General features: G+C 66.1%; 50 protein-coding genes (1 of these 50 running past the window's edge). 23 read left to right on the top strand and 27 right to left on the bottom strand.

The window, feature by feature from the left end:
- Window positions 1-311, top strand: the 3' portion of a protein-coding gene (locus ACSHZY_RS09615; RefSeq protein WP_435168535.1) for a glycosyltransferase family 2 protein. Its footprint begins 1,657 nt before the window's first position; only the last 311 of its 1,968 coding nucleotides appear in the window; its start codon lies beyond the left edge, outside the window; its stop codon occupies window positions 309-311.
- Here the strand turns inward: ACSHZY_RS09615 and hflX are convergent.
- The 9 genes from hflX to dusB form a co-directional block, all read right to left on the bottom strand.
- On the bottom strand, window positions 308-1,597 hold the full coding sequence (gene hflX / locus ACSHZY_RS09610) for a GTPase HflX (RefSeq protein ID WP_435168788.1): 1,290 nt from the start codon (window positions 1,595-1,597) through the stop codon (window positions 308-310). The genes ACSHZY_RS09615 and hflX overlap by 4 nt on opposite strands.
- Window positions 1,594-1,827 (bottom strand): RNA chaperone Hfq, encoded by a 234-nt coding sequence (gene hfq / locus ACSHZY_RS09605; RefSeq protein ID WP_054303569.1) that lies wholly within the window; start codon window positions 1,825-1,827, stop codon window positions 1,594-1,596. The genes hflX and hfq overlap by 4 nt, the downstream gene beginning before the upstream one ends.
- Window positions 1,828-1,936: 109 nt before the next feature.
- Window positions 1,937-3,442 carry a potassium transporter TrkG gene (locus ACSHZY_RS09600; RefSeq protein ID WP_435168533.1) on the bottom strand — a complete coding sequence of 502 codons (1,506 nt, stop codon included), beginning with the start codon at window positions 3,440-3,442 and terminating at the stop codon, window positions 1,937-1,939.
- On the bottom strand, window positions 3,442-4,818 hold the full coding sequence (trkA, locus tag ACSHZY_RS09595; RefSeq protein ID WP_435168531.1) for a Trk system potassium transporter TrkA: 1,377 nt from the start codon (window positions 4,816-4,818) through the stop codon (window positions 3,442-3,444). The genes ACSHZY_RS09600 and trkA overlap by 1 nt, the downstream gene beginning before the upstream one ends.
- Window positions 4,815-6,197, bottom strand: coding sequence for a sigma-54-dependent transcriptional regulator (locus ACSHZY_RS09590; RefSeq protein WP_435168529.1), 1,383 nt, complete (start codon window positions 6,195-6,197; stop codon window positions 4,815-4,817). Before ACSHZY_RS09590 ends, trkA begins: the two co-directional genes overlap by 4 nt.
- Window positions 6,194-8,416: an ATP-binding protein gene (locus tag ACSHZY_RS09585; protein ID WP_435168526.1), complete on the bottom strand. Its 2,223-nt coding sequence runs from the start codon at window positions 8,414-8,416 to the stop codon at window positions 6,194-6,196. The genes ACSHZY_RS09590 and ACSHZY_RS09585 overlap by 4 nt, the downstream gene beginning before the upstream one ends.
- Before the next feature lie 40 nt (window positions 8,417-8,456).
- A complete protein-coding gene (locus tag ACSHZY_RS09580; RefSeq protein ID WP_435168524.1) occupies window positions 8,457-9,821 on the bottom strand; it encodes a response regulator in 1,365 nt (454 codons plus the stop codon).
- Window positions 9,822-9,824: 3 nt separating this feature from the next.
- Window positions 9,825-10,934 (bottom strand): two-component system sensor histidine kinase NtrB, encoded by a 1,110-nt coding sequence (locus ACSHZY_RS09575; RefSeq protein ID WP_435168522.1) that lies wholly within the window; start codon window positions 10,932-10,934, stop codon window positions 9,825-9,827.
- Window positions 10,931-11,917, bottom strand: coding sequence for a tRNA dihydrouridine synthase DusB (dusB, locus tag ACSHZY_RS09570; protein ID WP_435168520.1), 987 nt, complete (start codon window positions 11,915-11,917; stop codon window positions 10,931-10,933). Before dusB ends, ACSHZY_RS09575 begins: the two co-directional genes overlap by 4 nt.
- A gap of 174 nt (window positions 11,918-12,091) precedes the next feature.
- On the opposite strand from dusB, the gene ACSHZY_RS09565 reads away from it, so the two are divergent.
- From ACSHZY_RS09565 to ACSHZY_RS09555, 3 genes are read left to right on the top strand one after another with little or no spacing between them, the layout of a single operon-like run.
- Window positions 12,092-13,207 carry a bifunctional 2-C-methyl-D-erythritol 4-phosphate cytidylyltransferase/2-C-methyl-D-erythritol 2,4-cyclodiphosphate synthase gene (locus ACSHZY_RS09565; protein ID WP_435168519.1) on the top strand — a complete coding sequence of 372 codons (1,116 nt, stop codon included), beginning with the start codon at window positions 12,092-12,094 and terminating at the stop codon, window positions 13,205-13,207.
- Window positions 13,204-13,683 (top strand): phosphatidylglycerophosphatase A family protein, encoded by a 480-nt coding sequence (locus tag ACSHZY_RS09560; RefSeq protein ID WP_435168517.1) that lies wholly within the window; start codon window positions 13,204-13,206, stop codon window positions 13,681-13,683. Before ACSHZY_RS09565 ends, ACSHZY_RS09560 begins: the two co-directional genes overlap by 4 nt.
- The gene (locus tag ACSHZY_RS09555; RefSeq protein ID WP_435168515.1) at window positions 13,680-14,147 is read left to right on the top strand and encodes a CinA family protein; all 468 of its coding nucleotides are present in this window, start codon (window positions 13,680-13,682) and stop codon (window positions 14,145-14,147) included. The genes ACSHZY_RS09560 and ACSHZY_RS09555 overlap by 4 nt, the downstream gene beginning before the upstream one ends.
- Here the strand turns inward: ACSHZY_RS09555 and ACSHZY_RS09550 are convergent.
- On the bottom strand, window positions 14,126-14,587 hold the full coding sequence (locus ACSHZY_RS09550; protein ID WP_435168513.1) for a type II toxin-antitoxin system RatA family toxin: 462 nt from the start codon (window positions 14,585-14,587) through the stop codon (window positions 14,126-14,128). The two genes, ACSHZY_RS09555 and ACSHZY_RS09550, sit on opposite strands and share 22 nt — an antisense overlap.
- A 63-nt stretch (window positions 14,588-14,650) precedes the next feature.
- On the opposite strand from ACSHZY_RS09550, the gene hpt reads away from it, so the two are divergent.
- Both hpt and ACSHZY_RS09540 read left to right on the top strand, forming a co-directional pair.
- Window positions 14,651-15,196: a hypoxanthine phosphoribosyltransferase gene (gene hpt, locus ACSHZY_RS09545; protein ID WP_435168511.1), complete on the top strand. Its 546-nt coding sequence runs from the start codon at window positions 14,651-14,653 to the stop codon at window positions 15,194-15,196.
- On the top strand, window positions 15,193-15,375 hold the full coding sequence (locus ACSHZY_RS09540; RefSeq protein ID WP_435168509.1) for a hypothetical protein: 183 nt from the start codon (window positions 15,193-15,195) through the stop codon (window positions 15,373-15,375). The genes hpt and ACSHZY_RS09540 overlap by 4 nt, the downstream gene beginning before the upstream one ends.
- On the opposite strand, the gene ACSHZY_RS09535 is transcribed toward ACSHZY_RS09540, so the two are convergent.
- Entirely contained in the window at window positions 15,372-17,003 is a 1,632-nt protein-coding gene (locus ACSHZY_RS09535) for an alpha-amylase family glycosyl hydrolase (protein WP_435168507.1), read from the bottom strand. The two genes, ACSHZY_RS09540 and ACSHZY_RS09535, sit on opposite strands and share 4 nt — an antisense overlap.
- Before the next feature lie 96 nt (window positions 17,004-17,099).
- Between ACSHZY_RS09535 and ACSHZY_RS09530 the strand changes: the two genes are divergently transcribed.
- On the top strand, window positions 17,100-18,017 hold the full coding sequence (locus ACSHZY_RS09530) for a glucokinase (RefSeq protein ID WP_435168505.1): 918 nt from the start codon (window positions 17,100-17,102) through the stop codon (window positions 18,015-18,017).
- Here ACSHZY_RS09530 and ACSHZY_RS09525 read toward each other — a convergent pair.
- The 6 genes from ACSHZY_RS09525 to ACSHZY_RS09500 all read right to left on the bottom strand — a co-directional run bounded on the left by ACSHZY_RS09525 (window position 18,010) and on the right by ACSHZY_RS09500 (window position 28,637).
- On the bottom strand, window positions 18,010-19,629 hold the full coding sequence (locus tag ACSHZY_RS09525; protein WP_435168503.1) for an alpha-D-glucose phosphate-specific phosphoglucomutase: 1,620 nt from the start codon (window positions 19,627-19,629) through the stop codon (window positions 18,010-18,012). The genes ACSHZY_RS09530 and ACSHZY_RS09525 overlap by 8 nt on opposite strands.
- A gap of 9 nt (window positions 19,630-19,638) precedes the next feature.
- Window positions 19,639-21,519, bottom strand: a complete 1,881-nt coding sequence (glgX, locus tag ACSHZY_RS09520; RefSeq protein ID WP_435168500.1) for a glycogen debranching protein GlgX — start codon at window positions 21,517-21,519, stop codon at window positions 19,639-19,641.
- Window positions 21,516-22,949 carry a glycogen synthase GlgA gene (gene glgA, locus ACSHZY_RS09515; RefSeq protein WP_435168498.1) on the bottom strand — a complete coding sequence of 478 codons (1,434 nt, stop codon included), beginning with the start codon at window positions 22,947-22,949 and terminating at the stop codon, window positions 21,516-21,518. Before glgA ends, glgX begins: the two co-directional genes overlap by 4 nt.
- Before the next feature lie 26 nt (window positions 22,950-22,975).
- Complete coding sequence (glgB, locus tag ACSHZY_RS09510; RefSeq protein WP_435168496.1) at window positions 22,976-25,132, bottom strand: 1,4-alpha-glucan branching protein GlgB; 2,157 nt, start codon at window positions 25,130-25,132, stop codon at window positions 22,976-22,978.
- A gap of 10 nt (window positions 25,133-25,142) precedes the next feature.
- A complete protein-coding gene (locus tag ACSHZY_RS09505; RefSeq protein ID WP_435168493.1) occupies window positions 25,143-27,518 on the bottom strand; it encodes a glycogen/starch/alpha-glucan phosphorylase in 2,376 nt (791 codons plus the stop codon).
- Between the two features lie 69 nt (window positions 27,519-27,587).
- A complete protein-coding gene (locus ACSHZY_RS09500; RefSeq protein WP_435168491.1) occupies window positions 27,588-28,637 on the bottom strand; it encodes a dipeptidase in 1,050 nt (349 codons plus the stop codon).
- A gap of 167 nt (window positions 28,638-28,804) precedes the next feature.
- Between ACSHZY_RS09500 and ACSHZY_RS09495 the strand changes: the two genes are divergently transcribed.
- The 6 genes from ACSHZY_RS09495 to ACSHZY_RS09470 all read left to right on the top strand — a co-directional run bounded on the left by ACSHZY_RS09495 (window position 28,805) and on the right by ACSHZY_RS09470 (window position 35,538).
- The gene (locus ACSHZY_RS09495) at window positions 28,805-29,734 is read left to right on the top strand and encodes a sugar-binding transcriptional regulator (RefSeq protein ID WP_435168489.1); all 930 of its coding nucleotides are present in this window, start codon (window positions 28,805-28,807) and stop codon (window positions 29,732-29,734) included.
- A 150-nt stretch (window positions 29,735-29,884) separates the two neighbouring features.
- Complete coding sequence (locus ACSHZY_RS09490) at window positions 29,885-31,198, top strand: ABC transporter substrate-binding protein (RefSeq protein WP_435168487.1); 1,314 nt, start codon at window positions 29,885-29,887, stop codon at window positions 31,196-31,198.
- Window positions 31,199-31,273: 75 nt separating this feature from the next.
- Window positions 31,274-32,146, top strand: a complete 873-nt coding sequence (locus tag ACSHZY_RS09485) for a carbohydrate ABC transporter permease (RefSeq protein ID WP_435168485.1) — start codon at window positions 31,274-31,276, stop codon at window positions 32,144-32,146.
- A gap of 1 nt (window position 32,147) precedes the next feature.
- Complete coding sequence (locus ACSHZY_RS09480) at window positions 32,148-32,978, top strand: carbohydrate ABC transporter permease (protein WP_435168483.1); 831 nt, start codon at window positions 32,148-32,150, stop codon at window positions 32,976-32,978.
- A 10-nt stretch (window positions 32,979-32,988) separates the two neighbouring features.
- Window positions 32,989-33,981, top strand: a complete 993-nt coding sequence (locus ACSHZY_RS09475; RefSeq protein WP_435168480.1) for an ABC transporter ATP-binding protein — start codon at window positions 32,989-32,991, stop codon at window positions 33,979-33,981.
- Between the two features lie 84 nt (window positions 33,982-34,065).
- Window positions 34,066-35,538, top strand: a complete 1,473-nt coding sequence (locus ACSHZY_RS09470) for a mannitol dehydrogenase family protein (RefSeq protein ID WP_435168478.1) — start codon at window positions 34,066-34,068, stop codon at window positions 35,536-35,538.
- On the opposite strand, the gene ACSHZY_RS09465 is transcribed toward ACSHZY_RS09470, so the two are convergent.
- The 4 genes from ACSHZY_RS09465 to ACSHZY_RS09450 form a co-directional block, all read right to left on the bottom strand.
- On the bottom strand, window positions 35,517-36,305 hold the full coding sequence (locus tag ACSHZY_RS09465; protein WP_435168476.1) for an NAD-dependent epimerase/dehydratase family protein: 789 nt from the start codon (window positions 36,303-36,305) through the stop codon (window positions 35,517-35,519). The genes ACSHZY_RS09470 and ACSHZY_RS09465 overlap by 22 nt on opposite strands.
- A complete protein-coding gene (locus ACSHZY_RS09460; protein WP_435168474.1) occupies window positions 36,302-37,108 on the bottom strand; it encodes a glycosyltransferase in 807 nt (268 codons plus the stop codon). The genes ACSHZY_RS09465 and ACSHZY_RS09460 overlap by 4 nt, the downstream gene beginning before the upstream one ends.
- The gene (locus ACSHZY_RS09455; RefSeq protein ID WP_435168472.1) at window positions 37,109-38,326 is read right to left on the bottom strand and encodes an NAD-dependent epimerase/dehydratase family protein; all 1,218 of its coding nucleotides are present in this window, start codon (window positions 38,324-38,326) and stop codon (window positions 37,109-37,111) included. It abuts the gene before it with no gap.
- An 81-nt stretch (window positions 38,327-38,407) separates the two neighbouring features.
- Entirely contained in the window at window positions 38,408-39,574 is a 1,167-nt protein-coding gene (locus tag ACSHZY_RS09450; RefSeq protein ID WP_435168470.1) for a M20 aminoacylase family protein, read from the bottom strand.
- A 61-nt stretch (window positions 39,575-39,635) separates the two neighbouring features.
- Between ACSHZY_RS09450 and mazG the strand changes: the two genes are divergently transcribed.
- Both mazG and ACSHZY_RS09440 read left to right on the top strand, forming a co-directional pair.
- Entirely contained in the window at window positions 39,636-40,448 is an 813-nt protein-coding gene (gene mazG / locus ACSHZY_RS09445; RefSeq protein WP_435168468.1) for a nucleoside triphosphate pyrophosphohydrolase, read from the top strand.
- 74 nt (window positions 40,449-40,522) lie between these two features.
- Entirely contained in the window at window positions 40,523-41,464 is a 942-nt protein-coding gene (locus tag ACSHZY_RS09440) for a nucleoside hydrolase (RefSeq protein ID WP_435168466.1), read from the top strand.
- Here ACSHZY_RS09440 and ACSHZY_RS09435 read toward each other — a convergent pair.
- Entirely contained in the window at window positions 41,461-42,510 is a 1,050-nt protein-coding gene (locus ACSHZY_RS09435) for an ATP-binding protein (protein ID WP_435168464.1), read from the bottom strand. The genes ACSHZY_RS09440 and ACSHZY_RS09435 overlap by 4 nt on opposite strands.
- A gap of 223 nt (window positions 42,511-42,733) precedes the next feature.
- Here ACSHZY_RS09435 and ACSHZY_RS09430 point away from each other — a divergent pair, with 223 nt between their 5' ends.
- Window positions 42,734-43,093, top strand: coding sequence for a hypothetical protein (locus tag ACSHZY_RS09430; protein WP_435168461.1), 360 nt, complete (start codon window positions 42,734-42,736; stop codon window positions 43,091-43,093).
- Here the strand turns inward: ACSHZY_RS09430 and ACSHZY_RS09425 are convergent.
- Both ACSHZY_RS09425 and gmk read right to left on the bottom strand, forming a co-directional pair.
- A complete protein-coding gene (locus ACSHZY_RS09425) occupies window positions 43,090-43,614 on the bottom strand; it encodes a gamma carbonic anhydrase family protein (protein WP_435168459.1) in 525 nt (174 codons plus the stop codon). The genes ACSHZY_RS09430 and ACSHZY_RS09425 overlap by 4 nt on opposite strands.
- Window positions 43,611-44,255, bottom strand: coding sequence for a guanylate kinase (gmk, locus tag ACSHZY_RS09420; RefSeq protein WP_435168457.1), 645 nt, complete (start codon window positions 44,253-44,255; stop codon window positions 43,611-43,613). Before gmk ends, ACSHZY_RS09425 begins: the two co-directional genes overlap by 4 nt.
- Window positions 44,256-44,468: 213 nt before the next feature.
- Here gmk and ACSHZY_RS09415 point away from each other — a divergent pair, with 213 nt between their 5' ends.
- The 3 genes from ACSHZY_RS09415 (at window position 44,469) to ilvN (ending at window position 47,588) form a co-directional block, all read left to right on the top strand.
- Window positions 44,469-45,077, top strand: coding sequence for a PAS domain-containing protein (locus ACSHZY_RS09415; protein WP_435168455.1), 609 nt, complete (start codon window positions 44,469-44,471; stop codon window positions 45,075-45,077).
- 218 nt (window positions 45,078-45,295) lie between these two features.
- On the top strand, window positions 45,296-47,047 hold the full coding sequence (locus ACSHZY_RS09410; protein WP_435168452.1) for an acetolactate synthase 3 large subunit: 1,752 nt from the start codon (window positions 45,296-45,298) through the stop codon (window positions 47,045-47,047).
- Between the two features lie 4 nt (window positions 47,048-47,051).
- On the top strand, window positions 47,052-47,588 hold the full coding sequence (ilvN, locus tag ACSHZY_RS09405; RefSeq protein WP_435168449.1) for an acetolactate synthase small subunit: 537 nt from the start codon (window positions 47,052-47,054) through the stop codon (window positions 47,586-47,588).
- On the opposite strand, the gene ACSHZY_RS09400 is transcribed toward ilvN, so the two are convergent.
- A complete protein-coding gene (locus ACSHZY_RS09400; RefSeq protein ID WP_435168446.1) occupies window positions 47,585-48,025 on the bottom strand; it encodes a cytochrome c-type biogenesis protein in 441 nt (146 codons plus the stop codon). The two genes, ilvN and ACSHZY_RS09400, sit on opposite strands and share 4 nt — an antisense overlap.
- Window positions 48,022-49,995 (bottom strand): heme lyase CcmF/NrfE family subunit, encoded by a 1,974-nt coding sequence (locus ACSHZY_RS09395; protein ID WP_435168443.1) that lies wholly within the window; start codon window positions 49,993-49,995, stop codon window positions 48,022-48,024. The genes ACSHZY_RS09400 and ACSHZY_RS09395 overlap by 4 nt, the downstream gene beginning before the upstream one ends.
- 106 nt (window positions 49,996-50,101) lie before the next feature.
- On the opposite strand from ACSHZY_RS09395, the gene rocF reads away from it, so the two are divergent.
- Window positions 50,102-51,028 (top strand): arginase, encoded by a 927-nt coding sequence (gene rocF, locus ACSHZY_RS09390; RefSeq protein ID WP_435168440.1) that lies wholly within the window; start codon window positions 50,102-50,104, stop codon window positions 51,026-51,028.
- Between the two features lie 93 nt (window positions 51,029-51,121).
- Window positions 51,122-53,824, top strand: coding sequence for a DNA gyrase subunit A (gyrA, locus tag ACSHZY_RS09385; protein ID WP_435168786.1), 2,703 nt, complete (start codon window positions 51,122-51,124; stop codon window positions 53,822-53,824).
- On the opposite strand, the gene ACSHZY_RS09380 is transcribed toward gyrA, so the two are convergent.
- A complete protein-coding gene (locus ACSHZY_RS09380; protein ID WP_435168437.1) occupies window positions 53,794-54,810 on the bottom strand; it encodes an AI-2E family transporter in 1,017 nt (338 codons plus the stop codon). The genes gyrA and ACSHZY_RS09380 overlap by 31 nt on opposite strands.
- Window positions 54,811-54,902: 92 nt before the next feature.
- Here ACSHZY_RS09380 and trmFO point away from each other — a divergent pair, with 92 nt between their 5' ends.
- Window positions 54,903-56,237 carry a methylenetetrahydrofolate--tRNA-(uracil(54)-C(5))-methyltransferase (FADH(2)-oxidizing) TrmFO gene (gene trmFO, locus ACSHZY_RS09375; RefSeq protein ID WP_435168435.1) on the top strand — a complete coding sequence of 445 codons (1,335 nt, stop codon included), beginning with the start codon at window positions 54,903-54,905 and terminating at the stop codon, window positions 56,235-56,237.
- A complete protein-coding gene (gene gluQRS, locus ACSHZY_RS09370) occupies window positions 56,222-57,043 on the top strand; it encodes a tRNA glutamyl-Q(34) synthetase GluQRS (RefSeq protein WP_435168433.1) in 822 nt (273 codons plus the stop codon). The genes trmFO and gluQRS overlap by 16 nt, the downstream gene beginning before the upstream one ends.
- Window positions 57,044-57,233 lie beyond the last annotated feature (190 nt).

Below are 57,233 nucleotides of genomic sequence, written 5' to 3'. Positions count from 1 at the left end.
AAACGCATGAGGAATACCTGATGCGCCGCCTGCGGGGCGACGTTCTGAACAATCACGACAAGTACAACATCGACTATTTCCGCCGCTTCGACCGGAACGAGGTCGAAGACAAGAGCGCCACGCGCCATGCGGATCGTCTGGCTACCCTGATGGCAACGCTGCGGCAGGACCCGGCCGTGGCCGCGGCCGAGGCCATGATCCGCGAGCGGTACGCCGCGAAGCTGGAACGGTTGCGCACATCCGAGGGGTATGAGGAGCAGATGCGGGAATTGGCGATCCCCTCATCCATCGTCACGATCGAGGAAGTCTAGAGCTCCGAGAAACGGGCCCGTTGGCGCGCCGACCAGCGCAGCGTCAGACGGTGCCCGTCCTCGGTGGCGGTATCCTCCTCCACCACGCCCTGTTCGTGCAGCCAGGCCCGCTTGCGCCCTTCGGCAAAGGACAGCAGCACCGTTTCCACGTGGCGTTCGTCGTCCAGCGCCGTCGTCATCGCCTCGATCAGCGCTGGCAACCCTTCCCCCGTCAGGGCAGAGATCGGGAAGACCCGATCCGACCGGCCACGGTCCAGAATGGCCGCACGCGCGGTGTCATCGACAAGGTCCAGCTTGTTCCACACCTCGTACATCGGAACGGCCGGGTTGACACCCAAACTGTCCAGGATGTCACCCACATCGGCCGCCTGTTCGGCGCTTTCGGGATGCGCGATGTCCCGGACATGCAGGATCAGGTCGGCCTCCAGCACCTCCTCCAGCGTGGCGCGGAAGGCGGCCACCAACTGCGTCGGCAAGTCCGAGATGAAGCCCACCGTGTCCGACAGGATGATGTTGAACCCGGTCGGAAGCTCCACCGCACGCATGGTCGGGTCCAGCGTGGCGAACAGCATGTCCTTGGCCAGAACCTCCGCCCCTGTCATGCGGTTGAACAGGCTGGACTTGCCGGCGTTGGTATAGCCCACCAGCGCCACGATCGGGAACGGCACCTTGCGCCGCGCCGCGCGATGCAGCTCGCGCGTCCGCACCACCTTGTCCAGCTGCCGCCGCAAGCGGATCATCTGGTCGTCGATGGCGCGTCGGTCGGCCTCGATCTGCGTCTCGCCAGGGCCGCCGACAAAGCCGAATCCGCCGCGCTGGCGTTCAAGGTGGGTCCAGGCGCGCACCAGCCGCGTCCGCTGATAGGACAGCGCCGCCAGTTCCACCTGCAGCACGCCTTCATTGGTGCGCGCGCGGTCGGCGAAGATTTCCAGGATCAGGCCGGTCCGGTCCAGAAGCTTGACCCCCCATTCCTTTTCCAGATTGCGCTGCTGCACCGGTGTCACGGGGCCGTCCACCAGCACCAGATCCACCTCTTCGGCCTTCAGCCGCTGGGCCAGTTCCTCGACCTTGCCGGACCCGAACAGGGTGGCCGGCGTCGCCTTGGACACCCGCACCACATCGGCCCCCACGACGTCCAATCCCGGCAAGGCGGCGGCCAGCGCCACCGCCTCGGCCAGCCCATGTTCCGGAAGACGCCGCGTGCGCTGCGCCTTCATGTCGGGGTGAAGGACATAGGCGCGCGTCGGCGCCGCCTCGGTGGTGTGGAGATCTTGTTCCGAAATCAGTCTTCACCTTCATAAAGGTTGATGGGCGCGCCCGGCATGATCGTCGAAATCGCGTGCTTGTAGACAAGCTGCGATTGTCCATCCCGACGCAGGAGAACGCAGAAATTGTCGAACCAGGTGATGACGCCCTGCAACTTGACCCCGTTGATCAGGAAGATCGTGACAGGAACCTTGGCTTTGCGGACGTGGTTCAGGAAGGCATCCTGGAGGTTCTGCTTATCAGCGGCCATTCGTGCTTTGCCTTATCATTATTGTTTTTGCCCTCTTCCCTCCGGCCCTGGTCCGGAAGCAACTCATAATATGATGCGGAACCTGATGATATTCCAGACCCAAAAAAGGTTAACGCCGCCAGGTGGCGGGGGTGAGCAAGGCCAGCACGGCAAGGGTTTCAACACGCCCCAGGATCATCGCCACCCCAAGGATGATCTTGGCGGCGCTGCCCTGCGCGGCCCAGGAAATCGGCACCTCCCCCGCGACGGAAGCGAGCGGCCCCGTCGTGCTCAGCGCCGACATGGACAGGATCAGCGCGGGTTCGAACGCCATTCCGGTCAAGGCCAGCGCCAGCATGGCCACGGCCGCCGTCAGGCCAAACAGCATGATGAAGATCCACGCCACATAGGCCCCATCATTGCGGATGCGCCGGGCCACCGCCCCGCCCCCGCCGATGGAGGACGGATGCACGATCCGCTGCATTTCCCGCTGCGCATGGCGGTACAGGGCATAAACGCGCAGCAGGGTCACGCCCCCCGCCGCAGTGCCCACGCCGCCCCCCACGGTCGCCAGCCCCAGCAGGATCAACCCTGAACTGTCCAGCCCCGACCAGCCGCGCGTCACGTCCCACCCGCCGGACACGTACCCCGTCGTCGTCATGAAGCTGAGCGTGGTGAAAAGGCTGCCCCACAAGGCCTGCGCGAAATCCACCAGCCCACCCGTGTAATCCACATTGCCCAGCCAGTGGCGCAGGATCAGCGCCGTCGGCGCCGTCAGCATCAGAAGCGCCGCGAACTGGATCTCGGGATTGTCCCGCAGGCGATAGGACCGGTCCATCAGCGCCATCCCCGGCACGAAGCGCCGGCTGATCGCCACGGCGAAGAACACGAACACGAACAGCTCGCCCAGATGCAGGTTGGGCTGATGCGCGAATCCCGGTCCGGGCGCGATGCCCGAGGTGGACAGTGTCCCCATCGCATAGGACAAGGCATAGATCCCCGGCTCCCCCGACACCAGAAGAAGAACCCACAGGACCAGGGTCAGTCCGGCATAGACGGGAAAGATAGTTTGGGCGTGATGGACGATGCGTTCATCCGCATCCGCCACTTCGATCCACGCGCCGAGGTTCGGGCGGCCGGGCGGACGGCCCGAAATCACCTCGGTCCCGCCCAGGTTCATCGGCCCCATGATCGCCACGGCCGTCAGCAGCACGAAGAACCCGCCCAGCCAGCCCACGATCGCCCGCCACAGGTGCAGGGTCTCGGACAGGCGACCGGGCATCTCGTACAGCGTCGCCCCCGTTGTCGTGAACGAGGACAGCATCTCGAACCAGGCGTTCAGGAAGCTGGTGTCCGGCACCGACCAGCGGAAGGGCACCGCGAACATCACCGGCATGACCAGATAGGCGGTGACGATGGCCGCCAGATGCGCCCGCGCCACGTCGTTCGGCCGCCGCTGCGCGGTCGCGATGGCCAGCATGGCCAGAACCACCAGAAACAGCGTGCCGGCATAAAAGAATGCGCGCGAGATCGGCATCTCCCCCCGCACCAGCGCATGGGCGGCGGGCACATACATGGCCAGCGCGCCGATCGCACCCATCCAGATCAGAAGGGGAAGGCTGCGCAGGCGGGGCATCAGAAGAAGTCGATCGACACTTGCAGCAACCGCTCGACCTCCGGCACGTCGGCGGTCGTCGCGAAGATGGCGATGATGTCGCCCTCCTCCACCCGCAGGTCGGGCACGGGCTTCATCATCCGGTCACCCTTGAGGACGCCGCCGACCAGCACGTTGCGCGGAAACTCGATGTCGCGGATCAGGCGCCCCGAAAGCGAAGAGGTGGACAGCACCTGCGCCTCGATCATCTCCGCCTCGGAATCGCCGATGGCATAGATCTGCCGCACGCGCCCGTGCCGGATATAGCGCAGGATCGACGACACGGTGGTGGCGCGCGGGTTGATATGCGCGTCGATCCCCAGGGGCCCCATCAGCGCCACCAGCGACGCGTCGTTCACCAGCGCGATGGACAGGGGGCACCCCGCCTCCTTCGCGCGGACGGCGGCCAGAAGGTTCGTCTTGTCGTCATCCGTCAACGCGAGGACCGCGTCCGCGTTGCGGATGTCGGCCTCCTCCAGCAGGGCACCGTCCATCCCATCACCGTTCAGCACGATCGTCCGGTCCAGCGCGTCGGCCGCGGCCTCGGCCCGGCCGCGGTCACGCTCGATCAGCTTGGCGCGGATGCGGCCGGTCTGCCGCTCCAACGCCTTCGCGACCGTCAGGCCCACGGCCCCGCCGCCGATGATGACGACCCGTTCCTGCGCGTGGCGGGCCTTGCCGAAAATCTCCATCATGCGGGACACGTCGTCGGAATGGGTGAACAGATAAACGGAATCGTCCAGCAGCAATTGCGCGTCGGCGTCCGGCACGAACAGCTTGCCGTCGCGGCGCACGCCCACCACCGTCGCCCGCAGGGTGGAGAACAGCTCGCTCAACTGCCGCAGGGGGGTGTTCAGCACCGGGCAGTTTTCGTCCAGCGCCAGCCCCAGAAGCTGCGCCCGCCCGTCCATGAAACTTTCGGTGTCAAAGGCGTGGGGCGCGGCCAGACGTTGCAGCGCCGCCTCCGCCACCTCCTTTTCGGGGGAGATGACGACGTCGATGGGCATGTGGCCGGTCCGGTACAGATCGGCATAGATCGCGTCGAGATAGCTTTGCGCCCGCAATCGCGCCACCTTGCGCGGCACCTCGAAGATCGAATGGGCCACCTGGCAGATGACCATGTTCACCTCGTCCGAGCGGGTGGCGGCCACGATCATGTCCGCGTCCTTGGCCCCCGCCCGTTCCAGCACGTCGGGGTAGCTGGCAAAACCGATCACGCCCTGCACATCCAGCGTTTCCGTCGCCCGCCGCACAAGGTCGGCCGTCATGTCCACGACCGTCACGTCGTTGCGTTCGCCCGACAACTGCCGCGCGATCTGCCAGCCGACCTGCCCGATGCCGCAGATGATGATCTTCATGCGTCATCCTCGTGGGTGCCGCCATTGGCCTTGACCACGCCCAGCGACTTCAGCTTGCGGTGCAGCGCCGAGCGCTCCATCCCGACAAAGCTGGCGGTGCGGCTGATGTTGCCGCCGAAACGGTTGATCTGGGCCAGCAGGTATTCCCGCTCGAACAGCTCACGCGCCTCGCGCAGGGCCATGGTGGCCACGAGGCCGCCGATGGTCAACCCCTCGCTGGCCGCGGGCGCGCCGTCGCGGCCCGGAAGCTCCGCAGGCTCGATCGGGCCGGGGCTTTCGCCCAGGATCAGCACGCGTTCGATCACGTTGCGCAACTGCCGCACGTTTCCGGGCCAGGGCATCGTCTGCAATGTCGCCTCGGCGTCGGGCGACAGGCGGCGCAAGGGCAGGCCCTGCGCCCGGTGCAGCAGGTCGATGAAATGCCGCGCCAGATCGGGGATGTCATCCCGGCGTTCGGACAGCGGCGGCACATGGATTGGCACCACGTTCAGCCGATCGTACAACTCCTGCCGAAACCGGCCCGCCGCAATCTCGGCCCGCAGATCGCGCGAGGTGGAGGAGATCACCCGCAGATCCACTCTCACCTTTTCCACGCCACCTACGCGGGTGAACTGCTGTTCCACCAGCACACGCAGCAGCTTCGACTGGGTGCCCAGCGGCATGTCCGCCACTTCGTCCAGATAAACGATGCCGCCATGCGCCTGTTCCAGAAGGCCCTTTTCCAGCCCACGCTCCGTTTCGCGACCGAACAGCACCTCCTCCATCCGCTCCGGCTCGATCCCGGCCGAGGATACGGTGACAAAGGCTGCCTCGGCCCGGGCGGAGTTGGAGTGGATATACCGCGCCGCCATCTCCTTGCCCGAACCCGCCGGACCGGCCAGCATCACGCGGGCGTTGGACTTCGTCACCTTGTCCAGGTTCTGGCGCAACGTGCGGAAGGCCGTCGAATTGCCCAGCATCTCGGACGAGGTGACGTCCTTGCGGCGCAACTCGCTGTTTTCGCGCCGCAGCCGCGAGGTTTCCATCGCCCGGGTCACCACCACCATCAGCTGGTCGATGTTGAACGGCTTTTCGATGAAGTCGTAGGCGCCCTGCTTGATCGCCGCGACCGCGATCTCGATGTTGCCATGCCCCGATATGATGACGACCGGCACGTCCGGATTGTTGCGCTTCACCGTCTTCAGGATGTCGATTCCGTCCATCCGGCTGTCCTTCAGCCAGATGTCCAGGATCATCAGCGACGGCGGCTCGGCGTTGATCTCGGCCATGCAGTCATCGGAATTCCCGGCCAGCCGCACCGCGAAGCCTTCGTCCCGCAGGATGTCGCCGATCAGTTCGCGGATGTCGCGTTCATCGTCCACGATCAGGATGCTGCTCATTTACCCTCTCCGTTCTTGCGGCGGCGCAGGTTGCGCGGCAGTCGTATTTCGGCCAGCGCACCCGCACGCGTCTGTCCCTCGAACACGGGCGCGTCGGTCAAGGACAGCGTTCCCCCATGTTCTTCCACGATTTTCTTGACGATCGCCAATCCCAGCCCCGTGCCCTTCTCTCTGGTCGTGACATAGGGCTCGAACAGGCGGGATCGATCCGGTGGAAGGCCGCAGCCGTTGTCGGCGATGCGGATCACCGCCGCTTCGGCCTCCGCCCGCAGGGACAGCTTCACTATCCCGTCCAGAACTCCTGCTTCTTCAATGGCTTCCCCGGCGTTCTTCAACAGGTTCGTCAACACCTGAGAGATCATGGTTTCATCGACATCCACCACCATCGGCTCCTCCGGCAGGTCCGCCTGCACATGAAGCCCCGCCTGCAACACCGTCGCGTCCCTTACGATCTTCACAAGGTCGCGTTCGCGGCGGTCCGGTTCCGGCATCCGCGCGAAACGCGAGAATTCGTCGATGATACGCCGCAGGTCGTTCGTCTGGCGCACGATCACGTCGGTATACTGCTCCAGATCGCCGGCCATGTCGCCGACCAGCGGGCGGAACTTGCGCTTGATCCGTTCGGCCGACAGCTGGATGGGCGTCAGGGGGTTCTTGATCTCATGCGCGATGCGGCGGGCCACGTCGCCCCAGGCCGCCAGCCGCTGCGCGCTGACAAGGTCGGTCACGTCGTCGAAGGCCACAACATAGCCTTCCAGTCCTTCGGGCGTTTCCCGAACCGACATCCGCACCAGCAGGCTTTCCAGCTTGCCCTTGCGGTTCAGGCGGATCTCCTCCTGCACCGTGCCACCCATCTCGCGCAGGCGGTGGAACAGGGTCGCGAATTCCGGCACGGCCACCTCCAGCGGCAGATCGGTCGTTTCCATGTCCAGAAGACGCCGGCCCGCCCGGTTGATGAAGTCCACTCGCCCGCCCGCGTCCAAACCGATCACCCCGGCGGTGATGGAATACAGCACGGAATCGAACAAGCGCCTCCGCCGTTCCACCACGGCATGGCTGTGGTGCAGGTCGTCGCGCTGGTGCTTCAGTTGGCGGGTCATCTGGTTGAAAAGGCGACCCAGCATCGCGATCTCGTCATCGCCATCCTCCTCGGTCACCTGCACGTCCAGATCGCCCGCGCCCACGCGCTGCGCCGCGCCGGCCAGCCGCCCCACAGGTCCGGCCAGACGTTCGGCGAACCACAGGCCCAACCACACGGCGGCCAGGATCAGGATGACCGCGAAGCCCAGATACAGAAGCGCGAACTCGAACAGCATTCGCCCGCGATCCGCCTCCAGCTGGTGATACAGCCGCACGGTCTCGCGCGTGTCGTCCAGAAGGCTCAGGATCTGGCCGTCCACTTCCCGCGTAACGTACAGGTAACGGTCCGGGAACGCGTCCAGATGCACCAGCGCGCGGAATTCGTCATGCGCCCAGTCCTGGATCAGGAAATAGCCGACGGTGCGCGCCTGCTCGATCTGCTCGCGTGTGGGGTGGTCGAAATCGAACAGGTAGCTGCGGTCGCCGCGGGTGCGCAGGTCGCCGCCGCCGTCGATCAGATACGCCTCACGCAGCCCGCGCTGCACCAGCTCCTGCCCCTGGCTCAGGATCGGGCGCAACTGGTCGTCCTGAAGGAAGACGCTGCTGCGCTTGGCCGCGTCCAGATAACGGGCCAATGCCTGCGCGTCGGCGATCAGATCCTCGCGGTGTTCGGCCTCATAGGCCTGCGCGGCGGCGAGGGAGTTGCCTACCACCCGCTGCACCCGGTCCGAAAACCAGCCTTCCAACCCGATGTTCAGCGTGACCACGGCGAAGACGGCCACGAGGATCGTCGGGATCAGCGCGACCAGCGCGAACACCCCCGACAAACGCAGGTGCAGGCGCGATCCGGCCGACTTGCTGCGGCGATCTGCCACAATCTGCGCCACCCGCGCGATGACCAAAGTGGCCACCGCCAGCACATAGATCAGGTCCGTCAGCAGCAGCAGACGCAGCATCGGCGAACTGCTGGACAGGTCCATGGGTCCCAGGAAAACCAGCGTCACCGCCGTCAGCACCGGGCCCAGCGCCACAAGCGTGAACGTGGCCGCCGTCTTCACGCGGCGCTGCCGGCGCAAGCGCAGCAGGCGCGAGAACGTTGTATGTCGTGCCGCGGATCGCACGGAAGGGACCTGCCTCATTCGGCGAGGGTGGTCCCCCGCTGCTTCTTCTGTTGCCGATTTACATCAGCTTGCGCCGCCGTGTCACGCGGATATCGAGGTCGGTGATCTTCTTGCGCAGGGTATTGCGATTGATCCCCAGCAGATCGGCGCATTTCGCCTGGTTGCCGGCGGTGGCGTCCAGCGCGATTTCGATCAGCGGGCCCTCCACCTCGCGAAGGATGCGCTGATACACGCCCGGGGGCGGCAGCGCGCCGCCATGCAGGTCGAAATACCGCTTCAGATGCCGCGCGACCGAGGCCGAGAGCTTCTCGCCCTCGCCACCACCCTTCAAGGGCTCCATCACCGGCTGGTTGCCAAGGACGGCTTCCACCTCGGCCTTCGTGATCTCCGCCTCGGCCGAGGTGACGATCAGGCGGCGCAGCGTGTTTTCCAGCTGCCGGACGTTGCCGGGCCAGCCATAGGCGCGCACCAGCTCCCGCGCCTCGGGCGACAGACGACGGGTGGAGCCCATGTCCCGTTCGCCCCGGGCCAGGAAATGTTCGGCCAGCAGCGGGATGTCGTCCACCCGTTCGCGCAGCGCGGGCACGTGCAGCGTCACGCCCCCCAGACGATAGAACAGGTCCTGCCGGAACGCCCCCTGTTCCATCCGCACCTGAAGATCGGATTGCGAGGTGGACATGATGCGCGGCGCCTGTTCGCCCATCTGGTCCAGAAGGCGCACGATGCGGCCCTGCGCCTCGTCGCTGTAATCGGCCACCTCGTCGAAGACGAGGCTGCCGCCCTTGGCCCGCGCCATCAGCGTGGCGGGGCCATCCGCTCCTTGCAGGTCCGACGCCTGCGCCATGATGAAGGGCTGCGCCCGCCGATCGGAAAAATCGTGGATCGCGCGGGCGATCAGGGACTTGCCGGTGCCAGACTCGCCGGTGATCAGCACGGGCAGATCCGTGTTCATCACCCGCGCCACCAGCCGGTACAGCGCCTGCATCGCCGGCGTGCGGCCAACCAGCGGCAGATCGTCGGACCCTTCGCGCGCCGGCGCGGGACGGTTCGGAACGCGGCGCTTCGATTCCAGCGCCCGCGCCGACCGCTTCATCAGGTCCGGCAGGTCGAAGGGCTTGGGCAGATAGTCGAAGGCCTCCGCCTCGGCGGCCTGAATGGCCGTCATGATCGTGTTCTGCGCCGAGATGACGATGACCGGAAGCCCCGGGCGAAGCTGGGCGATGCGGGGCAGCGCTTCCAGCCCGTTCCCGTCGGGCATCATCACGTCCGAAATGACGAGATCGCCCTTCCCTTCCTCCACCCACCGCATCAGCGTCAGAAGCGAGGAGGTCGCATGCACCTTGCAGCCCGCGCGCGTCAGCGCCTGCGTCAGCACCGTGCGGATCGTGCGGTCGTCATCCGCAACGAGGATCGTTCCGTCCATCTCTCAGACCTCCAACTTGTTCGTGGGCGCCTCGCGGGGCGCCATGGGCAGCGACACGCGGAAGACCGTCCGCCCCGGCATGGAATCCACGGAGATGATGCCCCCATGGTCCGAAATGATCTTCGACACCAGCGCCAGCCCCAGCCCCGTCCCGTTTTCGCGCCCCGACACGAAGGGGTCGAAGATGGAGGCGGCGATCTCGGGCTTGACGCCGGGGCCGTCGTCGATGACTTCCACCTGCAAGGGAAGCGAACCCTTGCCGTCCGTCCGCCGCAAGCGCAGCGCAAGGTCGTAGAACGTCCGCAGGCGGATGGTGCCGCCCCGGCTGCCCGACGCCTCGGCCGCGTTCTTGATCAGATTCAGGAACACCTGCATCAGCTGGTCGGGATCGGCAAAGGTTGCGGGAAGCGAGGGGTCGTAATCCTCCTCGATCACCATCTGCGCGGCGAAGCCCACCATGGCCGACCGGCGGGCGCGGTCCAGCGCGTCATGGATGTTCACGGCGCGGCGGTCCGGCGGGCGGACGTTGCCGAACTGCTCCACCTGTTCCAGCAGCTTCACGATGCGGTGCGTTTCCTCGACGATCAGGTCCGCGAACTCGCGATCCTCGGCCGACAGGTTCATGGCGATCAGCTGCGCCGCGCCCGCGATGCCGGCCAGCGGGTTCTTGATCTCATGCGCCAGCATCTCGGCCATGCCGATGGCCGACCGGGCGGCCGACCGCACCGCCGCCACGCGCCCCAGGCGGTCCGCGATGTCACGCGGAGAGATCAGCAACATGACAAGGTCGGGACGATCCGCCAAGGGCGCGATCTGGATGTTGCACTGCACGGGGGCCTTTTCGCCCGTCGTCACATCCACGTCGTTGATGAACATCGCCGCCTGATTGCGCCGCACGCGGGCCAGCGCCTCGTCCATAGGGGCGTCGATCGACAGGCGGTCCAGCGCCGGTTCGTTCAGCAGGTTCTTTTCCGAGGCGTTGAGGAAGCTTTCCGCCACCGGATTGATGGCGACGATGTCGTTCTTCGCGTCCAGCAGCAGCGCGGGCACCGGCAGGCTGGCCCAGATCGTGCCGCTGGGCAGTTGGGCGGGAATGAACGATCCGGGCGTCATGCCGCCTGTCCTTGCGGGGCGGTCAGGGCGTCGCGCAGGCCGCGGATCACGTCCGCCGGCAGGTCGCGGGTCAGGACGTCGCCCTTCGGGACGTTCGCGGCCTCCAGATACCAGCCCAGATGCTTGCGGGCGACCTTCACGCCCAGATCGATGCCATAGAAGGACAACATGCTTTCGTAATGCTCCACCACCATGTCCGCCAGCGCCGGCCCTTGCGGCACCACGGGCGCCGGGCGGCCGTGCAGCGCCGCCGCCACCTGCGCCAGCAACCACGGCCGCCCCTGCGCGCCCCGCCCGATCATCACGCCGTCCGCGCCCGACATCTGCCGCGCCGTCGCGGCGGTGGCGCTGTCCACGATGTCGCCATTGGCGATGACGGGAATGCGCACCGCGTCCTTCACGGCGCGGATGGCGGCCCAGTCGGCCTGCCCCTTGTAGAACTGGCAGCGCGTGCGGCCGTGGATCGTCACCATGCGGATGCCCGCGCCTTCCGCCGCCTTCGCGATCTGCGGCGCGTTCAGGCTGTCATGATCCCAGCCCAGCCGCATCTTCAGCGTCACGGGAATGCCGACGGCGCCCGCCACCGCCTCGATCAGGCGCAGGGCCAGGTCCGGCTCGCGCATCAGCGCCGACCCGCAGGCCCCGTTGCCGCCCGCCGCCACCACCCGTTTCGCCGGGCAGCCCATGTTGATGTCGATGATGCGCGCGCCCTGCCCTTCGGCATAGCGCGCGGCCTCGGCCATCCAGTAGGCGTCCCGCCCCGCCAGCTGGACCGAGGTGGCGTGATCGCCGAACCCCAGTTCCGCCTTGGCGCGGGCGGCGGGCTTGGCCTGCACGACCTCCTGGCTCGCCACCATCTCGGACACGACAAGACCGGCGCCGAAGCGCGCCACAAGCTGGCGGAAGGGCAAGTCCGTGATCCCGGCCAGCGGGGCCAGAAGCACCGGAGGGTCGAGTGTCACGGAGTCGATCTGAATGGACAAATGCCTAATCCTTGAGCGTCAGCTTCCGATTACGCCACGTGCTGACATATTACAAATTTTCGAAATGATTTTGGCGACCCGACAGAAGCATACGCCTGTTTATTGTGCAGAAAGCCCGTTTGACACGCAAACACTGTACTTCACCCGGCGGGTCCGGCGTGTCATAGCATGGAAATGACCACAGTTGCCATCATCGTCGCCGCCGGACGCGGCAGCCGCGCGGGCGGCGGGGTGCCCAAGCAATGGCGCCCCCTGAACGGCCGCCCCATCCTGTCCCACACGCTGGACGCTTTTGCCGGCCTGCGCCGCCTGCTGGTGATCCACCCCGATGACCGCCCTTGGGCGGAGCCCTTGGGCGTGGAAATGGTGGAAGGCGGCGCCACCCGCGCCGAATCCGTTCTGAACGCCCTGCGCGCCTTGGAAGGTCAGGGCGTGACGCGCGTGCTGATCCATGACGGCGCCCGCCCGCTGGTGCCGCGCGCCGTGATCGACCGCGTGGTGGCGGCGCTGGACACGGCCGAAGGCGCCGCCCCCGCCCTGCCCGTCACCGACGCGTTGTGGAGGGGGGAGGCCCATGTGACCGGCACCGCCGACCGCAGCAACCTCTGGCGCGCGCAGACGCCGCAGGGCTTCCGCTACGACGCGATCCTTGCCGCCCACCTGGCCCATCCCGGTGGTGCCGCCGATGATGTGGAGGTGGCGCGGGCGGCAGGTCTTGACGTGGCCATCGTGGACGGCGACGAAACCAACATCAAGGTGACATGGCCCGCCGATTTCGCGCGGGCCGAAGGTATGCTGAAAGGGCGCGACATGGATATCCGGATGGGCAACGGCTATGACGTGCACCGCTTCGGGGACGGGGATCACGTCTGGCTGTGCGGCGTGAAGGTGCCGCACGGGCGCGGGCTTCAGGGCCATTCCGACGCCGATGTGGGCATGCACGCCCTGACCGACGCGATCTATGGCGCGCTGGCCGAGGGCGACATCGGCCAGCACTTCCCGCCGTCCGACATGAAGTGGAAGGGCGCGGAAAGCCACATCTTCCTGCGCCACGCGATGGAGCGGGTCCGCGCCCGCGGCTACCGCCTGTCGAACTGCGACGTGACGCTGGTGTGTGAATACCCGAAGATCGGCCCTGTGGCGCAGGCCATGCGCGCGGCGCTGGCCGCCATCATGGGCGTGGACGTGGGCCTCGTTTCGGTCAAAGCCACCACGTCCGAAAAGCTGGGCTTCACGGGGCGGGAGGAAGGCATCGCCTCCCTCGCCACCGTGGTGCTGGTGTCGGCATGACGCGGCTGATCTGCCTTGGCTTCGGCCTCGGGCTGCTGCGCCCCGGCCCGGGCACATGGGGATCGGCGGGGGCCATCGTCCTTGGCCTGCTGATCGACCGCTTTCTCGGCTTTCCGGTTCTGGTGCTGGCGACGCTGGCCGTCACCGCGCTGGGCTTCTGGGCCCTGTCGCGCGAGTTGACGGGCGCGCATGAGGATCCGTCCGAGTTCGTCATTGACGAGGTGGCGGGCCAATGGCTTGCCCTTCTGTTTCCCGCCGCCGCCTTCTGGTGGCGGGACGAAGCGATCGCCTACCCCGGCTGGGTGGCGGCCTTCCTGTTCTTCCGCCTGTTCGACATCTGGAAGCCCTGGCTGGTGGGTCGCGCCGATCGCAGCGGCGGCGTGACGGGCGTGATGACCGATGACCTGTGGGCGGGCCTGTTCGCCGGCATCGCCACCGTGATCGCCGCCGGCATCGCCCACGGGGTGCTGATGTGAGCTGGCTGTCCTTCCAGCAACGCGCGCTGGCCGCCGGCATCACCGTCGCCACGGCGGAAAGCTGCACCGGCGGCCTGATCTCGGCCGCGCTGACGGACAACGCCGGATCGTCGAAGGTGTACGAACGCGGCTTCGTCACCTATTCCAACGCGGCCAAGCGAGAGATGCTGGGCGTCAGGCAAGACGCGCTGGACGCCCATGGCGCCGTGTCGGAACCCGTGGCGCGGCAGATGGCCGAAGGCGCTCGGGAACGTTCGGGCGCGACGCTGGCCATCAGCGTGACGGGCATCGCGGGTCCGGGCGGGTCCGAACACAAGCCCGAGGGACGCGTCTGCTTCGGCCTCGCCACCCCCACAGGCACCTATACGGAAACGGTGGATTTCGGACCCCTTGGCCGCGACGGCGTGCGCCGGGCCACCGTGGCCCATGCGCTGACGCTGCTTCAGGCGGCGGTCGGCCCGTAAAGCTGCGCCGCGCGCTTTTCGAAGGCACGTACGATCCGCTGCATCGCCTCGTTGAAGACCATGCCGATGATCCCTTGCAGGATCGCGTTCTTGAATTCAAAGTCGACGAAGAAATGCACCTCGCACCCGCCCTCGGGCAGATCGCGGAGGGACCAGGTGGATTTCAGGTACTTGAACGGCCCGTCTAGGTATTCTGTGTCGATCTTCTTCTGTTCCGGCCACAGCGTCACGCGGCTGCCGAACCGTTCCCGGAACACCTTGAACGAGATGACGAGGTCGGCCTCCATCACCTCCCCCCCACTCTCGATCGGGGTACGGGACCGGATGCGCGCGGCGGAGTTCCAAGGAAGGAACTGCGGATAGGCGCCGACATCGGCCACAAGATCGAACATCTGCGTCGCCGTGTACGGCAGGCGCCGCGTTTCCTGATGGGTCGGCATGGCATCCTCCGTGACTTTCCCGCAGGTTTTCGCTACTCGGTGCCCCAAGTGCAAGGGGATAGCATGACCAAACAACCATATGTCATCGACCAGATGATCTCGGCCAAGGCCATCGCGGCCCGGGTGGAAGACCTGGCGCGCGAGATCACCACCCATTACGCGGGCACCGAGAAGCTGGTCGTCGTGGGCCTGCTGCGCGGCAGCTTCATCTTCATCGCCGACCTCGTGCGCGAGATTGGCCTGCCGGTGGAGGTGGATTTCCTCGAAGCCTCCTCCTACGGAAACGCCATGCGGTCCAGCCGCGAAGTGCGCATCCTGAAGGATCTGCGCGGAGAGATCGCCGGCCGCGACGTGCTGGTGGTGGAGGACATCGTGGACACGGGCTTCACCCTGTCCCACGTGACCCGCCTGCTGAAATCGCGCGAACCGAAACGGCTGGAAGTGTGCGCCCTTCTCGACAAACCCTCCCGCCGGGAGGTGGAGGTGCAGGCAACGTGGACCGGCTTCACCATTCCCGATGAATTCGTGGTGGGCTACGGCATCGACTATGCCCAATCGAACCGCAACCTGCCCTATATCGGCAAGGTGCGCTTCACGGAGGAGACATGAATCCCATCTGGTTCATCCGCATGATGCAATGGGTGCGTCACCCCCCACCCGTGTGGAAGGTGATCCTTGCGCTGTGCGTGATCGCCGCCTGCGCCGCCCTGTTCCTGGTGGAACGCTATGTCGGCTGGCCCGACTGGCTGACGACGCAGGGCGGCGGGTCGATGAAGATCAAGCCCTAGTCGCGGCCGGCAAGGCAGAACTCCCACGGGCCAAGGGTCACGGTGGGCGCGGGCGGTTTCGCGCCCGTGTCCGCGCCGACGGGGTGCCAGTGCCCCTCGGGCAAGCGCGCCTCCACCGTGCCGTCGCCCAGGTTGAACGCGCAGAACAGCGTCTGCACGCCCAGACGCAGGAACTGTACCAGATCGCCCGCCGTCCACATCGCGTCCATCGCACCATGCTTCAGCGTCGGATGGTCCCGACGCAGGCGCAGCGCCGCGCGGTAATGTTCCAGCATCGATCCGGGGACGCCCTGCTGCCCCGCGACGGAGCGGGCCACGTGATCCAGCGGCACCGGCAGCCACGGCTTGGCATTGGCCGAAAAGCCGCCATTGGCGGTCTCGTCCCAGGCCATCGGCGTGCGGGCGCCGTCGCGGCCCTTGAACTCGGGCCAGAACTCCTTGCCATAGGGGTCCTGAAGATCCTCGAAGGTCAGGACCGCCTCGGGCAGGCCCAACTCCTCGCCCTGATAGATGCAGGCGGACCCGCGCAGGCACATCAGCAGCACGGCATAGTTCTTCAGCGCGGCTTCCGACGCGTGCCAGCGGGTGGGCAGCCGCACCGTATCATGGTTGCTGTAGGCCCAGCAGGGCCACGCGTCGGGCGCGGCGCGATTCATCCGCTGGAAGGTCTCCTCCAGAATGCGAGCGGTCAGCTTCGTCGGCTGCAACAGCTCGAACGGATAGCACATGTGCACCTTGTCATTGCCCGAGGTGTATTCGGCCATGATCTCCAGCCCGCGCTGGGCATCGCCGACCTCGCCCACCGCCGCGGCGGCGTAGGGCTCCATCACGGCGCGCAGCTTGCGCAGGAAGTCCACGTTTTCCGGCTGGTTCTTGTCGAACAGGTGCAGCTGGTGGTTGTAAGGGTTCACCGAGGGCGCGATGCTGTCATTGCGCAACTCGCGCGGCAGCGGGGGGTTGTCGCGCAGGTAGCGGTCGCAGAAGTAGAAGTTGATGACGTCGAAGCGGAACCCGCTCACCCCCCGCTCCAGCCAGAAGCGCAGCACGTCCAGCAGCGCGTCCTGCACTTCGGGATTGTGCAGGTTCAGGTCGGGCTGGGAGCTGAGGAAGTTGTGAAGGTAATACTGTTCGCGCCGCGGGTCCCAGCGCCAGGCCGTGCCGCCGAACATCGACATCCAGTTGTTCGGCACCGTGCCGTCCGGCCGCGGGTCCGCCCAGACATACCAGTTGGATTTCGGGTTGTCGCGGCTGAGGCGGCTTTCCTGAAACCACGCATGCTTGTCGGAGGTGTGGGAGAAGACGAGGTCCACCATCACCCGAAGCCCCAGCTCGCGCGCCTTGGCGATGACGGCGGCGAAATCCTCGTTCGTGCCAAACATGGGGTCGACGCAAGTGTAATCCTGCACGTCGTAGCCGAAATCCTTCATGGGCGACTTGAAGAAAGGACTGATCCAGACCGCATCAGCCCCAAGGGACGCGATGTGTTCCAGCCGCTTTTCGATGCCCCGCAGGTCGCCGATGCCATCGCCGTCCGTATCCTGAAAACTGCGCGGATAGATCTGATAGATCGTCGCTCCACGCCACCAGTTCCGGTCGGCCCAGTCCACCGGCTTCGCGCTCACGTTCATACGGCCTCCTCGATTTGCCTTTTCCTGACATAAGACGGGATTGGGAAGTTGCGAGTGCGGACAGATCGCCTAGAACAACACGAAAGGGAGAATCCTATGTCCAGTCTCAGCCTTGTCGCCGATGTGGGTGGCACCAACACACGCCTTGCCCTGGCCGAGGGATTCCAGGTGCGTCACGACAGCGTGCGGCGCTTCACGAATGCCGATTTTACGGGCCTCGATGCCGTGATCGTCCGCTATCTGGGCGACCTGCAGGAAACCGTGGGCGCGGCCTGCGCGGCGATCGCAGGCCCGGTGGCGAACGGTGTCGGCACCCTGACCAACCTTGACTGGACGGTGGACGGCACGATGCTGCGCGCCGTCACGGGCGCCACGGCGGTGTCGGTGTTGAACGATCTTCAGGCGCAGGGCCACGCGCTGGGCCATGTGCCACTGCGGGCGATCCTGCCGGGCCACGGGCCGGCGGACCCGGCGGCCGCGCGGCTGGTGGTCGGCGTGGGCACGGGGTTCAACGCGGCCCCCGTGCACATGATCCCCGGCGGCCGTCTGGTGCCCCCATCGGAAAGCGGCCACATCAACCTGCCCGTCCGCACGGCCGAGGAGGTGCGGCTGGGCCGCTATCTGGAAAACATCTACGGCATTGCCACGGTCGAGGAAGCACTGTCGGGCCGCGGTCTGACCGCCATCCACAGCTGCCTGACGGGCACGGAACGGCTGTCTGGGGACCTCATCCCGTTGATCGGCACGGATGCGGAGGCCACCGAATCGGCGCGGATCTTCGTGCGCCTGCTGGGATCGGTGGTGGGGAATCTTGGTCTGACCCACCTGCCCTTTGGCGGGATCGCGCTGTGCGGCGGCATGGCCCGCGCCATGGCCCCGCATCTGGAGGCGTTGGGCTTTGCCGAGGCGATGCATGACAAGGGAAGGTTCTCGGACTTCGTGAGCGCCTTCCCCGTCAGCGTGATCGAGGATGATTACGCAGCCCTGACGGGCTGCGCCGCGTCCATCATGTGATGACGTCGGGTTCCGTGCGGCCGGTATAGCCGGTGATGTCCGCCAGTTCATGGGCGGCGCGGATGATCGGGGCCAGCGCCTCCTGCGGGTCCTGATCGAAACCGCTTTCGGCATACTTTTCCAGATACAGGCGCAGGGTCGCACCCTGCGTGCCGGTGCCCGACAGGCGCATCACGATGCGGCTTCCATCCTCGAACAGGATGCGCACGCCTTGCTTGGCCGAGGTCGACTGATCCACCGGATCGGTATAGGCAAAATCGTCCGCGGCCGAGATGGTCATCCCCTGCACCGAACGGCCCGGCAGGTCCGCCAGCGACTTGCGCAGGGCCGACACCATGGCATTGGCCTTCTCCGTCTCGATCGCCTCGAAGTCGTGGCGGGAATAGTAGTTGCGGCCGTATTTCTGCCAATGGGCGTTCAGGATTTCCGCCACGGACTGCTTGCGCTTGGCCAGGATGTTCAGCCACAGCAGCACGGCCCAGAGACCGTCCTTTTCGCGCACGTGGTCGGACCCCGTGCCGAAGCTTTCCTCGCCGCACAGGGTCACGCGGCCCGCGTCCAGCAGGTTGCCGAAGAACTTCCAGCCGGTCGGCGTCTCGAACGCCTCGATCCCCAGATCCTTGGCCACGCGGTCCACGGCGGCCGAGGTGGGCATCGACCGGGCCACACCCGCGATCCCCTTGGCGTAGCCCTTGGCCAGATGCGCGTTGGCCGCCAGCACCGCAAGGCTGTCGGACGGCGAGACGTAGATGCCGCGCCCGACGACCATGTTCCGGTCGCCGTCCCCGTCCGAGGCCGCGCCGAAATCGGGCGCGTCGGGGCCCATCATCTCGGCCATCAACTCATGCGCCCAGGTCGGATTCGGATCGGGATGCATTCCGCCGAAATCGGGCAAGGGCGTGCCATGGGTCACGGTGCCGGAGGCGGCGCCCAGCCGGTTTTCCAGAATCTCGGTCGCGTAGGGGCCGGTGACGGCGCACATCGCGTCGAAGCGCATGGTGAAGCCCGCCGTGAACATCGCGCGGATCGCATCGAAGTCGAACAGCTGCTCCATCAGCGCGGCATAGTCGGCGACGCAATCGACGATCTCCACCGCCATGCCGCCCATGGTGGTTTCACCCACCGCGTTCAGGTCCACGTCCTGCGCTTCGAGGATGTTGTAGCTGACGATGACCGACGCTTCGCGGAACATCGCGTCGGTGATGTTCTCGGGCGCGGGGCCCCCGTTGGCCATGTTGAACTTGATGCCGAAATCCTCATCCTCGCCGCCGGGGTTGTGGCTGGCCGACAGGATGATGCCGCCATCGGTCTTGCGCTGGCGGATCAGGTTCGACGCGGCGGGCGTAGAGAGAACGCCGCCCTGCCCGACGATCACCTTCGCGGCGCCGTTGGCCGCCGCCATGCGCAGGATCACCTGCACCGCCCGGTCGTTGAAATAGCGGCCGTCGCCGCCCACGACGAAGGTCTTGCCCTTCGCGCCGCCGATGGCGCTGAAGATCGCCTGGACGAAGTTTTCCAGGTAATGCGGCTGCATGAAGACGCGGGTCTTCTTGCGCAGGCCCGAAGTGCCCGGCTTCTGATCGTCGAAGGCAACTGTCTGAATGGTCGTCATGCTTGGTCCCTAGTCGATGTGGCGGAAGACCAGCACGGAATGGGCCGGGGCTTCAACCCCCCATTCCGGCGGATCGGAAGCAGGTTGCGTCGTGTCCAGCACCAGTTGCCAGTCGCAGCCCGAAGGCAGCGTCACGGCCACGGCCGGACCGGGGTTCAGCACGACGAAGACGGCCTCGTCCTCGCCCTGCAACTCCATGCACAGGGTGGTCATGCCGTCCCAGTCCTGCGGGCCGGCTTCCCGCCCGTCGGGCAGGTACCAGGCCACGACGTCGCCGTGCAGGAAGCGGGGCTGGCGCAGCAGCTCCACCTCGCGGCGCAGGGCCAGAAGGCGGCACAGGAATTCCACCATGGGATCGCGGTTCCAGTGGACCCAGCCCGTCGGATTGTCCTGCGCGTAGGTGTTGTTGTTGCCGTTCTGGGTGTTGCCCAGTTCATCCCCCGCCAGCAGCATCGGGGTGCCTTGGGCCAACAGCAGCGTGGCAAGAAGGTTGCGGCGGCGCAGGGCGCGCGCGCCGTCCAGCGCGGGATCGGGGCCTTCGGTGCCCATGTTGTCCGAAAGATTGTCCGCCTGCCCGTCCAGCCCGCCTTCGCCATTCGCGTCGTTGTGGCGTTCGGCATAGGTGACGACGTCCGTCAGCGTGAACCCGTCATGGGCCGTGACATAGTTGACCGAGGACCAGGACGGCCGGCGGTCATGGTCGAACAGCTCCGCCGATCCCGTCAGGCGCGAGGCGACGGCCCCTGCCACCGGGTCCCCGCGCCAGAAGCGGCGAACGTCGTCGCGGAAACGGTCATTCCATTCGGCAAAGGGCGGCGGAAACTGGCCCAGGTGATAGTCGGCGATGTCCCAGGGTTCCGCGATCAGCTTCAGGTCGCGCAGGACCGGGTCCTGCCGGATCATGTCGAAGATGGCCGCCCGCGGGTTGAAGCCGTCCGGATCCCGCCCCAGCGTCGCCATGAGGTCGAAGCGGAAGCCGTCCACGCCCTGATCGGCCCAGAAGCGCAGGGCGTCCATGACCAGCCGCTGCACAACGGGCTGCGTCAGGTCCAGCGTGTTGCCGGTCCCCGCTTCGTTCCGGTAGGCGCCGTTGTTCATCCGGTAGTAGCTGGCATTGTCCAGCCCGCGATACATGACGGAAGGGCCCGTTTCGTCCGCTTCCCCGGTATGGTTGAACACGATGTCGAGGATCACCTCGATCCCCGCCTTGTGCAGGCTGCGCACCATGTGCCGGAATTCGGCCAGCGTGCCATAGCGCGGATCGGGCAGGAAATACCCGATGGGCTGATACCCCCAATAGTTCGTCAGCCCCCGTTCCACCGTGAAGCGGTCGTCGATGAAGGCCTGGATGGGCAACAGCTCGATCGCCGTGACGCCCAGACGGCACAGGTGCTTGATCACGGGTTTGGAGGCGATGCCGAGGAAGGTGCCACGAAACGCTTCGGGGATCTTGCCGTGCTGCATGGACAGGCCACGGACATGCGCCTCGTAGAGGACGGTGCGGTCCCATGGGGTCTGCGGCCCGCGCGACAGGGGCGGACGGGCGGCGGCCACGACGCAGCGCGGCATCTCGGCGGCACCCGCAGGGGCGTCAGGTTGCAGGCTCGCGTTCCAGCGCAGAGGCTCGGTCCATTCCTGGGCATAGGGGTCCAGCAACAGGCGGTCGGGGTTGAACCAGTGGCCCTGATCCGGCTGCCAGGGGCCGTGCGCGCGGAACAGGTATTCGGTGCCCGTGCCAAGGCCCGCCACCTCCACCACCCAGACGTCGCCCTGCCGTTCCATCGGCACGAAGACCTCCGGATCGAAGAGGCACAGGTCCATGGCGGTGGCGTGAACGGAGTGGACGGCGAAACGCACGCCATGGGCGGTCGGGATCGCGCCCAGAGTCACCGGACCAGATCCGCGTAGAGTTCCACATATTCCTCGGCCGAGGCTTCCCAGCCCACCGGGTGGCGCATCGCGTTGCGCTGCACCTGCGCCCAGTGGTCGGGTTCGTGCCACAACCGCACCAGACGCCGCAACGCCCCCGCCAAGGCGTCCGCGGTGGTGGGGGAGAAGGTGAACCCTGTCGCCGCCCCCGCGATCATCGAGGCCGGATTCACGTTGATGACGCTGTCGGCCAGACCGCCCACATGCGCCACCACCGGCAGCGTGCCATAGCGCAACCCGTACATCTGCGTCAGGCCGCAGGGTTCGAACCGCGACGGCACCAGCACCGCATCCCCGCCCGAGAACATCAGGTGGCTCAACCCCTCGTCATAGCCGACGCGCACGCCGACGCGATCGGGATAGCGGACCTCCAGCGCGCGCATCGCGCTTTCCAGTTCTGGATCGCCGGAACCGAGGATGGCGACCCCGCCCCCGGCTTCGATGAATTCGGGCAGCACCTCGGGCAGAAGGTCGATGCCTTTCTGGTCCGTCATGCGGCTGACCACGATGGCCAGCGGGCCCGGAACCTCCAGGTCGAAGGCGGCGCACAGGGTTTCGCGGTTCTCGATCTTGCCGCGCAGGTTGTCGAAGCTGTAGGGACGCTCCTCCGCCTCGGGCGACCAGACGGTGGTGTCCACCCCGTTGAGGATGCCGCTGACGATGTCCGCCCGTTCGGCCAGCACGCCCTGCAGGCCCATGCCGAATTCCGGCCGCATCAGTTCGATCGCGTAGTTGGGCGACACGGTGGTGATGCGGTCGGCCGTCACCAGCCCGGCCTTCAGGCTGGACAGGCCGCCGTAGTATTCCAGCGAGTGGACGTGGAATTCCTGCGCGGGCAAGCGCAGTTCGTTCAGAAGCTGCGCCGGGGCCCAGCCCTGGAAGGCGATGTTGTGGATGGTGATGATGCTTTTGACGTCCCGCGGCCCGCCCCATTCCAGATAGGCCGGCGCAAAGCCCGCCTGCCAGTCGTGGCAATGCAGGATCTGCGGGCGCCAGCCGTCCGACAGGCCACGGCGGGCGATCTGGGCAGCCACCCAGGACAGGGCCGCGAACCGTTGGGGGTTATCCTCCCAGTCGCCGGCGGGACCGGAATAGGGGCCGCCCTCGCGGTCATACAGATGGGGCGCGTCCAGAAGCAGGAAGTCGATCCCGCCGATCACGCCGCCATAGACGGTGCCGGGACCGCCGAAAAGGTCCTCTTCGCGCAGCAGGACGTCCATGCCGTCCAGCCGCCAGCGCTGCTTGGCATAGGCGGGCATCAGCACCCGCATCGCCACGCCCTTCACGGCCAGCGCGCGGGGCAAGGCCCCCGCCACATCCGCCAATCCGCCCGTTTTCAGAAGCGGTACGCATTCCGACACCACCGAAAGAACCCGTATCGCCTTCGCCATCCGGCTCACCCCTCCCTCTTTTATTCTTATGACTGTCGGAACATGACCGCCGACAGCGGCGCCAGCCGGATCCGGGCCGACTGCCCCTGCCCGTGCCAGGGTTCAGCCTCGGTCTCGATCCCGCCGAAGTTTCCGCGATCCTGCCCCCCATAGATCGCGGAATCGGTGTTCAGCACTTCCTCCCATCGGCCCGCGGCCGGGAAACCGACACGGTAATCCCGATCCACAGGGGTGAAGTTGACGACGAAGACCACCATCGGCTCCCCCGGAGCGCCAAGGCGCACCCAGGCGAGGACCGAGGCGTTGGGGTCGTTCGCTTCCAGCCAGCGGAAGCCGTCCGGCCGCGTGTCATGGCGGTGCAGCGCCGGCGTGTCGCGGTACAGCGTGTTCAGGTCCCGCACCAGAAGCTGGACACCGCGATGCGGCGGCAGGTCGGCCTGATGCCAGTCGAGGCTTTGTTCATGCGTCCATTCGCGCCCCTGCGCGAACTCGCATCCCATGAACAGAAGCTTCTTGCCCGGATGCGCCCACATGAAGGCGTAATAGGCGCGCAGGTTGGCGAACTTCTGGTCGCCCTCCCCCGGCATCTTGGCGATCATGCTGCCCTTGCCGTGCACCACCTCGTCATGGCTGATCGGCAGGATGAAGTTTTCGGACCACGCGTAATGCAGGCCGAAGGTCATCTTGTGGTGTTCATACTTGCGGAAGATCGGGTCCTTCTGGATGTAGGACAGGGTATCGTTCATCCAGCCCATGTTCCACTTGAACCCGAAGCCGAGGCCGCCATGATCCACCGGCCGCGACACGCCGGGATAGGAGGTCGACTCCTCTGCCACCGTCATGATGCCGGGATGGGTGCCATAGGCCGCGCTGTTCATGTCGCGCAGCATGGCGATGGCCTCGAAATTCTCGCGCCCGCCAAGGTGGTTCGGGACCCACTGTCCTTCGGGGCGCGAATAGTCGCGATACAGCATGGACGCCACGGCATCGACCCGCAGACCGTCCAGATGGTACTCCTCCAGCCAGTACAGGGCATTGGAGGTGAGGTAGTTCATCACCTCGCGCCGGCCGTAATTGTAGATCAGCGTGTTCCAGTCGTGGTGGAACCCTTCGCGCGGATCTCCATGCTCATAAAGCGGCGTGCCGTCGAACTGCCCCAAGCCATGCGGGTCCGACGGGAAGTGCCCCGGCACCCAGTCCAGCAGGACGCCGATGCCGCGCCCATGCGCCGCGTCGATCAGCGCGCGGAATTCGTCCGGCGTGCCGTGGCGGATCGTGGGCGCGAACAGGCCGACCGGCTGGTAGCCCCAGCTTCCGTCGAAGGGAAATTCCGACACGGGCATCAGCTCGATATGCGTGAAGCCCATCCATTCGACATAGTCGATCAGCTGTTCGGCCAGTTCCGTGTAGGACAGCATCCGGTTGCCGGGCGCGCGGCGCCAGCTTCCCAGATGCACCTCGTAGACTGAAATGGGGGCGTCGACGTTCTGCACCTTGGCGCGTGTCGTCATCCAGGTGTCGTCAGACCAGTTGGCCCGCGACAGGTCCCGCACGACCGAGGCCGTGCGCGGCGGATGTTCGGCGCCGAAACCGACGGGGTCGGCCTTCTGGGTCAGGATCTCACCCCAAGGGGTGCGGATCTCGTATTTGTAGGACGTGCCCTCGGTCACGCCCGGCAGGAAGATCTCCCACACGCCGGTGGCGCCACGTGCGCGCATGGGATTGCGCCGCCCATCCCAGTGGTTGAAGTCCCCCACGACCGACACGCGCTGCGCGTTCGGGGCCCAGACGGCGAAATGGGTGCCGGCCACGCCGCCATGTTCCATGACATGCGCGCCAAGGGTCTTCCACAGCTGGCGGTGCGTGCCTTCCCCCAGAAGGTATTCGTCAATCTCGCCCATCACGGGGCCGAAGCGGTAGGGGTCGTCCTGGACCCACTCCGCCCCGTGGCCCTGCGCGCGGATGCGATACTCGCGCACGGGGCTTTCCCCCACGAACAGGCCGGCGAAGCCTTCCACCGGGTGGGCCTCCGTCCCCGGCTCCAGCCAGACGCGCTCCGCCCCCGGAAGCCACACCGTCACCCGGCCCGAATGGGGTCCAAGCACGGCGAAGGGATTGCCATGACGGCCTTCGCAGATGGCAAAGGCGTCGTTCACGTCGATGACCGGGATCTCGTTGCTCAAAGCCCGTCCTTCAGATCGCGGGACCGATGTCCCAGATGTCGGTCATGTACCCCCGGATCGTCCGGTCCGAACTGAAGAAGCCCGAGCGGGCGGTGTTCAGCGCGGCCATCCTGAGCCAGCGGTCGCGGTCGGTGAAGGCCGCATCGACCTTCCCCTGCGTTTCAATGTAGGAGTCGAAATCCGATGCGACCAGAAAATAATCATGGTGCCAGACGCGGTGCACCAGCGCGTGGTAGCGGTCTGGCTGATCCGGAGAGAAGCGCCCTTCCGCAATCATTTGCAGAACATCCTTAAGGGCTTGGCTGGATTCGATGGCGTGGCGGGCATGTTCGGGGTCTTCGCGCCGCTTCACCACCTCTTCGGCGGTCAGGCCGAACAGGAAGAAGTTCTCCCCGCTTACTTCCTTAAGAATTTCAACATTTGCCCCGTCCAGCGTGCCGATGGTCGGCGCGCCATTGATCATGAACTTCATGTTGCCGGTGCCGGACGCCTCTTTCCCGGCGGTGGATATCTGTTCGGACAGGTCCGCCGCCGGCACCAGCCGTTCGGCCATGGAAACGTTGTAGTTCGGCGGATAGGCCACCTTCAGCAGGTCGCTGGTGACGGGGTCGTTGTTCAGGACAGTGGCCACGTCGTTGATCAGGTGGATGATCTCCTTCGCGACGGCATAGCCGGGGGCCGACTTGCCGCCGAAGATCTTCACCCGTGGCACCCACCCCGCGTTGGGGTTGTCGTGGATCGCCTTCCAGCGGGCGACGGTTTCCAGGATGTTCAGAAGCTGGCGCTTGTATTCGTGCAGGCGCTTCACCTGCACGTCGAACAGGGCGTCGGGATCGACATCCACGCCGCAGGTCCGTTCCAGCCACGCGGCCAGCTTCACCTTGTTGTCGCGCTTGGCCGTGCCGAAGGCCTGCCGGAAGGCCGGATCCTCCACATGCGGCTCCAGATCCCGCAGCCGGTCAAGGTCGGCTTCCCAGCCCGATCCGATCGTGTCGGTGATCAGCCCCGACAGGGCGGGGTTGCACATCTTCAGCCAGCGGCGCGGCGTGACGCCGTTTGTCTGGTTCACGATGCGGTTGGGGTGCAGGTCGTTCAGTTCCGGGAACAGGTTCGTCTTGATCAGTTCCGTGTGGAGCGCCGACACGCCGTTCACCTTGTGCGCGGTGATGAAGGCCAGCTCGCCCATCCGCACCTCGGCGTGCTTGACGATGCCGACATAATGCGGACGCCTGCGGTTCTCCTCCAGGTGCCAGCCGTCGATCTGTTCCACGATCTGCATGTGGCGCGGCAGCACGTTGCCGAAAGTATAGGTGGCCCAGCGCTCCAGCGCCTCGGGCAGCAGGGTATGGTTGGTGTAGCCAAGCACCTGCTGCGCGACCTGCATCGCTTCCCGGAACTCCATCCCATGATCGTCGACAAGAAGGCGGATCAGTTCGGGGCCTGCGATGGCCGGGTGCGTGTCGTTCATCTGGATCGCCACGTGCCGCGACAGCAGGCGCAGGTCCGAATGGCTTTGCAGGAAGCGGCGCAGGATGTCCTGCAGCGCGGCCGAGGTCAGGAAGAACTCCTGCTTCAGGCGCAGCTCCTTGCCCTGATAGGTGGTGTCGTCGGGATAAAGCACGCGCGATAGGGTGCGGGCCAACGCTTCCGGCTCCGCCGCCGCCGCATAGTCCCCCTTATTGAAACGTTCGAGGTTGAAGTCCCCCGTCGGCCGCGCCGACCACAGGCGCAGCGTGTTGGCCCACTTGCCCTGCCAGCCGATCACCGGCGTGTCATGCGCCTCGGCCAGGACCGTCTCGGCCGGGGTCCAGACGGAGCGGCCGTTCCGGACCTCCACCTGCCCCTTGAAGGGGATGACATAGCGGGCCTCGGGGCGGGGGAATTCCCACGGGTGGGGGTGGTCCAGCCAGTTTTCCGCGGTTTCCATCTGCTCGCCGTTGCGGAAGCTTTGACGGAACAGCCCGTGTTCATAGCGGATGCCGTAACCGTAGGCGGGGCAGCCCAGCGTCGCCATGGATTCCATGAAGCACGCGGCCAGACGGCCCAAGCCCCCGTTGCCCAGCGCGGCGTCGGGCTCGTCCTCCACCACGGCGTGGAAATCCTGTCCCAGCGCGGCCATGGCCGCCACCGCCTCCTCGTGCAGGCCGAGGTTGATCGTGGCGTCTTCCAGCAGGCGCCCGATCAGGAACTCCATGGACAGGTAGTAGACGCGCTTTCGATCCTCGGCCCAGGTGCGGCGGGTGGCCGCGAACCACGGCTCCATGATGCGGTCGCGCATGGCGTGCGACAGCGCCATGCGCCAGTCATAGATCGTGGCGTTCGCGGCGTCCTTGCCGATGGTGAACGTCAGATGGCGGAGAATGTCGGTCTTGAGGGATTCGGACACGGTGACTCTCGTGATCGTTGCCACCGACGATGTGACCGGCAATGTCCCCCGGTCAAGCGTTGGGGGCGATCATTGTCCCCAGGTGCGACGCAACACCGCGATCCAGTTCCGCCATGCCAGTTTTTCCAGCAACGTGTCGTCATAGCCGTGCGCCCGCAGCGCGCCCAGCAAAGCTGGCAGTCCCGTGACGTCGCCGATGCCTTCGGGCACCGTCGCTCCGTCGAAATCGGATCCGAAGCCCACGTGATCCTCGCCCAGGCGATCGATCAGGTGGTCCATGTGGCGCAGGACCGGCTCCCACCCGATTTCGGGGGCGCGGCGTCCGTCGCTGCGCAGGAAGCAGGTGGCGAAGTTCAAGCCGACCATGCCCTTCGTGTCGCGGATCACGGCCAGCTGCCGGTCCGTCAGGTTGCGGGCGGACGCCGTGACGGCGTGGGTGTTGGAATGGGTGGCGACCAGCGGCGCGTCGGTGATCGCGGCCACGTCGTCGAACCCCTTTTCGTTCAGGTGCGACAGGTCCACCATGATCTTCAGCGCGTTGCATTCGCGTACCAGCCGCTTGCCAGCCTCGGTCAGCCCCTCGCCCGTGTCGGGGTCCGAAGGGAAGCGGAACGGCACGCCGTGGCCAAAGACGGTCGGCCGGCTCCACACCGGGCCAAGGGATCGCAGGCCCATCGCGTGGAACGCGTGCAGCGCGTCCAGGTCCGTGTCGATCGCCTCCGCCCCCTCCATGTGCATCACGGCGGCGATCACCCCGTCGCGCATGGCTCCTTCGATCCCCGCCGCGTCGCGCACGATCCGCAGCGCCCCGGCCGAAGACCGCTCCATCCACATCAGGTGACCGGCCATGGAGGTGGCGTAGGCCAGCGCCGCCGTCGGGTCCAGCATCGCCGGCAGCGGCACGTCATAGGGCGGGGTGTCCATCGCGTGGTCCACCGGCATGTCCTGCTGCGGCGACGGGACGTAGATCGCGAACATGCCCCCCGCGAAACCGCCCCGCTTCATCCGCGGAAGGTCCAGATGGCCCGCACCCTCGCCTTCCAGCCAGATCTCCTCGCGCCGGTGGGGCGCACGCTGCAACCGCAGAAGAAAGTCGTTGTGGCCATCAAACACGGGCATTCGGGGGGCTGACATCGATTGCATCCTTTGCGGTTTCGGGAAAGCTGCCACGATCCGCCGGGAATGGCCATATCGCCGAAACCGCTTTTCCCGCCTTCCCGCATCGGCCATAACCCGGGGCCGGAGAAGGAGATGATGATGACACATGACAGGCCTGCGCGATGGGCGTGACCGACCCACTGGACGCGGCCGCCCGCGCGGGCTGGCTGTATTATTCCGGTGGCCTGACGCAGGACCAGATCGCGCAGCGCATGGGCATTTCGCGCCAGCGCGCGCAACGGCTGGTGAGCCGCGCGATGCAGGAAGGCCTTGTCCGCGTGCGGCTGGAACATCCGCTGGCCGCCTGCCTGGATCTGGAAGCGCGTCTGCGCGACCGCTTCGACCTGGCCGAGGCACGGGTGGCCCCTTCCCTTGGCGACAACGTGGTCCGTGCGCTGGCCCCCATCGGCGCCGCGCTGTTCGACACGCTTCTGGCGCGGCCCGAAATCGCGGTCGTCGCACTGGGCATCGGGCGCACCCTGACCGCCATGGCCTCCGAGGTGGAGATCGTGGCCCGGCCGGACCAGCGCCTCGTGTCGCTGATCGGGAACATCGCCGATGACGGCTCCGCCAGCCAGTTCGCCGTGATCATGACGCTGGCCGCCCGCATCGGGGCGCCGCATTATCCGATGCCGGCCCCGGTTTTCGTCGGCTCCGCGCAGGAACGGGCCGCCTTGTGGAAACTCCAGGCGGTGCGCGCCGTGCGGGATCTGGGGCAGCGGGCCGACCTTCGCGTCGTTGGACTCGGACAGATGGGGCCGAAGGCGCCGCTTCTGACCGAAGGCTTCGTGACGTCGGCCGATCTGGCGGAACTGGAACAGCGGGGGGCCGTGGGGGAACTGACCGGTCACGCCTTCGACCGCGAGGGCCATTACATCGACACGCCGCTGAACGACCGCCTCACCTCCCTCCGGATCGAGCCTGCGGCGCCCGGCCTGACCGTCGTGGTGGCGGCGGGACCGGCCAAGATCACGGCGCTGGAAGGCGCCCTGAAGGGGCGGCTGATGAACGGACTCATCACCGATGAGGCGACGGCACTTGCCCTGCTGGGCGGGTAAATCAAATAAAGGTCACTTTGCGGATATTCGCTTAAACTTCTACGTTGGCTGTTAGCGGTATCTGCGTCACTATGGTCTTGACCAATGCCCGCACGTCGTGAACATCTGGCGCTGCAATGGGCATATGCTCATATGAGGGGGAGGATTACGATGACCACGACCATTCGCGGGCTCATGGGCGCTTGCTGCCTTGCCGCTTTCGGCGCGCCCTTGGCGGCCGAAACGATCACCGTCGCCACCGTGAACAACGGCGACATGATCCGCATGCAGGGCCTAATGGCCGACTTCAACAAGAAGCATCCGGACATCGAGGTGAACTGGGTCACGCTGGAGGAGAACGTCCTTCGTCAGCGCGTGACGACCGACATCGCGACCAAGGGCGGCCAGTACGACGTGCTGACCATCGGCAACTACGAAGTGCCGATCTGGGCCAAGCAGGGCTGGCTGCTGCCGCTGGACGACATGGGCGCCGACTACGCCCCCGAAGATTTCCTGCCGCCGGTGGTTCAGGCCCTGACGGTGGACGACAAGATGTACGCCGCGCCCTTCTACGCGGAATCGGCCATGCTGATGTACCGTTCGGACCTTCTGGAAAAGGCCGGGCTGACCATGCCCGAAAACCCGACCTGGGCCTTCATCACCGAGGCGGCCGAGAAGATGACCGACAAGGATGCCGGCGTCTACGGCATCTGCCTGCGCGGCAAGGCCGGCTGGGGTGAGAACATGGCCTTCCTGACGGCCATGTCGCACTCCATGGGTGCGCGCTGGTTCGACATGGAGTGGAAGCCCCAGTTCGACAGCCCCGAGTGGAAAGAAACGCTCGACACCTACCTGAACCTGATGACGAAGTTCGGCCCGCCCGGCGCGTCGTCGAACGGCTTCAACGAAAACCTCGCGCTGTTCCAGACCGGCAAGTGCGGCATGTGGATGGACGCGACGGTTGCCGCCTCCTTCGTGGCGAACCCCGAGGAATCCACCGTGGCCGACAGGGTGGCCTTCGCCCCCTTCCCGCACAAGGAAGGCGTGGAGAACCACGGCAACTGGCTGTGGTCCTGGAACCTCGCCATCCCGGCCTCCTCGACCAAGCAGGAAGCGTCCAAGGCCTTCGTCGCCTGGGCCACGTCCAAGGAATACACGAACCTTGTCGCGGCCGAGGACGGGATCGCCAATGCTCCTCCCGGCACGCGCACCTCGCTCTATGAAAACGAGGAATACCTGAAGACGCCCTTCGCCCAGCCCACGCTGACCGCGATCGAGAACGCCAACACCCAGAACCCCTCGGTGCAAGAGGTCCCCTACACGGGCGGTCAGTGGATCTCCATCCCGGAGTTCCAGGCGATCGGCACGGCCGTGGGTCAGGTCTTCTCGGCCGCGCTGGCCGGCACCTCCTCGGCCGATCAGGCGCTGACGGCGGCGCAGACGCTGACGCAGCGCGAGATGCAGCGCGCCGGCTACCCGAAGTAAGCCTGCCATCAGGCACATGACACGGGGTGTGGCGGGTTCCGCCGCACCCCATTCGTAACAAAAGGACCCGCCCGCATGGCCACGCAAGCCTCTCGCGCCGCCGGACGTCTCATGATCTCTCCCGCCGTGATCGTCCTCTTCCTCTGGATGATCGTGCCCCTCGGGATGACGATCTATTTCTCGTTCCTGCGCTACAATCTGCTTATTCCCGGTGACCATGCCTTTGCAGGGTTCGAAAACTACCAGTTCTTCTTCACCGATCCCAATTTCTGGCCCGCCCTGATCAACACGCTGCTGCTGGTCGGTGGCGTCCTGCTGATCACGACGGTCGGCGGCATCCTTCTGGCGCTGCTGCTGGACCAGCCGATGTTCGGCCAGGGCATCGTGCGGGTTCTGGTCATCGCGCCGTTCTTCGTCATGCCTACCGTGTCGGCGCTGGTCTGGAAGAACATGTTCATGAATCCCGTGAACGGCATCTTCGGCTGGCTGGCGGGCGTCTTCGGCCTGCCGCCCTATGATTTCCTGTCGCAGGCGCCCCTGTTCTCGATCATCCTGATCGTGGCGTGGCAATGGCTGCCCTTCGCGACGCTGATCCTGCTGACGGCCCTGCAATCGCTGGACAGCGAACAGCTGGAAGCCGCGGAAATGGACGGCGCCGGCCCCTTCAGCCGCTTCTTCCACATCATGCTGCCGCACCTGTCGCGCGCGGCCACCGTGGTGATCCTGATCCAGACCATCTTCCTGCTGTCGGTCTTCGCCGAGATCCTGGTGACCACCAACGGCGGTCCGGGCAACGCTTCGACCAACCTCACCTACCTCGTCTATTCGCAGTCGCTGCTGCAATACGACGTGGGCCTCGGCTCCGCGGGCGGCATCGTCGCCGTCATCCTTGCCAACATCGTCGCGATCTTCCTGATGCGGATGATCGGCAAGAACCTGGAGACGTAAGATGTCCCGAGCCGCCACCACCCAACGCAAGATCGTCGTGACCGTGATCGCCTGGATCATCGCACTGGCGATCTTCTTCCCGATCCTGTGGACCATCCTGACCTCCTTCAAGACCGAGGGCGACGCCATCGCGATTCCGCCGAAGTTCCTGAACTTCACCTGGACGCTGGAAAACTACATCACGGTCCAGGAACGGTCGGACTACTTCCACCACTTCATGAACTCGGTCGTCATCTCGCTCGGCTCCACCCTGCTGGCGCTGGTCGTGGCGATCCCGGCCGCGTGGTCCATGGCCTTCGTGCCGGGCAAACGCACCAAGGACATCCTGATGTGGATGCTGTCCACCAAGATGATGCCGGCCGTGGGCGTGCTGATCCCGATCTACCTGATCTTCCGCGACTGGGGCCTTCTGGACAGCCGCACCGGCCTGATCATCGTGCTGATGCTGATCAACCTGCCGATCGTGGTCTGGATGCTGTACACCTACTTCAAGGAGATCCCGGGCGAGATCCTGGAAGCCGCCCGCATGGACGGCGCCTCCCTCGGGAAAGAGATCCTCTACGTCCTGACGCCGATGGCCGTTCCGGGCATCGCCTCCACCCTGCTCTTGAACATCATCCTGGCGTGGAACGAGGCGTTCTGGACACTGAACCTGACGACGTCGAACGCGGCGCCCTTGTCCACCTTCATCGCCAGCTATTCCTCGCCCGAGGGGCTGTTCTACGCAAAACTCTCTGCCGCATCCACGATGGCCATCGCACCGATCCTGATCCTTGGCTGGTTCAGCCAGAAGCAGCTGGTGCGCGGTCTCACCTTCGGCGCCGTGAAATAAGGAAAAGAACATGGGTCAGATCGAACTCAAGGGCGTCACGAAGCGCTTTGGCGACGCCGAGGTCATTCCGCCGCTGGACCTTCAGATCAACGATGGTGAATTCGTCGTCTTCGTCGGGCCTTCGGGCTGCGGCAAGTCCACCCTCCTGCGCCTGATCGCGGGGCTGGAGGATGTGTCGGGCGGGACCATCAACATCGACGGGCGCGACGCCACGGCCGAACGCCCGGCGCAGCGCGGCCTTGCGATGGTGTTCCAAAGCTACGCGCTGTATCCGCACATGTCGGTCCGCAAGAACATCGCCTTCCCGCTGAAGATGGCGAAGATGAGCAAGGCCGAAATTGACGCCAAGGTCGATCACGCGGCCAAGGTGCTGAACCTTGCCAGCTACATCGACCGTCGTCCGGGCCAGCTTTCGGGCGGTCAGCGCCAGCGCGTGGCCATCGGCCGCGCCATCGTCCGCAGCCCCAAGGCCTTCCTGTTCGACGAACCGCTGTCGAACCTGGACGCCGCCCTGCGCGTGAACATGCGGCTTGAGATTTCGGAGCTGCACAACACGCTGAAGACCACGATGGTCTACGTGACGCATGACCAGGTCGAAGCGATGACCATGGCCGACAAGATCGTCGTGCTGAACGCGGGCCGGATCGAACAGGTTGGCTCGCCGCTCGACCTCTATCGCAGCCCGAAGAACCGCTTCGTCGCAGGCTTTATCGGCAGCCCTAAGATGAACTTCATCGTCGGCGCCGAGGCGGCGAAATACGGCGCCCATGAAATCGGTGTCCGGCCGGAGCATATCTCCGTCGGTCTCAGCGGCGCCTGGCAGGGCCGGGTCACGGTGTCGGAACATCTCGGCTCCGACACGTTCCTGCATGTCGAAACGGATCTCGGCCTCATCAACGTCCGCGCGGGCGGCGAGGTGGGCGTGCATCACGGCGACACCGTCTGGCTGACGCCGGACCCCAGCCAGATCCACCGCTTCGACCAGGCGGGCAACGCGATCTGAGCGGCCCCTTTCCTGCCGGCGCCCCTTGCGACGGCAGGACATCTTCGCAGAACGCCGCCCCTGACGGCCACTGGATAATCCGACATGAAACTGAACGAAGCCAACCTTTCCTCCCTGCCCGCGGACATCAAGGTTCCGGCCTATGACCGCATGGCGCTGACGCCGGGGATCGTGCATATCGGCACCGGCAACTTCCACCGCGCGCACATGGCCGTCTATCTGGACGACCTGTTCGGCATGGGGCTGGACCATGACTGGGCCATCCTGGGCGCCGGCGTGCGCGAGGGGGACGAGAAGATGCGTCTTCTTCTGGCTGAACAGGACTATCTGTCCTCGGTCACGGAACTGGAGCCGGGGCAGACCAACAGCCGCGTCATCGGCGCGATGCCTGGCTTCGTTCCGGTCGATCCGACCAACGCGCCGCTGATCGCCGCCATGGCCGATCCGGCGATCCGCATCGTGTCGCTGACGGTGACCGAGGGCGGGTATTTCATCGACCCGAAGACCAACACCTTCAGCCCCGAACATCCCGCGATCCAGCGCGATGCGGCCAATCCGGACACGCCCGAAACCGCCTTCGGCGCGATCATCGCGGCCCTGAAGGCGCGCCGCGCGGCCGGTGTGCAGCCCTTCACCGTCATGTGCTGCGACAACGTCCCGCACAACGGCAAGGTCACCCGTGACGCCGTCGTGGGCCTGTGCCAGCTGTTCGACGCGGATCTGGCCCAGTGGATCAAGGCCAACGTCGCCTTCCCGAATTCGATGGTGGACCGCATCACCCCCGCCACCGGCCCGCGCGAGCTGAAGATGGTCCGCGATCTGGGGATCGAGGATGCGGCCCCCGTCACCTGCGAGCCGTTCCGCCAGTGGGTGGTGGAAGACAACTTTCCCGCCGGCCGCCCGCAGCTGGAAAAGGTGGGCGTGACCTTCACCGACGCCGTCGACGCGTACGAAACGATGAAGATCCGCATCCTGAACGGCGGCCACGCGATCATCGCCTATCCCGGCGGGCTGAAGGACATCCACTTCGTGCACGAGGCGATGGAGGACGACCAGATCCGCGCCTTCCTCGACAAGGTCGAAACGGACGAGATCCTGCCGATCGTGCCCTCGGTGCCGGACACGGACCTGAACGTCTACAAGCAACTGATCCTCGACCGCTGCTCCAACCCCTCAGTCGCGGACACGGTGCGGCGGCTGTGCCTGGACGGGTCGAACCGTCAGCCGAAGTTCATCGTGCCGTCAATCCGCGACGTGGTGGCCAAGGGCAATGACGCGACGGGCCTGATCCTGCTGTCGGCCCTGTGGTGCCGCTATTGCTTCGGCACCAGCGAGACGGGTGCCGAGATCGCGCCGAACGACCCGAACTGGGAAAAGCTGACGCTGGTCGCGGCCGAGGCGAAAACGAACCCCGCAGCGTGGCTGGCAATGCGCGAGGTCTACGGTGATCTGGGCGAAAACGCGGCCGTCGCGGCACGCTTCGACGAACTGCTGCGCGCGGTCTGGGCCGAAGGCAGCGTCGCCGTCATCGGGCGTTATCTGGACGGCACGCTCTGAATCATGGCGGGAAGGCTGGCGATCAGCCTTCCCCATCCGCCCGGCATCCAGCCTAGGGCCCGCAACTTCCCGCAATCCATCACGCTGACCGCATCCCGATCCGCACGATCGGGCAAGGGATGCACGCAGCCCGTCTGGATCGCCACCTCGGCCAGCAGGTCGCGCCGGTCCAGCACCAGATCGGACACGTTGAACGCGCCCTGCCCGCGCAGCAGCACCGTCATCACCGCCGCCGCCAGATCCGCGCCATGCACCTCGGTCGCGACGCGGGGGGCGATGGGTCGACCGGCCAGGAAATCGGTGAACAGCCCCTGCCACTTGTGATCCGCGCCCGGACCATAGACGCCGGTGGCGCGCAGGCTGACGGTCGCCTCCGCCTCGGCCGCGGCCTTCACCTCGCCGTAAAGGGTGTCGGGACGAAGCTCCAGATCCTCGGTCAGTGGGGTGCCGGGGGGATGGTCGCCATAGACCGCGCGGGTGGACAAGAAGATCGTGCGCCCGGAAAATCCGCGCAGCAACCGGACGGAGCCGTCGAGGTTGGCCCGCCGGAAGCCATCAGGATCGTCGCCCTCGCCGCCCCGGTAACGACCGGCGACATGGGCGAAGGCGCAGTGGATCAGAACATCGGCCTCCACCTCCGCCACCTCTCCCAGGCGCCAGGGCAGGCCGCCGGTGCCAAGCACGATCACATGCTGCCCCGCCGCCCGCAGACCCTGCACGACAAAGCGCCCGACCAAACCGGACGCACCGGTGACGGCCACCCTCATGGCGCCGGCATCTTCGACAAATCCGGCACTTCTCCGCGTGCATAGGCCTGCCACAGTTCGATCAGCGGGCGCAGCTTGTCGGCCTTGTCATGGTCCTGCCACGGCTTTTCGTACTGGAAATGCAGGATGCGGATGTCGTCCCAGCTCCACAGCTCCGGCATGGCGAACCAGACGTATTGCAGCATGTTGCAGAACACTGGCAGGCCGTGCCAGTCGGGAAAATACGACTCAAGGAAGGTCTGGTCCGTGCGCCGCCAGAAGGCGCCCGGCACGTCCAGCTTCGCCAGCATGCCGGCAAAGGTCGCGGCCGAAGGACGGGCCGTGAACACGCCCGAATTCATGCGATGGAAGTCCGCCACGCTTTCATACACGTTCGGTGCGGCGCAGAATTCGGGATAGTCGAACAGCTTGTCCACGTTCCGCAGCACGAGCGTGTCGGCGTCCAGAAACACCACGCGGTCGTAATCCAGCTGCCACAGGCGCAGCTTGGCGAAGTTGTCCAGCGGCGTATGGAACGGGGGCTTGCCGCCCTTGGTGAAGGCCGCCCGCGCGTGCAGCGCGTCGCGGGCGTGGGCCAGGTTGAACGCGTCCGAGGTGGGAAGCAGGTCGCAGCGCACAAGACGGGCGTCCAGACCCTGCGCCTCGGCCACATCGGTGTGCAGCACCACGATGTCGGCCGCAGTGCCCGTGGCCTGGATCGAATGGATCAGCGCCTTGGCACCCAGCGCATAATCGGCATTGGTCACCAGCGTGACAAAGGCCCGCGAACTTGTCGCGGGCCGGTCGGGGTAAAGGCCGTCCATTCAGGAAACGGAGCGCAGACGCTTGCCCTCGGGGTCATGCTCCACCACCCGGGCGATGTCCTTGGTCCAGGCGGACACGGCCGGAACGCGGGTGCGGTCGATGCGGTGGGCGTATTTCTTTGCCACATCCACAACCTCGGCCAGCAGGCCCTCGGCCAGCGTGATCGGCTTCAGGCCCAGCGCCAGGAACTGTTCGTTGTTCACGATCAGGTCGTTCTCCGGCGCCTCTTTCCGCGGGTTGGGCAGGTTCGCGATCTGCGCGCCCGTCAGTTTCGCCACCAGTTCGGCCAGATCGCGCACGCGGTGCGTTTCGGTCATCTGGTTGAAGATCTTCACGCGTTCGCCGGCCTTCGGCGCGTCGCCCAGTGCCAGTTCCACGCAACGGACGGAATCCTGCACGTGGATGAAGGCCCGCGTCTGCCCGCCCGTACCATGCACCGTCAGCGGATAGCCGATGGCCGCCTGGATCAGGAAGCGGTTCAGCACGGTGCCGTAATCGCCGTCATAGTCGAAGCGGTTGATCAGCTGTTCGTGGCGGCGCGTCTGGTCGGTGTGGGTGCCCCAGACGATGCCCTGATGCAGGTCCGTGATCCGCAGCCCGTCGTTCTGGGCATAGAACTGGAACAGGATCTGATCCAGCGATTTGGTCATGTGATAGACCGAGCCCGGCTTCGTCGGATACAGGATCTGCTGACCCTTCTTGCCGGTGGGCGTGTCGATCTCCACGTCCAGATAGCCTTCGGGGATCGGCGCGCCGACCGACGAATAGCCGTAGACGCCCATCGTCCCCAAGTGGATCAGGTGCGCGTCGATGCCCGTTTCCACCAGCGCCGCCAGCAGGTTGTGCGTGGCGTTGACGTTGTTGTTGACGGTGTAGACCTTGTGACGGTCGGTCTTCATCGAATAGGGCGCGGCCCGCTGTTCGGCAAAGTGGATCACGGCGTCCGGCTTCACGTCCAGCAGCCAGCCCTTCAGGCGATCGTATTCGGTCGCAAGGTTCAGCAGGTGGAACTGGATGCGGTGACCCGTTTCCTGATGCCAGATGCGGCAGCGTTCCTGAATGGAATCCATCGGGGTCAGGGACTGGACGCCCAGTTCGGTGTCGATCCAGCGGCGGGACAGGTTGTCCACGATGTGAACCTCGTGGCCAAGGTTCGACAGGTGCAGCGACGTGGGCCAGCCCACAAAACCGTCACCGCCAAGAACAGCAATACGCAAGACAGATCCCTCCCAGGTGGCGGTCCGAAAACCGCTTTGCAGCAAATTATGACAGCGCCGCTTCAAAGTCGAATGAAGATATCACGACGCCGTCACATTCAGGGGCAGCGCCATTTCAACGGCGCGCACGAAGAACGCGGCCCCCACGGGCGCGATGTCGTCGTTGAAATCATAGCCGGCGTTGTGCAGCCCCGCCCCCGGACCGGCACCAAGGAACAGGTAGGCGCCCGGCCGCGCGTTCAGCATGTAGGCGAAATCCTCGGCCCCCATCTCGCTTGTGGTGTCGGCGTCCACGGGCGCGACTTCGGCCGCGACACGGGCGACGAAGGCCGCTTCATCGGCGTCGTTGATCGTGGGCGGATAGCCGAGGTCGTAGTCCAGCACCGCCTCCACCCCGAAGCTCGCGGCCTGTCCGGCGACGATGGCGCGGATGCGATCTTCGGCCAGCTTGCGCATTTCGGGGGTGAAGGCGCGGATCGTCGCGGTCATCCACGCCTCGGACGGGATGATGTTCGACGCGCTGCCCGCGTGGATCTGGGTGACGGAGACGACCACCTGTTCCAGCGCCGGGACGTTGCGCGCGACCACCGTCTGCAGCGCTTGCACCAAGGATGCCATGGCGATGACCGGGTCCACCGTCGTGTGCGGCATGGCCCCGTGCCCGCCCACGCCCCGCAGCGTGACCGTCGCCGTGTCGACCGAGGCCATGATCGGCCCCGGGCGCACGAAGAACATGCCCTTTTCGCGGTTGGGCCAGTTGTGCATGGCGAACACACGTTCGATTCCGAAGCGCTCCATCAGCCCTTCCTCGATCATCAGGCGGGCGCCGCCGGCCCCCTCCTCTCCGGGCTGGAAGATCAGGGCGACGCGGCCCGCGAAGTTGCGGGTTTCCGCCAGATGTTTCGCCGCGCCCAGCAGCATCGACACATGCCCGTCATGCCCGCAGGCGTGCATCTTGCCAGGCACGACCGAGGCGTGATCGACGCCCGTCGTTTCTTCCATGGGAAGGGCGTCCATGTCGGCGCGCAACCCGATGGTCGGCCCCGGCGCGCTGCCCCGGATGATCGCGACGATCCCGGTGCGCGCGATCCCTTCATGCACCTCGTCCACGCCGAAGGCGGCCAACTTGTCGGCGATGAAGGCCGACGTGCCGAAGCATTCCAGATCCAGTTCGGGATTCGCGTGAAGATAGTGGCGCCAGGCCTTCATATCCTCGGTCAGCGCCTGGATGCTGTTGGGAACGGGCATGGTGGACTCCTTCAAGGGGGCGGCGTAGCCAGTCTTGAAGCGGAAAATCACGGAGTGTGCAATGCGTGCCGAAAGCGAACTGCGTCGCCTGCTGGATGTCATGGCGGCCCTTCGCCACCCCGAAACCGGCTGCCCTTGGGATCTGGAGCAGACCTTCGCCACGATCGCCCCCTACACGATCGAGGAAGCCTACGAGGTGGCCGACGCGATCGAGCGCGAGGCGTGGGACGAACTGCCGGGGGAACTGGGCGATCTTCTGCTGCAAACCGTGTTCCACGCCCGCATGGCCGAGGAAGCGGGCCGGTTCGATTTTGCCGATGTCGCGCGGTCGATCGCGGACAAGATGATCGCCCGCCACCCCCATGTCTTTGGCACCGATGGCCCGCGCAGCACCGCCGACCAGAACCGGGCATGGGAAGCGCGCAAGGCGCAGGAGCGGGCCGAGCGGGCGGAAACGCGGGTTCTGGACGGCGTGGCGCTGGGCCTTCCCGCCATGACGCGCGCGGTGAAGCTTCAGAAGCGCGCGGCGCGCGTGGGCTTCGACTGGCCCTCCACCGATCAGGTGCTGGACAAGATGGCCGAGGAGATGGCCGAACTGGTCGAGGCCCGCGACCATCTTGGCCCCGAGGAGGTGGAGGCCGAGTTCGGCGACCTGCTGTTCGTGATGGCGAACCTCGCCCGTCACCTGAACGTGGATCCCGAAGCCGCCCTGCGCGCCACGAACGAAAAGTTCACCCGCCGCTTCCGCCATATCGAGGACCGGCTCGCCGAACAGGGAAAAACCCCGACCGACAGCACACTTGAGGAGATGGACGCGCTTTGGACGGAAGCCAAGCAGGTGGAACGAGTAAGCAGACCTTGGCCGAGCCCATAAATTGGAAACTAAATTAACGTAGACTTAACGAGTCCTTTTCCTTTTGATGATGCTCAGGTCTTGGACAATTGCTCATGACACCACGGAAGATCATCATCGACACGGCACCCGGGCAAGATGATGCGATCGGCTTGCTGACCGCGCTTGCCAGCCCCGCGGAACTGGACATCCTGGGGATCACGCTGGTCGCCTCCCGCGTTCCGATGGACGCGGTGGTCCACAACACCCAGCGCATCTGCGACATCTCCGGACGTCCGGATGTTCCGGTCTATCGCGGGTGCGACCGGCCGCTGCGGCGCCCCGTGGCGGGCCTTCAGCGCCCCGAGGTGGACGTGGGGCTGGACGGCTTCGACGCAAGCGCGCCGCTGACGAACCTGCGGGACGAACACGCCGTCGACTTCCTGCTGCGCACCCTGCGCGAGGCGCCGGAGCGGAGCATCACGCTGTGCTGCTTCGCCCCGCTGACCAACATCGCCACCCTTCTGGAACGGGCGCCCGATCTAGGGCCCCGTATCCAGGAAATCGTGATGATGGGCGGCAGCCATTACGAGCTGGGCGACATCACCCCTATGGCCGAGGCGAATGTCTGGCTGGACCCGGACGCTGCGCGGATCGTCCTTCAGGCGGGCATCGCCTGCACGGTCGTGCCACTGGACGTGGCCCACAAGGTCATCGCCGGCCCCGAACGGCTGGCCGAACTGCGCGAGATCGGGACCGAGCCCGCCCGCGCCGCCGCGGCCTGGGCGGACGTGCTGGTGCGGCTTTACGCCGAAACCTTCGGCGCGCCCGGCATGCCGCTGCATGCGCCCTGCGTGATCGCGTTCCTGCTGCGCCCCTTCCTGTTCACCGGCCGCCACGTGAACATCGAGGTGGAAACCGAAAGCGACCTGACCCGCGGCGCCAGCGTGGTCGACTGGTGGGGCATGACGATGCGCCCCCCGAACGCCCTGTTCCTGTCGGATGTGGATCCGAACGGCGTCTTTGCCGTCCTGAGCGAACGGATCGCCCGGCTTTAGGCGATCGGCAGGAAGACGGAAAACGTGCTGCCCTGCCCCTTGGCGCTTTCGATCCGGAACCGGCCGCGATGGCGGTTGATGATGTGCTTCACGATGGCCAGACCCAGCCCCGTCCCCCCCATCTCTCGCGAGCGGTGGTCGTCCACGCGGTAGAAGCGTTCGGTCAGGCGCGGGATGTGGATGGGGTCGATCCCGTCGCCCTTGTCGATCACGCGGATCACCACGGCGGGGCCAAGGCGCAGCGCGTCGCTGTCGTCGCGTTCCACGACGATGTCGACCACCCCGCCCGAAGCGCCGTATTTCATCGCATTCTCGATCAGGTTCTGGAAGACCTGCGTCATCTGGTCGGCGTCGGCGGGCACGGGCAGCGGACCGGGATGCCCCCCCTGCACCAGCCGCACCCCCTTGGAGGCCGCGACGGGCCGCAGCGCGGTCACCGCCACGGCCACCAACGCCACCATGTCGACCGGCGTCGTGGGGCGCATCCGCTCCTCGCTTTCCACCCGGCTCAGCGACAAAAGGTCACGGACAAGGCGGTTCATCCGCTCCGCCTCGCGCGACATGATGCCCAGAAAACGGTCCCGCGCGGCGGCGTCGTCCTTGGCCGCCCCCTGCAACGTTTCGATGAAGCCCAGCAACGAGGTCAGGGGCGTGCGCAATTCATGGCTGACATTGGCCACGAAATCGCGGCGGATGGCGCTGACCTGTTCCTGTTCGGTCACATCCTCGAACACGCACAGGGCGCGGTCGCCTTCCACGGGGGACACCGTCACCTGGAAGGCGTTTTCCCGCGAGGGGCCTGCGATGATGTAACGCGTGCTCGCCTTTTGCTTGTGCCGCAGGGTGCCCTCGATGGCGTCAAGAAGGCCCGGTTGCCGCATCGCGATGATGTAGTGACGACCGATGATGCCCCCGCCGAACAGGGTCAGCGCGGTCGCGTTCGCGAAGGAAATCCGTTCGTCCCGCGCGATGATCAGCGCCGGCGCGGGGATTCCGTCGATCAGGCTGCCCAGAAGACGACCTTCGGCAGACACGAGAATATCCATTTCTTCCCCACCCTTGTGGACCATGCAAAATCGGGCCCGGTCAAAAGACGCATTGCGCAAAGATAAAATTTGGCACGTACTGTGGCCAGATACAGCCTTTGCCTTAGGATTGGTAAAGAGATCGTGACAGAGCGAGTATGCAACGTGGAGGTGTCGATGGTTGCGCAGGTCCTTTATCGCCGGATCGCAACCTGAAAGTGTAGGCGACGCAACGGAGGAGAACATGCGTTCGCTCGTCCCAGGGACCAGGCAGCCTTTTGCCGGCACGCAGAAAACCTGCCTGATCATCGAAACGCCGGACGCATTGCGATATCTGGACCGGTGGACCACGCGCCCTTCCATCGTGATGGCGCGATTCCGGGACATCAGCCCGTCCCTGATTGAACGGGTGCATCCCGATCTGGTGCTGTGCCCGCTGTTCGCCACGGGCTTCGACGCGCTGGACGTGCTGCACCGGCTGGGCGAGACCGGGCTGACCCTTCGCGTCGGCGTGCTGAGCGCGGCCTTGCCCAACCGGAGCATGGTGGAACGCGAACTACAATCCCATGCGGAGGGGCTGGAGGTGGAGCTCCTCACGCTCTAGGTCGGGATCAGGCCTTCGCGGAACCGCCGCATGTTGGCGACATAGTTGCGGGCGGACAGCCGCAGACGCTCGATCTCCTCCGGCTCCAGCGGGCGGACGACGCGGGCGGGCGATCCCATCACCAGCATCCCGTCCGGAATCTCCTTCCCTTCGGTGATCAGCGCGTTCGCCCCGATCAGGCAGCCCGGCCCGATGCGGGCGCCGTTCATGACCGTGGCGCCCATGCCGACCAGGGTCCCGTCCCCGATGGTGCAGCCATGCAGCATGGCGCGATGGCCGATGGTGCAATCGGCACCGACCGTCAGCGGAAAGCCCCAGTCGGCGTGCAGCACGGCGTTTTCCTGGATGTTCGATCCCGCGCCGACGCGGAGAAGTTCGTTGTCGCCGCGCAGCACGGCGCCGAACCAGATGCCCACCCCTTCGGCAAGCGACACCTTTCCGACCACATGCGCGCCCGGCGCGATCCAAAGGTCGCCCGACGCCGGCAGGCTTGGGGCCGTGTCGTCCAATGCATAGATCATCGGCTCTCGAACTCCCCGTTCATGTCGCGCACAAGGCCGGTCAGCGCCGGCTGGCGGTCGCGGCGCAACCGCTCGGCCATGACGATAGTGCGCAATTCCTCTTCGGCGCGTTCCAGATCGTGATTGATCAGCACATAGTCGTATTCGGCCCAGTGGCTGATCTCGTCACGGGATTTCGCCATCCGGTGGGCGATCACCTCGTCGCTGTCCTGGCCGCGTCCGCGCAGGCGACGCTCCAGCTCCGCGATCGACGGGGGAAGGATGAAGACCGACACCACGTCCCGCCCGAGGGCGGAGTTGCGGATCTGCTGGCCGCCCTGCCAGTCCACGTCGAACAGCGTGTCGCGCCCGTCGGACATCGCCTGTTCGACCGGCCCGCGCGGGCTGCCATAGAAGTTGCCGAACACCTCGGCATGTTCCAGCATCTGGCCTTCGGCCACCATGGACTGGAACTCCTCCCGCGTGCGGAAGAAGTAGTCGCGGCCATGCACCTCGCCCGCGCGCGGGGCGCGGGTGGTCGCCGAGACGGAGAACCGGATCGTCGGATCCCAGGCCATCAGCCGTTTCGACAGCGTCGATTTCCCCGCGCCCGAGGGGGAGGAAAGGATCAGGAGAAGTCCGCGCCGCATCGTGATGTCCATTCTGGTGCCGTCAGCGGCATCTGGCCCCATGTGGCGCGAAGGTCAAGCGCGGTGCCTTTTAACCATTTGTTCATCTTTTCCGGCAGCCGGCCGCGAAGGATGCTAGTTAGCCCCGGTGAGTGTATGTGTGCGGGCGTGTTCTTGCCTGTGCGACCGGTTGAGGGTTGCAGGTTCATGGTTGATTTCTTGTTAAGGATGGTGCCGAAAGGTCGGATGACAGTTCGCCACAAAAGCATCACGCGCGTGCGCGCCTATTGGGAGGGCCTTCGCAAGGACGGCGCCCTGCCGCAGCGCGCGGATGTGGACCCCCGCGCCCTGCCGGACCTTCTGGCCAACGTCTTCCTGCTGGAACATGTAGCCCCGACCGTGGTCCGCTTCCGACACACGGGCGCCCTGTTGTCCGAGATCATGGGCATGGACGTGCGCGGCATGCCCTTCCTGTCCCTGATCGAGCCCGGAGAGCGCGAATCCCTGGTGTCGCAGGTGGACCGCGTCTTTCACAGCCCCGCCATCCTGGATCTGGAACTGGCCGGCATGACGCCGGGCGATGCGCGGCTGGGCGCGCGGATCGTCCTGCTGCCGCTGCAAACCTTCCGCGGCGTCGACATGGCCCTTGGCTGCATCGAGACGGAGGGGCTGGTCGGCCGGCCTCCCCGCCGCTTCCGCCCCATCCGCGTTCTTTCGGAGCGGGTCGGCGACGTGGACACGCCTGTGGCAGGCTTTGCCGAAGCCCCGACACCGTTCGAACGCCCCCGCCCCGCGCTGCGGCTGGTGCATTCGTCGGATCATAAAATATCGCGGGACGACGCATCGCAGGAATAAAGATGCGAAAACGCCCTCCTTCGCACAATTAACGCATTGACGCCGCCCATCGCGCCTTATATCCCACCTTCATGACGAAGGAGGGGGGTGCGATGACATCCATCGTACTTATCTTTGGAATGACACGCATGGGCCGGTGACGGCAGCCATACCGGTTCCCATGCGCCCCCGACCCTTTCGGGGGCTTTTTTATGGCCGACGATGATACGGAGTTTCCGATGACACGGATGAGCGGTGCGAAAATGGTGGTGCAGGCCCTGAAGGATCAGGGTGTGGAGGTCGTCTTCGGCTATCCCGGCGGCGCCGTGCTGCCGATCTATGACGAGATCTTCCAGCAGAACGACATCCGCCACATCCTTGTCCGGCACGAACAGGGCGCCGTCCACATGGCCGAAGGCTATGCCCGTTCGACAGGCAAGCCGGGCGTGGTGCTGGTGACCTCCGGCCCCGGCGCGACCAATGCCGTGACCGGCCTGACGGACGCGCTGCTGGATTCGATCCCGCTGGTCGTGCTGTCGGGCCAGGTGCCCACCTTCCTGATCGGCACCGACGGCTTCCAGGAGGCCGACACCGTGGGCATCACCCGCCCCTGCACCAAGCACAACTGGCTGGTGAAGGACACGGAAAAGCTGGCCGCCACCATCCACGAAGGATTCCACGTCGCCACCAAGGGCCGTCCGGGCCCCGTGCTGATCGACATCCCGAAGGATATCCAGTTCGCGGAAGGCACCTACGTGGCCCCCGACGCGATCCGCGTGCCGCATTACCAGCCCCGCACCGCCCCCGACATGGACGCCGTCACCCGCATGGTGGAGATGATCGAGACGGCCGAACGGCCCGTCCTGTACACCGGCGGCGGCGTCATCAACTCCGGGCCCGAAGCGTCCCGCCTGCTGCGCGAGTTTGCGGACGCCGCGAACATCCCCGTCACCTCCACCCTTATGGGGCTGGGCTGCTATCCGGCCAGCGGCAAGGGCTGGCTCGGCATGCTGGGGATGCATGGGCTGTACGAGGCCAACATGGCCATGCATGGCTGCGACCTGATGCTGAACATCGGCGCGCGCTTCGACGACCGGGTGACGGGCCGTCTGGCCGACTTCTCGCCCCATTCGAAGAAGGTGCACGTGGACATCGACCCGTCCTCGATCAACAAGATCGTGCGGGTGGATCTGGGCATCGTGGGCGACATCACCGAAACGCTGGCCGCCGTGCTGCGCGTCTGGACCGAACGCGGCCGCAAGCTGAACACGCCGGCCATCGCGGCCTGGAATGCGCAGGTGCAGGAATGGCGCAACAAGCGCTGCCTGAGCTATCGGCCCTCCACCTCCACCATCAAGCCGCAATACGCGCTGGAACGGCTGGAGGCCCTGACCAAGGGCATGGACCGCTACATCACGACCGAGGTGGGCCAGCACCAGATGTGGGCGGCCCAGTTCCTTGGCTTCGAGGCGCCGAACCGCTGGATGACCTCGGGCGGTCTGGGCACCATGGGCTACGGCCTGCCCGCGTCCATCGGCGTGCAGATTGCGCACCCGCAAGCGCTGGTCATCAACGTGGCCGGAGAGGCGTCGTGGCTGATGAACATGCAGGAAATGGGCACGGCCATGCAGTTCCGCGCGCCCGTGAAGCAGTTCATCCTGAACAACGAACGCCTTGGCATGGTCCGCCAATGGCAGGAGTTGATCCATGGCGAGCGTTATTCGCACAGCTGGTCGGAATCCCTGCCCGATTTCGTGAAGCTGGCCGAGGCCTTCGGCTGCAAGGGCATCCAGTGCAAGGACCCCGCCGATCTGGACGACGCGATCCTGGAGATGCTGCGCTATGACGGCCCCGTCATCTTCGACTGCCTGGTGGAAAAGCACGAGAACTGCTTCCCCATGATCCCGTCGGGCAAGGCGCATAACGAGATGCTGATGGGTGAGGCGGAAACGCAGGGCATCATCGAAACCCACGGGGCGGCACTGGTGTAAGGGGATGGCGATGAACAAGAGCGCCTATCACATGCGCGACACGAACGGCGAGATCATCGAGACCCACACGCTGGCCGTGATGGTGGACAACGAAAGCGGCGTCCTCGCCCGCGTCATCGGCCTGTTTTCGGGCCGCGGCTACAACATCGAAAGCCTGACCGTGGCGGAGGTGGACCATGAAGGCCACCGTTCCCGCATCACCGTCGTCACCACCGGCACGGCCATCGTGATCGACCAGATCAAGGCGCAGCTGGGCCGTCTGGTCCCGGTGCACGAGGTGCACGACCTGACGGTCGAAGGCCCGTCCGTGCAGCGCGAACTGGCCCTGTTCAAGGTGTCCGGCAAGGGCGAGGCGCGGATCGAGGCGCTGCGCCTGGCCGAGATCTTCCGCGCCAACGTGGTGGATTCGACCTTGGAAAGTTTCGTGTTCGAGATGACCGGCACGGCCGAGAAGATCGACGCCTTCGCGGACCTGATGCGCCCGCTGGGATTGCGGGAAATCGCGCGGACGGGCGTCGCGGCCCTGTCCCGCGGCGTCTAACCCTTCAGGAGCGCGTCCAGACGGGCGCGCTCCTCGTCCGTCAGATCCTCCACCACCGGACGACGGCGGCGCAGAAAGGCCACAGCCATTCCGCCCCCCGCCAGAAGCAAGAGCGGCCCCGCCGCCCAGAGGATCAGCGTCGTCCCCTTCGCCGGCGGCGACAGCAGCACATATTCCCCGTACCGCCCCGTGATGAAGTCCAGCGCCTCCTGATCGGTGTCCCCGGCCACCAGCCGTTCGCGCACCAGAAGGCGCAGGTCGCGGGCGATGCCGGCGTTGCTGTCGTCGATGTTCTCGTTCCGGCAGACGGGGCAGCGCAGCCCCTGGCTGATCGCGCGGGCCCGCGCCTCCAGGCCCGTGTCGGACAGCATTTCGTCCGGTTGGACGGCGAGCGCCGGTCCGGCCAGCAGCAAGGACAGAAGCAGGGCGCGGATCATTCGGCGGGCACCCCTTTCGGCGCGGTGCGGGCCGCGCCGGCGGCCACGCGGTGGCGGCGGTCGGTCAGGCTGACGATCCCGCCCAGCGCCATGATCAGCGCCCCGCCCCAGATCCAGTTGGCGAAGGGCTTCAGGTAGCCGCGCACGGCATAGCCGCCCCCGTCCTGCGGATCGCCGATCACCAGATAGATGTCGCGCAACAGGCCATGGTCGATGCCCGCTTCGGTCGTGGGCATCCCGGCAATGGGATAAACGCGTTTTTCGGGATGAAGCCGGGTGACCATCTGCCCATCCCGATCCACCCGCATGTCCGCGATGGTGGTGTAGTAGTTGGAGCCCTGCCCCTCCCGCACCCCCTCCAACGTGACGTGATAGGGGCCGAGGTCGTAGCCCTCGCCTTCGCGCAGCACGCGGATATCTTCCGCCTGCCAGGACATGACGGCGCTGATGCCGAAGACGGTGATCGCAAACCCTGCATGGCCCAGCGATTTGCCCCAGTCGGCGCGCGGCAGGCGGCGCAGGCGGCCCATGCGGTCGCCCAAGGGCCCGCGGCCCGTCCGCAGCCACAGGTCCACGATCACGCCCGCGCCGACCCAGACGGCCAGCATGACCCCGATCGGCCCCAGCGCGCTGCGGCCGTTCTGCATCGCCCAGACCAGCGCGCCCAGCGCCAGTGCCAGAACCAGGCCGCCCCGCATCGTCCACATCGCGCGGCGCAACTGCCCGCGCTTCCACGGGATCAGCCCGCCAATGGGCAGCGCTAGCGCGATCAGCACCATGAAGGGGGTGAAGGCCGCGTTGAAGAAGGGCGCGCCAACGGAAAGGGTGCGGCCCCACAGGATTTCCGCGATCAGGGGCCAGATCGTGCCGATGAAGACGACGAAGCAGGACACGGTCAGCAGCAGGTTGTTCAGCACCAGCCCGGACTCCCGGCTGACGGTGGAAAATACGCCCTTTGATTCCATCGCCCCCGCGCGGGCCGCGAACAGCGTCAGCGCCCCACCCATGAACAGGCCCAGGATCAGCAGGATGAACACGCCGCGATCCGGATCGTTGGCAAAAGCGTGGACCGAGGTGATGACTCCCGACCGCACCAAGAACGTCCCGATCAGCGAAAAGCCGAAGGCGAGGATCGCGAGCAGGATCGTCCAGGCCTTCAGCGACTCCCTCTTTTCCACGACGATGGCGGAATGCAGCAGCGCCGCCCCGATCAGCCACGGCATGAAGGACGCGTTCTCCACCGGGTCCCAGAACCAGAAGCCGCCCCAGCCCAGTTCGTAATAGGCCCACCACGACCCCAGCCCGATGCCCACCGTCAGGAACAGCCAGGCGGCCAGCGTCCACGGCCGGACCCAGCGGCCCCAGGCGGCGTCCACCCGCCCCTCGATCAGGGCGGCGACGGCGAAGGCGAAGGGCATGCTCATCCCCACATAGCCGAGGTAGAGGAACGGCGGATGGAACGCCAAGCCCGGGTCTTGCAGCAGCGGGTTCAGGTCCTGCCCGTTCAAGGGCGGCATCGCCACCCGCAGGAAGGGGTTGGAGGTCAGCAGCATGAACAGAAGAAACGCCACCCCGATCATCCCCTGCACCGACAGCACCCGCGCCCGAAGCCGGTCGGGCAGGTTGCCCCCGAACCACGCCACCAGCGCCCCGAACAGCGCCAGGATCAGCGACCACAGCAGAAGCGAGCCTTCGTGGTTCCCCCACACGCCCGAAATCTTGTACAAAAGCGGCTTAAGCGTGTGCGAATTCTCCACCACCAGCTTCAGGGAAAAGTCGGAGGTGACGAACGCGTGCATCAGCGCGGTGAAGGCGAAACCGACCAGCAGAAGCTGGACCTTGGCCGCCGTCCCCGCCACGGCCATCCAGCCCGTCCAGCCCTTCTGCGCGCCGATCAGGGGCAGGACCGATTGCAGCAGCGCCACGCCAAGCGCCAGCACCAGCGCGAAATGCCCAAGTTCGGTGATCATGCGTCGCTCCCTGCTGCGGCGCGCGGACCATAGGGCGATTTCGGCCGGTTTTGAATAGCATCCGGCGCTGGTGACGTTAAGTTCAGTCCAAATCGAAAGGAATCCCATGCCACAGACCTGCATCCTGATCGGCGCCCCCATCGACAGCGGACAGCGGCGCGCGGGCTGCCTGATGGGGCCGGCCGCCTACCGCGTGGCCGGTCTTGATGCGACGCTGACCGCGCTGGGCCACCCGACGCAGGACCATGGCGACGTGGCCCTGCCCGCCCTGCGCGACGCGGTGTCGGACAACCCCGCCGTGCACGCCTTGGCCGAAACCGTGGGCTGGACCGAGGCGCTGTCGGCCACGGTCCAGAACGCCCTGTCCGAAGGCGGCTTCCCCATCGTCATGGGCGGGGATCATTCGCTGGCGCTCGGCTCGGTCGCGGGGGCCGCGGCGCATGCCCATGCGGTGGGGCGCCCGCTGTTCCTGTTGTGGCTGGACGCGCATTCGGACTTCCACACGCCGCGCACCACCACCTCGGGCAACCTGCACGGCACCCCCGTCGCCTATATCGCCGGGCGCGAGGGGTTCGAAGCGTTCCCGCCCTTCCCCGCGCCCCTGCCGCCGCAGAACATCTGCCTGTTCGGCATCCGGTCGGTCGACCCCGAGGAACACGCCGCCCTGCTGGAGCACGAGATCGAGATCAACGACATGCGGGTTCTGGACGAATTCGGCATCGCGGCGCCCCTGCGCGGGTTCCTGGACCGGGTGCGGGCGGCGAACGGGATGCTGCACGTCTCGCTTGATGTCGATTTCCTCGATCCCTCCATCGCGCCGGCGGTCGGGACCACCGTTCCCGGCGGCACCACCTTCCGCGAAGCGCATCTGGTGATGGAGTTGCTGCACGAAAGCGCACTCGTCACCTCGCTGGATCTGGTGGAGCTGAATCCCTTTCTGGACGAACGCGGGCGGACCGCGAAGATGATGGTGGATCTGGTGGGATCGCTGATGGGGCGCAAGGTCTTCGACCGGCCGACCCGCAGCTTCTGAGGGCGCGTCGGCATTGTGCCGACGGACCCCGAAGGGTATAGTCGGCGCAACGGAAAAACCAGAAAGCGCGCAGACGTGACCGATACGCCCGACATTCCAGACACCGCTGACGACACCCCCGACCGCGGCCCGGTTCAGCCGCAGGTCTCCATCAGCGAGGAGATGCGGACGGCCTATCTGGATTACGCGATGAGCGTGATCGTGTCGCGCGCCATTCCGGACCTGCGGGACGGGCTGAAGCCCGTCCATCGCCGCATCCTGCACGCGATGAACGAATCCGGGAACGGCCACGACAAGCCCTACCGCAAGTCGGCCCGTCCGGTGGGCGACACGATGGGGAAATACCACCCCCACGGCGACTCCGCGATCTATGACGCGCTGGTGCGGATGGCGCAGCCCTTCTCCATGAGCCTGAAGCTCTTGGACGGCCAGGGCAACTTCGGGTCCATGGACGGCGACAGCGCGGCCGCCATGCGCTACACCGAAGTGCGGATGGACAAGGCCGCGGCCTTCCTTCTGGCCGACATCGACAAGGACACGGTCGATTTCCAGGACAACTACGACGGCAAGGACCGCGAACCCACGGTCCTGCCCGCGCGCTATCCCAACATGCTGGTCAATGGCGCGGGCGGCATCGCCGTCGGCATGGCCACGAACATCCCGCCCCACAACCTGGGCGAAGTGATCGACGGCACGCTGGCCCTGATCGAGAATCCCGACATGTCGACCGAAGCGCTGATGGAGATCATCCCCGCGCCGGACTTCCCCACGGGCGGGTTGATCCTGGGCCGGTCGGGCGCGCGCAAGGCCTATCTGGAAGGGCGCGGCAGCGTCATCATCCGGTCCAAGACCCGGGTGGAGGAGGTGCGCAAGGACCGCTACGCCATCGTCATCGACGAGATCCCCTATCAGGTGAACAAGTCGGCGATGATCGAGAAGATCGCCGAGATGGTGCGCGAAAAAAAGATCGAAGGCATCTCGGGCGTGGCCGATGAATCGGACCGCATCGGCGTCCGCGTCGTGATCGAGCTGAAGCGCGACGCGACGCCGGACGTGGTGCTGAACCAGCTGTTCCGCTTCACGCCGATGCAGACCTCGTTCGGGTGCAACATGCTGGCGCTGAACGGCGGCCGCCCCGAACAGCTGATGCTGCGCGACTTCCTGACCCACTTCATCACCTTCCGCGAGGAGGTGGTCGCCCGCCGCACCGCGTTCGAGCTGAACAAGGCCCGCGAGCGCAGCCACATCCTGTGCGGTCTGGCCGTGGCCGTGTCCAATGTCGACGAGGTGGTGGCCACGATCCGCGGCTCCTCCGACCCGGCCGAGGCGCGCGAGAAGCTGATGACGCGCCGCTGGCCCGCCGGAGAGATCGCGCCCTACATCCGCCTGATCGACGATCCCAGCCACACGATGAACGACGACGGGACCTACAACCTGTCCGAAGCGCAGGCCCGCGCCATCCTGGAACTTCGCCTGCAGCGCCTGACCGCGATGGGCGTGGCCGAGATCACGGACGAGTTGCAGGAACTGGCCGCGAAGATCCGCGACTACCTGGAGATCCTCGGCTCCCGCGACCGGATCATGGCCATCATCTCGGACGAACTGCGGGAGGTGCGCGAGCTGTTCGCCGTACCCCGCCGGACCGAGATCATGGACTGGTCCGGCGACATGGAGGACGAGGACCTGATCGAGCGCGAGGACATGGTCGTGACCATCACCTCGGGCGGGTACATCAAGCGCACGCCGCTGGCCGAATTCCGCAGCCAGCGCCGCGGCGGCAAGGGCCTGTCGTCCATGGCGACCAAGGAAGACGACGTGGTGACCACGCTGTTCGTGGCCAACACCCACACGCAGCTTCTGTTCTTCACCACCGACGGGATGGTCTACAAGCTGAAGACCTGGCGCCTGCCCTTGGCCAGCCGTCAGGCGCGCGGCAAGGCGATGATCAACATCCTGCCGATCCAGCCCGGCATCTCCATCGCGGCCCTTCTGAAGATCGACGAGCCGGAGGAGGAATGGGACAACCTGCAACTCGTCTTCGCGACCAGCGAAGGCGACGTGCGACGCAACGCGCTGTCCGACTTCACCAACGTCATGCGCAACGGCAAGATCGCGATGAAGCTGCCCGAAGGCGTGACCCTCGTGAACGTCCGGGTCACGAGCGAGCAGGACGACGTGATGCTGTTCACGGCCTCGGGCCGGGCGATCCGCTTCCCGACCACGGATGTGCGCGTCTTCAAGGGCCGCGATTCCACCGGCGTGCGCGGCATCCGTCTGGGTGAGGAGGACCGCGTCGTCTCCATGTCCGTGCTGCGCCACTTCGAGGCCGATCCGCAGGAACGGGCCGCCTATCTGAAGCAGCGCCGCGCCGTGATGGGCAACGTGGACGAAACGGAAACGGACGAGGAGGAAGCCGGCGCCGGCAACCTGACCCCCGAACGCTATGCCGAGATGTCGGCGGCCGAGGATCTGCTGCTGACGATCACGGCGCAGGGGTCGGGCAAGCTGTCCTCCTCCCACGCCTATCCAATCCGAGGCCGTGGCGGCATGGGCGTGCGGGCCATCGACAACGGGATGCGAGGCGGCGCGCTCGTCGCCTCCTTCCCGGTGGAGATGGGCGACCAGATCATGCTGGCCACCTCGACCGGCCAGTCGATCCGCGTGCCGGTGGAAGGCATCAGCTTCCGTTCCCGCTCGGCCGGGGGGGTGCGCGTCTTTAACACCGCCGCGGGCGAGTTCGTGGTGTCCGTCGCCCGCATCGCCGATCAGGGCGAGGACGAGGTGGAGGGGGCCTGAGCCCCTTCCAGGTAGTCCGCGATGTAATGCTTGTTGGCGAGGGTCATGACCACCGCCAGCAAGGGCGTCGCCAACGCGAAGCCCAGAAGGCCGAACAGGTAGCCCAGCATCAGCTGGAACGAGATGGTGAGCGCGGGCGGCAGCGACACCAGTTCCTGCTGCAGGCGCGGGGTGACCAGATAGCTTTCGATAGCCTGCACGATCACGTAAAGGCCCACGATCAGGGCCACGGTGTGCGGCCCCTGCGACAGGCCCAGCAGTACGGCGGGAACCGCCGCCACCACCGGCCCGATGTTCGGCACGAAGGTGGCGATCCCGGCCAGCACCGCCAGGATCAGTGCCAGCGGAATGCCCAGGATGCTGAGGCCGATGAAGGTCAGCACCCCGATCACCGCCATGGACGCGAACTGCGCCGTCAGCCAGGACCGCAGCGCGGATCCCGCATCCAGCAGCATGGCCTGAACGCGGGGCCGCATCTCGGGCGCGATCAGGGCCACGACGCCGCGGCGATAGATCCCCGGAGAGATGGCGCAGTAAATGCCGATGAACGCCACCAGGAACATGTTCCCCAAGATGCCCACGGTGGAGGAGACGGTTGCCAGCGCCCCCATGCCGCTGGGAATCAGGCTTTCCAAATCGATCCGCTGACGGACCTGCTGCATCCATGGATTGTCGTTCACCAACCGCTCCAGACGGTCGATGGCGGTGGGCAGTTGCGACAGAAGCTGCGCGAACTGCTGAAACAGCGCCTGCGAGGCGTTGGTGAAGAACAGCACGATAAGCGCCAGCAACAGCAGCATGAAGACCACGAGCCCCCAGCCGCCGCCGATACCCGTCATCCGCCCGATGCCCGCCCCGCCACCGCGCAGGAATACGGCCACCAGAACCCCTGCGAAGATCAGAAGCGGCACCTGCGGAGCGAAGATCACCACCGCAATTACCGTTGCCGCGATCAGAAGCACCGAAATCCAGCCGCGTCGTGTCATCGTCCCGTCCCTTTTCGATTTGATCGCAGGATAGCGCTTGGCGTCGCGGCCGCCACCTTCCCGAATCCCGCGTGCAGGATTATGAGGGGGGCATGACACAAGAACTCCACATCGTCGGCGGCGGAATGGCCGGATCCGAAGCGGCATGGCAGGCCGCCAACTTGGGCGTGCCCGTCGTCCTGCACGAGATGCGCCCCAAGGTGGAAACCTTCGCCCACCGGACCGGCAGCTTTGCCGAGATGGTCTGCTCCAACTCGTTCCGGTCGGACGATGACGAGCAGAACGCGGTGGGCCTTCTGCATTGGGAAATGCGGGCCGCGAACGGGCTGATCATGCGGATGGCGGGCGAACACCGCCTGCCCGCCGGCGGGGCGCTGGCCGTGGACCGCGATGCCTTTGCGGAATCGGTCAGCGTCGCCTTGCGGTCCCATCCCCTGATCCGCATCGTCGATGCCGAAGTGACGGAACTGCCGACGGAAGGGTCCTGGATCTTCGCGACCGGCCCCCTGACCTCCCCCGCGCTGGCCAGCGCGATCGGCAAGGTGACGGGGGCGGAAAGCCTCGCCTTCTTCGACGCGATCGCGCCCATCGTCTATGCCGACAGCATCGACATGTCCGTGGCCTGGCGCCAATCCCGCTATGACAAGGGCGAGACGGAAGAGGAGCGGACCGCCTACATCAACTGCCCCATGACGAAGGAGCGGTACGAGGCTTTCATCGCCGCCATGCTGGAGGCTGAGAAGGCGGAGTTCCACGAGGGCGAGACCGCCGGCTATTTCGACGGCTGCCTGCCGATCGAGGTGATGGCCGAACGCGGACCCGAAACGCCCCGTTTCGGGCCCATGAAGCCCATCGGCCTGACGAACCCGCATGATCCGGACGTGAAGCCCTATGCCGTGGTGCAGCTGCGCCGCGATAACAAGCTGGGCACGCTGTACAACATCGTCGGCTTCCAGACGAAGATGAAATACGGCGCCCAGACTGAGGTGTTCCGGATGATCCCCGGCCTTCGGGACGCGAAGTTCGCGCGGCTGGGCGGCATCCACCGCAACACGTTCCTGAACTCCCCCACCTTGCTGGACGACCGGATGCGGCTGCGCAAACAGCCGAACCTGCGCTTTGCCGGGCAGGTCACCGGGGTGGAGGGCTATGTCGAAAGCGCCGCAATGGGCCTTCTAGCGGGCCGCATGGCTGCGGCGGAGCTGCTGGGCCGCGACCTTCCGCCCCCGCCCGCCCACACGGCCATGGGCGCGCTGATCACCCATATCACCGGCGGGGCGGAGGCCAAGACCTTCCAGCCGATGAACGTGAACTTCGGCCTGTTCCCCCCCATCGACGCCAAGGGCGGGCGGCGCGGCCGCAAGGACCGCTACAAGGCCTATACCGACCGCGCGAAAGAGGCGTTCACCGCGTGGCTGGACCAGTAACGCGCTTTGCCCCGTCGCCGACGGGGCCGCTGCATCTGGGGCACGCCTTTTCCGCCCTGACGGTGTGGGACCGCGCGAAGAACGGCACCGCCCTGCTGCGGATCGAGGATCTGGACCGTTCCCGCGCGCGCCCCGAATGGGAAGCGCAAATCTTCGACGACCTGCACTGGCTGGGCCTTGACTGGCCCTTGCCCGTGCTGCGCCAGTCGGACCGCCAGCCCGCCTATGACGCGGCGCTGGAGCGTCTGGCCCCCTTCACCTATCCCTGCCGCTGCACCCGGGCCGACATCCGCGCGGCCCTGAACGCCCCTCAGGAAGGCGCATTGGGGCCCGACGGGCTGATCTATCCCGGCACCTGCCGCCACCGGTCGATGGCGGAGGCGGGGCCGGAGGATGCGATCCGGCTGGACATGGCCAAGGCGATGACGGGGGCGTTGTCGTTTCTGGAAACGGGCGTCCATGCGGGGTGCCATGCCGTTTCGGCCGATCACATGATCCGCAAGGTGGGTGACGTGATCCTGTCACGGCGCGGCATGGGCGCGGCCTATCATCTGGCCGTGGTGGTGGACGATGCGTTTCAGGGGGTGACGGAGGCCGTGCGTGGCGTGGACCTGTTCGACGCCACCCCGATCCACGTCCTGCTGGCACGCCTGCTGGACCTGCCGCCCGTCACCTATCACCACCACCGTCTCATCCGCGACGAAAAGGGCCGCCGCTTGGCAAAACGCGACGATGCGCGGGCGCTGGCGACCTTCCGGGCCGAGGGCGCCACCCCGGACGACATCCGTCGGATGGTCGGCCTCTAAGTGTCTGATCGCACGGTTTGATGGTGCGATTCTTTCGTTGGAATGGAAGGATGCCCTATGGGACGTTCGTCACGGCAGCGCCACGACCACGCAGTCTGTCCGAGCAGCGATATAGCGATACCGCGATCGCAGGCGCCGCTCGCGCAGCGGAGCCGGGAGTTGGGGAGTGAGGAGGAGCAGAAAACGATCC

Origin of the sequence: Falsirhodobacter sp. 1013 (assembly GCF_051195255.1) — a bacterium.
Lineage (GTDB): Bacteria > Pseudomonadota > Alphaproteobacteria > Rhodobacterales > Rhodobacteraceae > Falsirhodobacter.
The sequence above is the reverse complement of the archived record's forward strand: the minus strand, read 5'-3'. Positions and strand labels throughout refer to the sequence as shown.

Bases quoted from the DNA above. Each gene is read 5' to 3' on its own strand.
- ACSHZY_RS09395 (WP_435168443.1), bottom strand. From the start codon at position 49,995: ATGATCACCGAACTTGGGCATTTCGCGCTGGTGCTGGCGCTTGGCGTG.
- ACSHZY_RS09550 (WP_435168513.1), bottom strand. From the start codon at position 14,587: ATGCCGACCCATCAGGAAACGCGGCGCCTGCCGTACACGGCGACGCAG.
- hfq (WP_054303569.1), bottom strand. From the start codon at position 1,827: ATGGCCGCTGATAAGCAGAACCTCCAGGATGCCTTCCTGAACCACGTC.
- ilvN (WP_435168449.1), top strand. From the start codon at position 47,052: ATGGCGATGAACAAGAGCGCCTATCACATGCGCGACACGAACGGCGAG.
- ACSHZY_RS09430 (WP_435168461.1), top strand. From the start codon at position 42,734: ATGCGTTCGCTCGTCCCAGGGACCAGGCAGCCTTTTGCCGGCACGCAG.
- trmFO (WP_435168435.1), top strand. From the start codon at position 54,903: ATGACACAAGAACTCCACATCGTCGGCGGCGGAATGGCCGGATCCGAA.
- gmk (WP_435168457.1), bottom strand. From the start codon at position 44,255: ATGGACATCACGATGCGGCGCGGACTTCTCCTGATCCTTTCCTCCCCC.
- hpt (WP_435168511.1), top strand. From the start codon at position 14,651: ATGACCAAACAACCATATGTCATCGACCAGATGATCTCGGCCAAGGCC.
- ACSHZY_RS09490 (WP_435168487.1), top strand. From the start codon at position 29,885: ATGACCACGACCATTCGCGGGCTCATGGGCGCTTGCTGCCTTGCCGCT.
- ACSHZY_RS09500 (WP_435168491.1), bottom strand. From the start codon at position 28,637: ATGCCCGTGTTTGATGGCCACAACGACTTTCTTCTGCGGTTGCAGCGT.
- ACSHZY_RS09585 (WP_435168526.1), bottom strand. From the start codon at position 8,416: ATGAGGCAGGTCCCTTCCGTGCGATCCGCGGCACGACATACAACGTTC.
- ACSHZY_RS09600 (WP_435168533.1), bottom strand. From the start codon at position 3,442: ATGCCCCGCCTGCGCAGCCTTCCCCTTCTGATCTGGATGGGTGCGATC.
- ACSHZY_RS09565 (WP_435168519.1), top strand. From the start codon at position 12,092: ATGACCACAGTTGCCATCATCGTCGCCGCCGGACGCGGCAGCCGCGCG.
- ACSHZY_RS09485 (WP_435168485.1), top strand. From the start codon at position 31,274: ATGGCCACGCAAGCCTCTCGCGCCGCCGGACGTCTCATGATCTCTCCC.
- ACSHZY_RS09590 (WP_435168529.1), bottom strand. From the start codon at position 6,197: ATGAGCAGCATCCTGATCGTGGACGATGAACGCGACATCCGCGAACTG.
- ACSHZY_RS09530 (WP_435168505.1), top strand. From the start codon at position 17,100: ATGTCCAGTCTCAGCCTTGTCGCCGATGTGGGTGGCACCAACACACGC.
- ACSHZY_RS09540 (WP_435168509.1), top strand. From the start codon at position 15,193: ATGAATCCCATCTGGTTCATCCGCATGATGCAATGGGTGCGTCACCCC.
- ACSHZY_RS09435 (WP_435168464.1), bottom strand. From the start codon at position 42,510: ATGGATATTCTCGTGTCTGCCGAAGGTCGTCTTCTGGGCAGCCTGATC.
- trkA (WP_435168531.1), bottom strand. From the start codon at position 4,818: ATGAAGATCATCATCTGCGGCATCGGGCAGGTCGGCTGGCAGATCGCG.
- ACSHZY_RS09470 (WP_435168478.1), top strand. From the start codon at position 34,066: ATGAAACTGAACGAAGCCAACCTTTCCTCCCTGCCCGCGGACATCAAG.
- ACSHZY_RS09450 (WP_435168470.1), bottom strand. From the start codon at position 39,574: ATGCCCGTTCCCAACAGCATCCAGGCGCTGACCGAGGATATGAAGGCC.
- ACSHZY_RS09575 (WP_435168522.1), bottom strand. From the start codon at position 10,934: ATGACGCCCGGATCGTTCATTCCCGCCCAACTGCCCAGCGGCACGATC.
- ACSHZY_RS09460 (WP_435168474.1), bottom strand. From the start codon at position 37,108: ATGGACGGCCTTTACCCCGACCGGCCCGCGACAAGTTCGCGGGCCTTT.
- rocF (WP_435168440.1), top strand. From the start codon at position 50,102: ATGCCACAGACCTGCATCCTGATCGGCGCCCCCATCGACAGCGGACAG.
- ACSHZY_RS09480 (WP_435168483.1), top strand. From the start codon at position 32,148: ATGTCCCGAGCCGCCACCACCCAACGCAAGATCGTCGTGACCGTGATC.
- ACSHZY_RS09580 (WP_435168524.1), bottom strand. From the start codon at position 9,821: ATGGACGGAACGATCCTCGTTGCGGATGACGACCGCACGATCCGCACG.
- ACSHZY_RS09400 (WP_435168446.1), bottom strand. From the start codon at position 48,025: ATGATCCGCGCCCTGCTTCTGTCCTTGCTGCTGGCCGGACCGGCGCTC.
- ACSHZY_RS09525 (WP_435168503.1), bottom strand. From the start codon at position 19,629: ATGACGACCATTCAGACAGTTGCCTTCGACGATCAGAAGCCGGGCACT.
- ACSHZY_RS09535 (WP_435168507.1), bottom strand. From the start codon at position 17,003: ATGAACGTGAGCGCGAAGCCGGTGGACTGGGCCGACCGGAACTGGTGG.
- mazG (WP_435168468.1), top strand. From the start codon at position 39,636: ATGCGTGCCGAAAGCGAACTGCGTCGCCTGCTGGATGTCATGGCGGCC.
- ACSHZY_RS09475 (WP_435168480.1), top strand. From the start codon at position 32,989: ATGGGTCAGATCGAACTCAAGGGCGTCACGAAGCGCTTTGGCGACGCC.
- glgA (WP_435168498.1), bottom strand. From the start codon at position 22,949: ATGGCGAAGGCGATACGGGTTCTTTCGGTGGTGTCGGAATGCGTACCG.
- ACSHZY_RS09440 (WP_435168466.1), top strand. From the start codon at position 40,523: ATGACACCACGGAAGATCATCATCGACACGGCACCCGGGCAAGATGAT.
- ACSHZY_RS09410 (WP_435168452.1), top strand. From the start codon at position 45,296: ATGACACGGATGAGCGGTGCGAAAATGGTGGTGCAGGCCCTGAAGGAT.
- ACSHZY_RS09560 (WP_435168517.1), top strand. From the start codon at position 13,204: ATGACGCGGCTGATCTGCCTTGGCTTCGGCCTCGGGCTGCTGCGCCCC.
- ACSHZY_RS09465 (WP_435168476.1), bottom strand. From the start codon at position 36,305: ATGAGGGTGGCCGTCACCGGTGCGTCCGGTTTGGTCGGGCGCTTTGTC.
- ACSHZY_RS09380 (WP_435168437.1), bottom strand. From the start codon at position 54,810: ATGACACGACGCGGCTGGATTTCGGTGCTTCTGATCGCGGCAACGGTA.
- ACSHZY_RS09415 (WP_435168455.1), top strand. From the start codon at position 44,469: ATGACAGTTCGCCACAAAAGCATCACGCGCGTGCGCGCCTATTGGGAG.
- ACSHZY_RS09425 (WP_435168459.1), bottom strand. From the start codon at position 43,614: ATGATCTATGCATTGGACGACACGGCCCCAAGCCTGCCGGCGTCGGGC.